The sequence below is a fragment of the Ornithinicoccus sp. genome, assembly GCF_057176825.1.
The window spans coordinates 2,535,823-2,590,223 of sequence record NZ_CM169976.1; the positions used below are offsets into that span (position 1 = coordinate 2,535,823).

General features: G+C 71.3%; 59 protein-coding genes, 1 tRNA gene, 1 pseudogene and 1 riboswitch (2 of these 62 only partly in view). Of the genes and pseudogenes, 29 read left to right on the plus strand and 32 right to left on the minus strand.

The features are described from left to right. The 3 genes in view from AC1QRC_RS12600 to AC1QRC_RS12610 are tightly spaced (at most 49 nt apart) and all read left to right on the plus strand, a layout consistent with a single transcriptional unit that may run on beyond the window. A protein-coding gene (locus AC1QRC_RS12600) for a diacylglycerol/lipid kinase family protein (protein ID WP_484203643.1) crosses the window boundary here: on the plus strand, positions 1-754 show its 3' portion. It extends 137 nt beyond the left edge of the window; 754 of the gene's 891 nt are visible here — the last part of the coding sequence; its start codon lies off the left edge, out of view; its stop codon occupies positions 752-754. 14 nt (positions 755-768) lie between these two features. Next, positions 769-3,621 (plus strand): DEAD/DEAH box helicase, encoded by a 2,853-nt coding sequence (locus AC1QRC_RS12605; RefSeq protein WP_484203644.1) that lies wholly within the window; start codon positions 769-771, stop codon positions 3,619-3,621. A gap of 49 nt (positions 3,622-3,670) precedes the next feature. Beyond that, on the plus strand, positions 3,671-4,216 hold the full coding sequence (locus AC1QRC_RS12610) for a PH domain-containing protein (RefSeq protein WP_484203645.1): 546 nt from the start codon (positions 3,671-3,673) through the stop codon (positions 4,214-4,216). 3 nt (positions 4,217-4,219) lie between these two features. On the opposite strand, the gene AC1QRC_RS12615 is transcribed toward AC1QRC_RS12610, so the two are convergent. Next, entirely contained in the window at positions 4,220-5,155 is a 936-nt protein-coding gene (locus AC1QRC_RS12615) for a 5'-3' exonuclease (RefSeq protein WP_484203646.1), read from the minus strand. Between the two features lie 69 nt (positions 5,156-5,224). Here AC1QRC_RS12615 and AC1QRC_RS12620 point away from each other — a divergent pair, with 69 nt between their 5' ends. Genes AC1QRC_RS12620 through AC1QRC_RS12635 form a run of 4 tightly spaced genes read left to right on the plus strand, consistent with a single transcriptional unit; the run spans position 5,225 to position 8,088 of the window. Beyond that, positions 5,225-5,893, plus strand: a complete 669-nt coding sequence (locus tag AC1QRC_RS12620; protein WP_484203647.1) for an ArsR/SmtB family transcription factor — start codon at positions 5,225-5,227, stop codon at positions 5,891-5,893. Further along, entirely contained in the window at positions 5,890-7,176 is a 1,287-nt protein-coding gene (locus AC1QRC_RS12625) for an MFS transporter (protein WP_484203648.1), read from the plus strand. Before AC1QRC_RS12620 ends, AC1QRC_RS12625 begins: the two co-directional genes overlap by 4 nt. Before the next feature lie 13 nt (positions 7,177-7,189). Beyond that, positions 7,190-7,582 (plus strand): VOC family protein, encoded by a 393-nt coding sequence (locus AC1QRC_RS12630; RefSeq protein ID WP_484203649.1) that lies wholly within the window; start codon positions 7,190-7,192, stop codon positions 7,580-7,582. A 59-nt stretch (positions 7,583-7,641) separates the two neighbouring features. Next, complete coding sequence (locus AC1QRC_RS12635) at positions 7,642-8,088, plus strand: Lrp/AsnC family transcriptional regulator (protein ID WP_484203650.1); 447 nt, start codon at positions 7,642-7,644, stop codon at positions 8,086-8,088. A gap of 66 nt (positions 8,089-8,154) precedes the next feature. Here the strand turns inward: AC1QRC_RS12635 and ybaK are convergent, their stop codons facing one another. Both ybaK and AC1QRC_RS12645 read right to left on the minus strand, forming a co-directional pair. Further along, positions 8,155-8,652: a Cys-tRNA(Pro) deacylase gene (gene ybaK / locus AC1QRC_RS12640; RefSeq protein WP_484203651.1), complete on the minus strand. Its 498-nt coding sequence runs from the start codon at positions 8,650-8,652 to the stop codon at positions 8,155-8,157. Between the two features lie 177 nt (positions 8,653-8,829). Further along, the gene (locus AC1QRC_RS12645; RefSeq protein WP_484203652.1) at positions 8,830-10,287 is read right to left on the minus strand and encodes a KamA family radical SAM protein; all 1,458 of its coding nucleotides are present in this window, start codon (positions 10,285-10,287) and stop codon (positions 8,830-8,832) included. A 160-nt stretch (positions 10,288-10,447) separates the two neighbouring features. On the opposite strand from AC1QRC_RS12645, the gene AC1QRC_RS12650 reads away from it, so the two are divergent. From AC1QRC_RS12650 to AC1QRC_RS12665, 4 genes are all read left to right on the plus strand, one after another. After that, positions 10,448-12,109 (plus strand): amidohydrolase, encoded by a 1,662-nt coding sequence (locus AC1QRC_RS12650; RefSeq protein ID WP_484203653.1) that lies wholly within the window; start codon positions 10,448-10,450, stop codon positions 12,107-12,109. A gap of 438 nt (positions 12,110-12,547) precedes the next feature. After that, entirely contained in the window at positions 12,548-14,119 is a 1,572-nt protein-coding gene (gene lnt, locus AC1QRC_RS12655; RefSeq protein ID WP_484203654.1) for an apolipoprotein N-acyltransferase, read from the plus strand. A 2-nt stretch (positions 14,120-14,121) separates the two neighbouring features. Beyond that, the gene (locus AC1QRC_RS12660) at positions 14,122-14,925 is read left to right on the plus strand and encodes a polyprenol monophosphomannose synthase (protein ID WP_484203655.1); all 804 of its coding nucleotides are present in this window, start codon (positions 14,122-14,124) and stop codon (positions 14,923-14,925) included. A 47-nt stretch (positions 14,926-14,972) separates the two neighbouring features. After that, entirely contained in the window at positions 14,973-15,479 is a 507-nt protein-coding gene (locus tag AC1QRC_RS12665) for an FxsA family protein (protein ID WP_484203656.1), read from the plus strand. Between the two features lie 79 nt (positions 15,480-15,558). Here the strand turns inward: AC1QRC_RS12665 and AC1QRC_RS12670 are convergent, their stop codons facing one another. Then, entirely contained in the window at positions 15,559-15,918 is a 360-nt protein-coding gene (locus tag AC1QRC_RS12670; RefSeq protein WP_484203657.1) for an RNA polymerase-binding protein RbpA, read from the minus strand. A gap of 202 nt (positions 15,919-16,120) precedes the next feature. Then, positions 16,121-17,506, minus strand: coding sequence for an MFS transporter (locus AC1QRC_RS12675; RefSeq protein ID WP_484203658.1), 1,386 nt, complete (start codon positions 17,504-17,506; stop codon positions 16,121-16,123). Between the two features lie 134 nt (positions 17,507-17,640). On the opposite strand from AC1QRC_RS12675, the gene AC1QRC_RS12680 reads away from it, so the two are divergent. Continuing rightward, on the plus strand, positions 17,641-17,823 hold the full coding sequence (locus tag AC1QRC_RS12680; protein ID WP_484203659.1) for a CsbD family protein: 183 nt from the start codon (positions 17,641-17,643) through the stop codon (positions 17,821-17,823). A gap of 66 nt (positions 17,824-17,889) precedes the next feature. Here AC1QRC_RS12680 and AC1QRC_RS12685 read toward each other — a convergent pair whose 3' ends face one another. The 6 genes from AC1QRC_RS12685 to AC1QRC_RS12710 all read right to left on the minus strand — a co-directional run bounded on the left by AC1QRC_RS12685 (position 17,890) and on the right by AC1QRC_RS12710 (position 21,899). Beyond that, the gene (locus AC1QRC_RS12685) at positions 17,890-19,233 is read right to left on the minus strand and encodes an AI-2E family transporter (RefSeq protein ID WP_484203660.1); all 1,344 of its coding nucleotides are present in this window, start codon (positions 19,231-19,233) and stop codon (positions 17,890-17,892) included. Continuing rightward, positions 19,223-20,083: a D-hexose-6-phosphate mutarotase gene (locus AC1QRC_RS12690; RefSeq protein ID WP_484203661.1), complete on the minus strand. Its 861-nt coding sequence runs from the start codon at positions 20,081-20,083 to the stop codon at positions 19,223-19,225. The genes AC1QRC_RS12685 and AC1QRC_RS12690 overlap by 11 nt, the downstream gene beginning before the upstream one ends. Before the next feature lie 64 nt (positions 20,084-20,147). Next, positions 20,148-20,504 (minus strand): single-stranded DNA-binding protein, encoded by a 357-nt coding sequence (locus AC1QRC_RS12695; protein WP_484203662.1) that lies wholly within the window; start codon positions 20,502-20,504, stop codon positions 20,148-20,150. Between the two features lie 108 nt (positions 20,505-20,612). After that, positions 20,613-21,452 (minus strand): aldo/keto reductase, encoded by an 840-nt coding sequence (locus tag AC1QRC_RS12700; protein ID WP_484203663.1) that lies wholly within the window; start codon positions 21,450-21,452, stop codon positions 20,613-20,615. Positions 21,453-21,486: 34 nt separating this feature from the next. After that, positions 21,487-21,560 (minus strand) — tRNA-Gly (locus AC1QRC_RS12705). A gap of 117 nt (positions 21,561-21,677) precedes the next feature. Next, entirely contained in the window at positions 21,678-21,899 is a 222-nt protein-coding gene (locus AC1QRC_RS12710) for a hypothetical protein (RefSeq protein ID WP_484203664.1), read from the minus strand. A 72-nt stretch (positions 21,900-21,971) separates the two neighbouring features. Here AC1QRC_RS12710 and AC1QRC_RS12715 point away from each other — a divergent pair, with 72 nt between their 5' ends. Genes AC1QRC_RS12715 through AC1QRC_RS12735 form a run of 5 tightly spaced genes read left to right on the plus strand, consistent with a single transcriptional unit; the run spans position 21,972 to position 26,599 of the window. Further along, positions 21,972-22,877, plus strand: coding sequence for a LysR substrate-binding domain-containing protein (locus AC1QRC_RS12715; RefSeq protein ID WP_484203665.1), 906 nt, complete (start codon positions 21,972-21,974; stop codon positions 22,875-22,877). A gap of 43 nt (positions 22,878-22,920) precedes the next feature. Next, positions 22,921-23,370: a helix-turn-helix transcriptional regulator gene (locus AC1QRC_RS12720; RefSeq protein ID WP_484203666.1), complete on the plus strand. Its 450-nt coding sequence runs from the start codon at positions 22,921-22,923 to the stop codon at positions 23,368-23,370. Between the two features lie 5 nt (positions 23,371-23,375). After that, positions 23,376-23,789: a VOC family protein gene (locus AC1QRC_RS12725; protein ID WP_484203667.1), complete on the plus strand. Its 414-nt coding sequence runs from the start codon at positions 23,376-23,378 to the stop codon at positions 23,787-23,789. Next, positions 23,786-26,164: an ATP-binding cassette domain-containing protein gene (locus AC1QRC_RS12730; RefSeq protein WP_484203668.1), complete on the plus strand. Its 2,379-nt coding sequence runs from the start codon at positions 23,786-23,788 to the stop codon at positions 26,162-26,164. Before AC1QRC_RS12725 ends, AC1QRC_RS12730 begins: the two co-directional genes overlap by 4 nt. Before the next feature lie 45 nt (positions 26,165-26,209). Continuing rightward, positions 26,210-26,599, plus strand: coding sequence for an MmcQ/YjbR family DNA-binding protein (locus AC1QRC_RS12735; RefSeq protein ID WP_484203669.1), 390 nt, complete (start codon positions 26,210-26,212; stop codon positions 26,597-26,599). Here AC1QRC_RS12735 and AC1QRC_RS12740 read toward each other — a convergent pair. Further along, positions 26,596-27,486, minus strand: coding sequence for a nucleotidyltransferase domain-containing protein (locus AC1QRC_RS12740; RefSeq protein ID WP_484203670.1), 891 nt, complete (start codon positions 27,484-27,486; stop codon positions 26,596-26,598). The two genes, AC1QRC_RS12735 and AC1QRC_RS12740, sit on opposite strands and share 4 nt — an antisense overlap. A gap of 59 nt (positions 27,487-27,545) precedes the next feature. Here AC1QRC_RS12740 and AC1QRC_RS12745 point away from each other — a divergent pair, with 59 nt between their 5' ends. From AC1QRC_RS12745 to AC1QRC_RS12775, 7 genes are all read left to right on the plus strand, one after another. Further along, positions 27,546-27,932 carry a hypothetical protein gene (locus AC1QRC_RS12745; protein WP_484203671.1) on the plus strand — a complete coding sequence of 129 codons (387 nt, stop codon included), beginning with the start codon at positions 27,546-27,548 and terminating at the stop codon, positions 27,930-27,932. 34 nt (positions 27,933-27,966) lie between these two features. Then, positions 27,967-28,413: a hypothetical protein gene (locus AC1QRC_RS12750; protein WP_484203672.1), complete on the plus strand. Its 447-nt coding sequence runs from the start codon at positions 27,967-27,969 to the stop codon at positions 28,411-28,413. 135 nt (positions 28,414-28,548) lie between these two features. Beyond that, a complete protein-coding gene (locus AC1QRC_RS12755; protein WP_484206635.1) occupies positions 28,549-29,163 on the plus strand; it encodes an alpha/beta fold hydrolase in 615 nt (204 codons plus the stop codon). A gap of 59 nt (positions 29,164-29,222) precedes the next feature. Beyond that, entirely contained in the window at positions 29,223-29,807 is a 585-nt protein-coding gene (locus tag AC1QRC_RS12760; protein WP_484203673.1) for a mismatch-specific DNA-glycosylase, read from the plus strand. Between the two features lie 48 nt (positions 29,808-29,855). Next, the gene (locus tag AC1QRC_RS12765) at positions 29,856-30,305 is read left to right on the plus strand and encodes an N-acetyltransferase family protein (RefSeq protein ID WP_484203674.1); all 450 of its coding nucleotides are present in this window, start codon (positions 29,856-29,858) and stop codon (positions 30,303-30,305) included. A gap of 115 nt (positions 30,306-30,420) precedes the next feature. Further along, positions 30,421-31,053 carry a hypothetical protein gene (locus AC1QRC_RS12770; RefSeq protein ID WP_484203675.1) on the plus strand — a complete coding sequence of 211 codons (633 nt, stop codon included), beginning with the start codon at positions 30,421-30,423 and terminating at the stop codon, positions 31,051-31,053. After that, entirely contained in the window at positions 31,050-31,448 is a 399-nt protein-coding gene (locus AC1QRC_RS12775) for a GntR family transcriptional regulator (RefSeq protein WP_484203676.1), read from the plus strand. The genes AC1QRC_RS12770 and AC1QRC_RS12775 overlap by 4 nt, the downstream gene beginning before the upstream one ends. A gap of 2 nt (positions 31,449-31,450) precedes the next feature. Here the strand turns inward: AC1QRC_RS12775 and AC1QRC_RS12780 are convergent, their stop codons facing one another. After that, complete coding sequence (locus AC1QRC_RS12780) at positions 31,451-31,780, minus strand: hypothetical protein (RefSeq protein ID WP_484203677.1); 330 nt, start codon at positions 31,778-31,780, stop codon at positions 31,451-31,453. A gap of 101 nt (positions 31,781-31,881) precedes the next feature. Here AC1QRC_RS12780 and AC1QRC_RS12785 point away from each other — a divergent pair, with 101 nt between their 5' ends. After that, entirely contained in the window at positions 31,882-32,898 is a 1,017-nt protein-coding gene (locus AC1QRC_RS12785; protein ID WP_484203678.1) for an Imm26 family immunity protein, read from the plus strand. A gap of 180 nt (positions 32,899-33,078) precedes the next feature. On the opposite strand, the gene AC1QRC_RS12790 is transcribed toward AC1QRC_RS12785, so the two are convergent. The 10 genes and pseudogenes from AC1QRC_RS12790 to AC1QRC_RS12835 form a co-directional block, all read right to left on the minus strand. Continuing rightward, positions 33,079-33,282: a hypothetical protein gene (locus AC1QRC_RS12790; RefSeq protein WP_484203679.1), complete on the minus strand. Its 204-nt coding sequence runs from the start codon at positions 33,280-33,282 to the stop codon at positions 33,079-33,081. A 79-nt stretch (positions 33,283-33,361) separates the two neighbouring features. Beyond that, positions 33,362-33,844, minus strand: coding sequence for a class I SAM-dependent methyltransferase (locus AC1QRC_RS12795; protein ID WP_484203680.1), 483 nt, complete (start codon positions 33,842-33,844; stop codon positions 33,362-33,364). A 99-nt stretch (positions 33,845-33,943) separates the two neighbouring features. Beyond that, on the minus strand, positions 33,944-34,393 hold the full coding sequence (locus tag AC1QRC_RS12800) for a hypothetical protein (RefSeq protein WP_484203681.1): 450 nt from the start codon (positions 34,391-34,393) through the stop codon (positions 33,944-33,946). Between the two features lie 148 nt (positions 34,394-34,541). After that, the gene (locus AC1QRC_RS12805) at positions 34,542-35,390 is read right to left on the minus strand and encodes an MBL fold metallo-hydrolase (protein WP_484203682.1); all 849 of its coding nucleotides are present in this window, start codon (positions 35,388-35,390) and stop codon (positions 34,542-34,544) included. An 84-nt stretch (positions 35,391-35,474) separates the two neighbouring features. Further along, entirely contained in the window at positions 35,475-36,143 is a 669-nt protein-coding gene (locus AC1QRC_RS12810; protein ID WP_484203683.1) for a hypothetical protein, read from the minus strand. Between the two features lie 283 nt (positions 36,144-36,426). Further along, complete coding sequence (locus AC1QRC_RS12815) at positions 36,427-37,911, minus strand: M14 family metallopeptidase (RefSeq protein WP_484203684.1); 1,485 nt, start codon at positions 37,909-37,911, stop codon at positions 36,427-36,429. Positions 37,912-38,098: 187 nt separating this feature from the next. Further along, complete coding sequence (gene folP, locus AC1QRC_RS12820) at positions 38,099-38,983, minus strand: dihydropteroate synthase (RefSeq protein WP_484206636.1); 885 nt, start codon at positions 38,981-38,983, stop codon at positions 38,099-38,101. A 135-nt stretch (positions 38,984-39,118) separates the two neighbouring features. Continuing rightward, positions 39,119-39,589 (minus strand): annotated as a pseudogene (locus AC1QRC_RS12825) (GrpB family protein); the annotation flags it as partial. Between the two features lie 30 nt (positions 39,590-39,619). Beyond that, complete coding sequence (locus AC1QRC_RS12830; protein ID WP_484203685.1) at positions 39,620-40,228, minus strand: class I SAM-dependent methyltransferase; 609 nt, start codon at positions 40,226-40,228, stop codon at positions 39,620-39,622. Next, positions 40,225-41,229, minus strand: coding sequence for an NAD(P)/FAD-dependent oxidoreductase (locus AC1QRC_RS12835; RefSeq protein WP_484203686.1), 1,005 nt, complete (start codon positions 41,227-41,229; stop codon positions 40,225-40,227). The genes AC1QRC_RS12830 and AC1QRC_RS12835 overlap by 4 nt, the downstream gene beginning before the upstream one ends. 67 nt (positions 41,230-41,296) lie before the next feature. Between AC1QRC_RS12835 and AC1QRC_RS12840 the strand changes: the two genes are divergently transcribed. Both AC1QRC_RS12840 and AC1QRC_RS12845 read left to right on the plus strand, forming a co-directional pair. Next, positions 41,297-41,881: a helix-turn-helix domain-containing protein gene (locus tag AC1QRC_RS12840; protein ID WP_484203687.1), complete on the plus strand. Its 585-nt coding sequence runs from the start codon at positions 41,297-41,299 to the stop codon at positions 41,879-41,881. A gap of 85 nt (positions 41,882-41,966) precedes the next feature. Continuing rightward, the gene (locus tag AC1QRC_RS12845; protein WP_484203688.1) at positions 41,967-42,650 is read left to right on the plus strand and encodes a biliverdin-producing heme oxygenase; all 684 of its coding nucleotides are present in this window, start codon (positions 41,967-41,969) and stop codon (positions 42,648-42,650) included. Between the two features lie 10 nt (positions 42,651-42,660). Here AC1QRC_RS12845 and AC1QRC_RS12850 read toward each other — a convergent pair whose 3' ends face one another. The 3 genes from AC1QRC_RS12850 to AC1QRC_RS12860 all read right to left on the minus strand — a co-directional run bounded on the left by AC1QRC_RS12850 (position 42,661) and on the right by AC1QRC_RS12860 (position 45,962). After that, positions 42,661-44,028, minus strand: coding sequence for an MFS transporter (locus AC1QRC_RS12850; protein ID WP_484203689.1), 1,368 nt, complete (start codon positions 44,026-44,028; stop codon positions 42,661-42,663). Positions 44,029-44,128: 100 nt separating this feature from the next. Next, positions 44,129-45,160, minus strand: coding sequence for an SGNH hydrolase domain-containing protein (locus AC1QRC_RS12855; protein WP_484203690.1), 1,032 nt, complete (start codon positions 45,158-45,160; stop codon positions 44,129-44,131). After that, positions 45,153-45,962: an alpha/beta fold hydrolase gene (locus AC1QRC_RS12860; RefSeq protein ID WP_484203691.1), complete on the minus strand. Its 810-nt coding sequence runs from the start codon at positions 45,960-45,962 to the stop codon at positions 45,153-45,155. Before AC1QRC_RS12860 ends, AC1QRC_RS12855 begins: the two co-directional genes overlap by 8 nt. A 29-nt stretch (positions 45,963-45,991) precedes the next feature. Between AC1QRC_RS12860 and AC1QRC_RS12865 the strand changes: the two genes are divergently transcribed. Continuing rightward, positions 45,992-47,143, plus strand: coding sequence for a methyltransferase domain-containing protein (locus AC1QRC_RS12865; RefSeq protein ID WP_484203692.1), 1,152 nt, complete (start codon positions 45,992-45,994; stop codon positions 47,141-47,143). A gap of 29 nt (positions 47,144-47,172) precedes the next feature. Here AC1QRC_RS12865 and AC1QRC_RS12870 read toward each other — a convergent pair whose 3' ends face one another. Beyond that, positions 47,173-47,793 carry an L-threonylcarbamoyladenylate synthase gene (locus tag AC1QRC_RS12870; protein WP_484203693.1) on the minus strand — a complete coding sequence of 207 codons (621 nt, stop codon included), beginning with the start codon at positions 47,791-47,793 and terminating at the stop codon, positions 47,173-47,175. 152 nt (positions 47,794-47,945) lie between these two features. Here AC1QRC_RS12870 and AC1QRC_RS12875 point away from each other — a divergent pair, with 152 nt between their 5' ends. Beyond that, entirely contained in the window at positions 47,946-48,635 is a 690-nt protein-coding gene (locus AC1QRC_RS12875; RefSeq protein WP_484203694.1) for a DUF3592 domain-containing protein, read from the plus strand. Positions 48,636-48,642: 7 nt separating this feature from the next. Here AC1QRC_RS12875 and AC1QRC_RS12880 read toward each other — a convergent pair whose 3' ends face one another. The 5 genes from AC1QRC_RS12880 to AC1QRC_RS12900 form a co-directional block, all read right to left on the minus strand. Further along, the gene (locus AC1QRC_RS12880) at positions 48,643-48,783 is read right to left on the minus strand and encodes a hypothetical protein (protein WP_484203695.1); all 141 of its coding nucleotides are present in this window, start codon (positions 48,781-48,783) and stop codon (positions 48,643-48,645) included. Positions 48,784-48,887: 104 nt separating this feature from the next. Then, a complete protein-coding gene (locus AC1QRC_RS12885) occupies positions 48,888-49,310 on the minus strand; it encodes an OsmC family protein (RefSeq protein WP_484203696.1) in 423 nt (140 codons plus the stop codon). 45 nt (positions 49,311-49,355) lie between these two features. Then, on the minus strand, positions 49,356-50,897 hold the full coding sequence (locus AC1QRC_RS12890) for a glutamate-cysteine ligase family protein (RefSeq protein WP_484203697.1): 1,542 nt from the start codon (positions 50,895-50,897) through the stop codon (positions 49,356-49,358). 107 nt (positions 50,898-51,004) lie between these two features. Next, the gene (gcvP, locus tag AC1QRC_RS12895) at positions 51,005-53,932 is read right to left on the minus strand and encodes an aminomethyl-transferring glycine dehydrogenase (RefSeq protein WP_484203698.1); all 2,928 of its coding nucleotides are present in this window, start codon (positions 53,930-53,932) and stop codon (positions 51,005-51,007) included. 81 nt (positions 53,933-54,013) lie between these two features. Continuing rightward, a riboswitch (glycine riboswitch) is annotated at positions 54,014-54,108 on the minus strand. A 74-nt stretch (positions 54,109-54,182) separates the two neighbouring features. Beyond that, positions 54,183-54,401, minus strand: partial view of a MerR family transcriptional regulator gene (locus AC1QRC_RS12900; protein WP_484203699.1) — the end only. Its footprint extends 363 nt past the window's final position; the window shows 219 of its 582 coding nt (coding positions 364-582); its start codon lies beyond the right edge, outside the window — the gene reads right to left on this strand; its stop codon occupies positions 54,183-54,185.

The window sequence follows — 54,401 nt, forward strand, 5'->3', positions numbered from 1 at the left end:
ACGCGCAGCGTGCCGGGTGGCGGTTGAGGAGGGGGTCCAGGTCCTCGTCGTGGTCGGTGGCGATGGTGCCGTCGGGCTGGCCGCGGGCGCCTGCCGGGGGACCGACACCGCACTCGGGATCGTCCCGGCCGGCACCGGCAACGACAACGCCCGGTCCCTCGGCGTTCCCCTGGGGCCCAGCGCCGCCATCGCCTCCCTGCTGCACGACGTGCGGCGCACGGTGGACCTCATCGAGGTGGCGCCGAGTGGCCGGATCGTCCTGGGATCGGTCCCCGCGGCGATCGATGCCCGGATCGCGGCCCGGGGCGCGACGCTGCCCAAGTGGCTCGGCCCCGCCGTCTACGCGGCGGCCACCCTGCCGGAGCTGCCGCACCTGCGGCCCCAGCCCTACCGGCTGGAGCTGGACGGGGACCGGTGGGACACCGAGGCCCTGGTCGTGGCCGCCTGCAACATGCCGGTCTATGGCGGTGGGATGCGGATCGCCCCCGACGCCGACCCCGGTGACGGGCTGCTGGACGTCGTGGTCATCGGCCGGGTGGGTGCCCGCCAGGCGGCCGGGCTGCTCGCCCGGGTGTTCTCGGGGCGTCACGTCGGGCACCCGTCCGTGCAGGTGCGCCGCGCCGCCACCGTCCGGGTCGAGGGACCCGACCTGGTCGCCTTCGGCGACGGGGACCCGGTCGGCCCGCTCCCGGTGACCTGCACGACGCTGCCCGGCGCGGTGCAGGTCGTGGTCCCGCCGGGGACCACCTCCTGACGTAGCCTGGCTCCATGTCCACCCCCGCCGAGCGGTATGCCGCTGCCCAGCGCCGGCACCGTGCGCAGGACGGACCGGTCGGCCGGTTCCGGGCCGGGCTCGGCTTCGACCTGGATGACTTCCAGGTGGAGGCCATCGAGGCCGTCGCGGACGGCAAGGGCGTGCTCGTCGCCGCTCCCACCGGCGCCGGCAAGACGATCGTCGGCGAGTTCGCCGTCGCCCTGGCCCTGGAGACCGGGCGCAAGGCCTTCTACACCACTCCCATCAAGGCGCTGTCCAACCAGAAGTACCACGATCTCGTGGCCCTGCACGGGGCCGCCAACGTCGGCCTGCTCACCGGCGACTCCTCGGTGAACGGGGAGGCGCCCGTGGTGGTGATGACCACCGAGGTGTTGCGCAACATGATGTATGCCGACTCCCGCACCCTGCGCGGGCTCGGCTACGTGGTGATGGACGAGGTGCACTACCTGGCCGATCGGTTCCGCGGGGCCGTGTGGGAGGAGGTCATCATCCACCTGCCCGAGTCGGTGCAGGTGGTCTCCCTGTCGGCCACGGTGAGCAACGCCGAGGAGTTCGGCGACTGGCTGCGGGAGGTGCGCGGCAACACCGACGTCATCGTCTCCGAGGTGCGACCCGTCCCGCTGTGGCAGCACATGATGGTGGGCAGGGAGCTGCTCGACCTCTTTGTCACGGAGGGGGAGTCGTTGCGCGCGGACCCGGCCGGTCCGCATACCGACACCCGGATCAATCCCGAGCTGCGCGAACGCATCGCGGCGACCCGTCGCTCCGACACGCCGTGGCGGCGGGAGGACCACGGCGGTCCCCGGGGTCGGCGGGGCAAGGCCAGGGGGCGGGACCGCGGGCGGGTCGAGGACGGGCGACCGGCCCGGGGCAGCCTGCCCGGTGGCGGGGCCAGCCGGGCGGAGGTCATCGAGCGGCTCGACCGGGAGGGCCTGCTGCCGGCGATCACCTTCATCTTCAGCAGGGCCGGGTGCACCGCAGCCGTCCAGCAGTTGCTCGGCCGCGGCACCCGGCTGGTCCCCGAGGACGAGGGCCGGGCGATCCGGCGGACCGTCGAGGAGCGCGTCGGGTCGACGGTGGCCGATGCCGACCTGGGGGTGCTGGGCTACCACGAGTTCGTCGAGGGGCTCTCCCGGGGGTTCGCCGCGCACCACGCGGGGATGCTGCCCCTGTTCCGCGAGATCGTCGAGGAGCTGTTCACCGCCGGGCGGATCCGGGCCGTGTTCGCCACCGAGACCCTGGCGCTGGGGATCAACATGCCGGCCCGGACCGTGGTGCTGGAGCGGCTGGTGAAGTTCAACGGCGAGGAGCACGCCCCGGTGACGCCGGCGGAGTACACCCAGCTCACGGGACGGGCAGGGCGCAGGGGGATCGACGTCGAGGGGCACGCGGTGGTGCTGCACCGGCGTGGTGTCGACCCGGCCGAGGTCGCCGGCCTCGCCTCCACCCGCACCTACCCGCTGCGGTCCTCGTTCCGGCCGACCTACAACATGGCGGTCAACCTCGTGGCCCAGTTCGGCCGGGAGCGCGCCAGGGAGTTGCTGCAGTCCTCCTTCGCCCAGTTCCAGGCCGACCGGGCGGTCGTCGGGCTGGCCACCCAGGCCCGGCGCAACGAGGAGGCGCTGGAGGGGTATGCCGGGTCGATGCGCTGTGACCGGGGCGACTTCCGCGAGTACGGCCGGATGCGCCGCGAGCTGAGCGAGGCGGAGAAGGAGGTCGGGCGGGCCCGCTCGGCCTCCCGCCGGGCCGAGGTGGCCCTCAGCCTGGAGGAACTGCGACGGGGCGAGGTGATCTCGCTGCCCTCGGGCCGCCGACGCGGCATGGCCGTCGTGCTCGCGGCACCGACCAAGCCCGGCCGGGCCCCGGAGCCGACCGTCCTGACCGGCGACGGTCAGGTGCGCCGGCTGACCGTCCACGACGTGACGGAGCCGGTGGAGCCCGTGGCGGAGCTGGCGATCCCACGGCACTTCAACCCGCGCAACACCAAGTCCCGCAAGGACCTGGCGGCGACCCTGCGCGCCAAGGTGCCGTTCGACCCGCCGCCCAACCGCCGACCCGAGCGGGTCCGCGACGGCGCGGCACGGCATACCGGTCCCGACCCGGCCGAGCAGGAGATCCAGGAGCGCATCGAGGACCTCCGGGCCCGGCTGCGGGAGCACCCGTGCCACGACTGCCCGGACCGGGAGGACCACGCCCGGTGGGCCGCACGGTGGTGGAAGCTGCGCCGGGAGACCGATGATCTGACCAGGCGGGTCGGCACCCGCACCAACACCGTCGCACGGACCTTCGACCGGATCTGCGAGCTGCTGGAGGAGCTCGGCTACCTGTCCGACGGCGGCACGGTCGTCACCGGGACGGGGCAGCGGCTACGACGGATCTACACCGAGAAGGACCTGGTCGCCGCCCAGTGCCTGGCCCAGGGGACCTGGCAGCGCCTCGACGCGCCCTCGCTGGCGGCCGCCGTGTCGATCCTGGTCCACGAGCCCCGCGGGGAGGAGACCGGCACCCCCCGGATGCCCACCGGCGACGTCACCGAGGCCTACCACGAGATGCTGGCGATCTGGTCCCGGCTGACCGACCAGGAGGGGGAGCACCGGCTGCCCCTCACCGGGGAACTGGACGCCGGCATCGCCTGGATGGTGCACCGGTGGGCCAGCGGACGGGACCTGACCGAGGTGCTGCGCGACTCCGACCTCACGGCGGGCGACTTCGTGCGCAGGGCCAAGCAGGTGGTCGATCTGCTGGGCCAGATCACCCAGGCCGCCGACGGGCACCTGGCCGACACCGCCGCGCGGGCTGCGGATGCCATGCTGCGCGGGGTGGTGGCGGCCGACCGACTCGACTGATCGGCGCCGGGTGGCCCACTCGGCGCCCGGGCGGTGGCAGGATGCAGCCATGGCGTTGAAAGACAAGCACCTCGCCGAGGGCGAGGAGATCATCCTGCGGATGCGCACCCACTGGAAGGCGCTGCTGTCGCCGATCGCGCTGCTCCTCTTCCTGATCGGCGTGGTCGTGCTGGCCTGGTGGCTGGCCCGGGACAGCGACTGGTCGATGTGGGTGCTCGCCATCGTCGGGGCCCTGGCGCTGGTCACGGCGGCGGCCTTCGTGCTGATCCCGATCTGGCGCTGGAACTCCTCGCGCTACGTGTTCACCAACCGGCGGGTCAGCCACCGGTCGGGGATCCTGACCAAGCGGGGCCGGGACATCCCGCTCTACCGGATCAACGACGTCGGGATCGAGAAGGGCCCGATCGACCGGGTGCTCGGGTGCGGCACGCTCGTGATCTCCGACGCCACCGACAAGGCCGGACTGGTGCTGCACGACGTTCCCGGGGTGGAGAACGTCCAGGTCACCCTGCAGAACCTGCTCTTCCAGCACGACGACGGCAGCGACGACGGGGAGTACCCGCCGGGCGAGCCGCGCCGGCCCCGCGGGCGCTGAGCCTCAGGGCGCGATTCGTAGCGCCTCCATGAGCCGGCGGACCGAGCCACCGATCCCGTACGCCTCGACATACTGCTGCAGGGTGCCGGGGTCGGCGAGCTCACGCGGCACGGTCACGGGGTGGTCGGGGAGCGGGGCGTCCCGGGCCACCTGCACCACGAGGGGCGCCACGTCCAGGTATGCCGAGGCCGCCTCGAGGTTCTTGCGGCGGGCACCCTTGATGGCCGGGTCGCCGTCGGCCAGGGCCTGCCGGACCCCGGCCAGGGTGCCGTAGCTGTTGATGAGGGCGGCGGCCGTCTTCTCCCCGATGCCGGCCACGCCGGGGAGCCCGTCGCTGGTGTCACCGCGCAGGCAGGCCATGTCGGCGTAAGCCTGTCCGGAGCCGACGGCATACTTCTCCCGCAGGGTTTCCTCGGTGATCAGGTCGGCGTCACGCACCCCGCCGCGGGCGGTGTAGACGACGCGGACCCCGCCGGCGTCGTCGACCAACTGGAACAGGTCCCGGTCGCCGGTCACCACGTCGATCGGCAGGGTGCCCCGGTGCCGATGCACGAGGGTGCCGATGACGTCGTCGGCCTCGTAGCCGTCCGACCCCTGCACCGCGATCCCGAACGACTCGAGCGCGCGACGGATCAGCGGCACCTGGGGCTGCAGGTCCTCCGGGGTGTCCTCGACGACCTCGCTACCCGGCAGCAGGCGGTGTGCCTTGTAGCTGGGGATCGCCTGCACCCGGAAGTCCGGGCGCCAGTCGTTGTCCCAGCAGGCCACCAGGTGGCTGGGGGAGAAGCGGGTCACCAGGGTCGCCGTCATGTCCAGCAGCCCGCGCAGCGCGTTCGTCGGGGTGCCGTCGGGAGCGGGTTGCGGGTCCTTCACCCCGTAGTAGGCCCGGAAGTAGAGCGAGGCGGTGTCCAGCAGGAGCAGGCGGTCAGACGTGGCCATGGCAGCACCCTATGCCGGGCGTCCGCAAAACCATTTTGCAAAATGACTTTGCAATACTACGGTGGTGCCGTGACCGAGTCCGAGAACGAGCAGTCCTGGCCGCCCCCGTGGTTCGACCCCGAGCGGTACGCGGTGGTCACCCCCGCGAACGTCCAGGCGCTGGCCCATCCCGTGCGGATGACGCTCCTGCGGCTGCTCCGCGAGGACGGCCCCTCCACGGCGAGCGCGCTGGGGGAGCGGATCGGCCAGTCCAGCGGGGTCACCAGCTACCACCTCAGGGTGCTGGCCGACGCCGGCCTGGTCGAGGACGACCCGGAGCGCGGCACGGGGCGGGACCGGTTCTGGCGGGTCGTGCGGGAGGGGGTGACCTTCACCTTCCGGGTGCCCGGGCAGGAGGGTGACGCCGCACAGGTCGAGGCGGCCGAGCAGTACCTGCGGATGGCGGCTCAGGTGTCCTACGAGCGGGTCCTGGGGTATGTCGACAGCCTCTCGGGTCGTCGCGAGGAGCTCCCGCACCTGCCCTGGCAACTGGGGGAGGTCTCCCTGAGCCTGAGCCGGACGGAGGCCAGGGAGCTGGCGCACCGCATCATGGGCGTCGTCGCGCAGTTCCGCCGGGACCAGGCCGGCGTGGCACGGGGCCCTGGGGCTCCGGACGAGGAGGACCGGGACGGCGACCGGGAGCGGGCAGTGTTGCAGTACCAGTTGCTGCCCGACGACCACGGACGACCGGGAGGGTGAGCCCGACCCCGGGGGACGGGCCCGTCGCGGCACCCGGCCAACGAGGGAGCCGGCGACCGCTCGGAGCGGTCCTGACGGCATACCTGGTCTCGGTGACCTGCACCGCCGTGTCCGCGATCACGCTGCCGTGGCTCGTGCTGACCACCACCGGCAGCGCCTCCCGCACCGGGCTGGTCGTCTTCGCCGAGCTGGCCCCCTACGTGCTGATGCAGGCGCTGGCGGGGCCGTGGGTCGAGCGGTTCGGGCCGCGGCGGGCGAGTCGGACCGGCAACCTGGTGGCCGGCGGGGTGCTGCTGCTCGTGCCCGCCCTGCACCTGGCCGGTCAGTTGCGGTTCGACGTCCTGCTCGGCCTGGTCGCCGTCGTCGGCGGGCTGAGGGGCGTGGCCGACTGCGGCAGCGCACCGCTGGTCCCCGGGTCGGCGCGGCGCGCCCGGGTCCCGCTGGAGCGGGCCGCGGGGCTGCACGCCAGCGTCTCCCAGGGGGGCCACCTGGTCGGGGCGCCCTTGGCCGGGGTGCTGCTCACCGTGCTCGAGCCGGCCCTGGTCCTGGCCGTCAGCGGCACCGGCATCGCCCTGGCCGGGCTCGTGGTCGCACTGGGGGTCCCGCGCGAGGTCGGCGCCGCCGCGGTGCCGGACGCGTCGGCTGGCACCACGGCATACCGCACCCGGCTGGTGCAGGGACTGGCGTTCCTGGCGAGCGAGCCGGTGCTGCGCGGCCTGGTGCTGATGATCGCGCTCACCAACCTCATTTCCATGGGGCTCTCCGGCGTGCTGTTGCCCGCGTGGGTGCGTGACCAGGAGTTGCCGGTCGCCGTCGTCGGCACGGTCGCCGGTGCGCTGGCCCTCGGTGGGCTGACCGGCAGCCTGCTGGGGTCCTGGCTCGCGCCACGGCTGCGCCGCTGGCTCACCTACTCCGTCGGCTTCCTGGTGGGCGGGCCGCCGCTGCTGCTCGTCCTCGCCCTGGGGGCGCCGGTGCCCGTGGTGGTCGCGGTCGCCGCGGCCGCCGGGCTCGCCGGCGGGGGGATCAATCCGGTCGTGGGGGCCGTGCAGTTCGAGCGGGTGCCCGAGGAGATGCTGCCGCGGGTGCTGGGCGCCATCAAGGCCGTCGCCTGGGCGGGCCTGCCCCTGGGGCCGCTGGTGGCGGGGGCCCTCACCGACCTCGTCGGGGTCCGGGTGGCGCTGCTCGCATTCGGCGCGGTCTACCTGGTGGTGGCCCTTGCCCCGTTCGTGCTGCCCTCGTTCCGGCAGATGGACCAGAGACCGGTCGAGCGCGCCTGCGGCTGACTAGGCTGGGGCCGTGCCGGGATTCCACCACGTCGAGCTCTGGGTCGCTGACCTGCCGGAGGCTGCCGGGTCCTGGGGGTGGCTGCTGTCCCGGCTGGGTTTCGAGCGGGTGCAGCAGTGGCCGGACGGGGAGTCCTGGGAGGCCGACGGGGCGTATCTGACGCTGACGACGTCGCCGAACCTGTCGGCACCCGAGCACGACCGCCGGCGTCCGGGGGTGAACCACCTAGCTTTCCGCGGCGGGTCGCCCGGGGAGGTCGACGCGATCATGGAGGCGGCGACCGGCCACGGGTGGCGCCCCCTGTATGAGGAGCGCTACCCCCACGCCGGGGGGCCGGACTACTACGCCGGGTGGCTGGAGAACGCCGCGGGATTCAAGGCCGAGGTCGTCGCCGACGCCGGCTGAGTCCGGTCACCCGGGTGTGCCACGGGCGGCCGAAGGTGCTGCCTCACTACGCTGTACCCATGGAAGCGCTCGACCGGCACATCGTCTCCCTCCTGGCCGAGGACGGGCGGATGAGTTATGCCGACCTCGGTCGGCGGACCGGACTGTCCACCTCGGCCGTCCACCAGCGCGTCAAGCGGCTGGAGGAGCGCGGCGTCATCACCGGCTACCGGGCGGTCGTGGACTTCGAGAAGGTCGGGCTCCCGCTGACCGCGCTCATCGCCCTCTCGCCGTTCGACCCCTCGGCGCCGGACGACATACCGCAGCGGTTGGAGCACCTTCCCCAGATCGACTCCTGCTGGTCCGTGGCCGGCCGGGAGAACTACGTGATCCAGGTGCGGCTGGCCAAGCCGTCGGACCTGGAGCAACTGCTGGCCGACATCCGTGCCGCGGCCAACTGTGCCAGCAGCACCACCGTCGTCCTGTCGACGCCGTGGGAGGGCCGCCCGGTCGAGCTCCCCACCTGACCAATTTTCGTAGTGACTTTGACCTCCCACCCCGCAACTTCGTAGCGGATCTGCCGGCGCGGCGACTCAGCGGGCGATGGGACAGGACACCGCGCCCGTGACCCGCATCAGGTCCTCCGGCGCGAGCTCAAGGTCGAAGCCCCGCCGACCCCCGGAGACCAACACCGTCTCGAAGTCGTGCGCCGAGGCGTCCAGGACCGTGGGCAGGGTCTTCTTCTGCCCGATGGGACTGATCCCGCCGACCACGTAGCCCGTGGCCCTCTCGGCGACCCTGGGGTCGGCCATCACGGCCCGCTTCGAGCCGAGCGCGGCCGCGACCGCCTTCAGGTCGAGTTGGCAGGCCACCGGCACGATCCCGACGCCGAGGCCGCCGTCGATCTCCACGAGCAGGGTCTTGAGCACCCGGGCCGGGTCGACGTCGAGCGCCTGCGCGGCCTCGAGACCGTAGGAGGTCGCCCCCGGATCGTGGGTGTAGGACCGCGGGACGAAGGCGATGCCGGCGCGCTGCAGCGCCACCGTGGCCGGCGTGCCGCCGGCCCGGTCCTTGGTGCGGGAGCGAGCCACGACAGCAGCGTAGCCAGCGACGTGGTTCCACCTCGGGGCACCCCGGGTGTACGAGGGACGAACGGTGGTCGACCGTTGCCCCAACCTGCGACGAAGGTCTGCCGCGCTCCCGGCAGATCCGCTACGAAAATAGGGGATCCGGGCGCAAAACCGCTACGAAAATGGGACGGGAGGGGGTCAGGAGAGCTGGGCCAGGGAGGCGTCCCGGGAGGTCTTCGCCGCGGCGGTCGCCGCCTCGTGGGTGGCCTCGGCGTCGGCGGCGCTGTGCTGGCGCCACCAGTCCTGACCGGACTGCGGCAGGGTGTAGATCGGGTCGTAGTAGACGTACTCCGCGCTGGTGACGTCGACGTCCTCGCCCTCGATGCTGGTGCGGTAGTTCTTGCGCCAGTAGGAGATGCCGCGCTCCACGTCGTACTTGTCGACCTGGTGCACCCAGCGCTTGCCGACGAACGGGACATCGCACACGATCCGCGGCGTGGCGAACCCGGGCAGGTAGCCCATGATCGAGTGCTGCAGGTGCTGCGCCTCGGCCAGGGAGAGCCGCCAGTGCTCGGCGAACGGGATCATGTCGCACATGTAGAAGTAGTAGGGCGTGATGTTGGCCACGTCGGCGAGGGCGAAGCACAGGTCGAGCAGGCCGGCCGAGGTGGAGTTGACCCCGCGCATCAGGACGCCCTGGTTGCGCACGTCGCGGATGCCCGCGTCCAGCATCGCCCGCGACGCCTGCGCCACCAGGGGCGTGACCGATTGGGCGTTGTTGACGTGGGTGTGGATCGCCAGCCCGACGCCGCGCGAGCGGGCCGTGGCCGACACCCGGGCGACCCCCTCGACGGTGTCGGGGGCCAGCCAGTGCTGCGGCAGCCCCATCAGGGCCTTGGTCGCCAGCCGGATGTCGCGGATGTTCTCGATCTCCAGCAGCTTGTCCAGGAAGACCTCGAGGTTCTTCCAGGGCATGTTGGCCACGTCGCCGCCGGAGACGACGACGTCGCGCACCGTCGGGGTCCGGCGCAGGTAGTCCAGCATCGCCTCGTGCCGGTCCATCGGCTTGCCTGCCAGTTTGAGCTTGGTGATCGTCGGCGTGGAGTTGCCGACCAGGTCCATCCTGGTGCAGTGCCCGCAGTACTGGGGGCAGGTGGGCAGCAACTCGGCCAGCACCTTGGTGGGGTAGCGGTGCGTGAGCCCCTCGGCCACCCACATGTCGTGCTCGTGCAGGGAGTCGCGGGCGCTGTACGGGTGCGAGGGCCAGTCGGTGCGCCGGTCGGAGAAGACGGGAAGCATGTAGCGGCGGACCGGGTCGGCCAGGAACGCGGCGGTGAACTCGGCACCGGCGGTGGGCATCCGCCCGTCCTCCCAGGTCATCTCGCTGACCATGGTGTTGATCATCTGCGGCGGCACCAGCATCGACATGGTGGCCCGCTCGGCCTGGTCCCGCTCGAGGTCGGCGTAGAAGTCCTCGGTGAGGAGGTCGCCCATCAGCTCGCGCAGCTGGCGCAGGTTCTTCACGCAGTGGGCCCGCTGCCACTGCACGTCCGCCCACTGCTCCTCGGTGACCTCTCGCCACCCCGGGAACCTGGTCCAGTCCGGCTCCACCAGCTGCTTCTGCTGGTACCGGTACGGCTGCTCGATCGCACTCATGGGGCCATGATACGGAGGATTTCCGGTGAAGGCATCAACACGCCGGAGATCCTCCGGTGAAAGAGCCACCAGACAGGACGTATGCCGTTCCCGAGCGAGGTGGTCGCGGTGACCGTCTCCCGGGGTCGGGACCGTCGGCGCCAGGGGGCAGACTGGTCCGGTGACAACCGCACCAGAGTCCCAGACCCCGCCGGATGACACCCCGCAGCCCGGCACCGTGCTCTTGCGCGGTGGGCGGGTGGTGTCAGCGGACGTCCCCGACGCCACCGCGCTGCTCACCGGAGGCGGTCAGGTGCTGTGGCTCGGCACGGACGAGGACGCGGCCCGGCACGTCGACGCGGCCGGAGAGGTGATCGAGCTGGACGGGGCCCTGGTCACCCCCGCCTTCGCGGACGCCCATGTGCACCTGACGATGACGGGGCAGGGACTGGACGGGGTCGACCTGTCCGCGACCCGGTCCCTGGCCGAGGCACTGCGACTCATCGAGAGTGCGGCCCGCCACACGCGGGGGCGACCGATCTATGCGCACTCCTGGGACGAGACCCGGTGGGTCGAGCGGCGTCCGGCGACGGCTGCCGAGTTGGACCGCGCGACCTACGGCGGGGTCGTCTACATGCCGCGGGTCGACGCCCATTCGGCCAGCGTCTCCTCGGCCATGGCGGCCGTCGCCCGGGTGCACGGCATGGACGGCTGGGACGGGGCTGGTGTCGTCGAGCGCGACGCCTTCGCTGCCGTGACCAACGCATTCACCTCGGGCATGACCGAGGCGGACCGGGAGCACTACCTGGACCTGGCGCTGCGCGCCGCCGCGGAGCGGGGCATCGGACTGGTCCACGAGACCGGCGCCGACCACCTGACGAGCTTCGAGGACGTGCGGGCCGTCCTGGAGGCGGGGCTGGGCGCCGGGCGGGTGGGGACGGTCGCCTACTGGGGCCGTCTCACCGACAGCGAGGAGGAGGCCCGCGAGCTGGCCCGGCACCTCGGCGTCATCGGGCTGGCCGGCGACCTGTGCGCCGACGGGTCCTTCGGGTCCCGCACGGCGCACGTCGTCGATCCCTACCTGGCCGAGGACGGCACGGCGGGGGAGCACCACGGCTACGGCTACCTGAGCGTCGAGCAGGTCCGGGAGCACGTGGTCGCCTGCACCCGTGCCGGGCTCCAGGCTGGCGGGCACGTGATCGGGGATGCGGCACTGCACACCATGGCCGAGGGATTCCGCGAGGCCGCGGAGGTCGTCGGTCGGGAGGCGGTCCGGGCCTCCCGCCACCGGTGGGAGCACGTGGAACTGCCGGACGCCGAGGTGTTGGAGACCATGGCCGACCTGGGGATCTGGGCGAGCATGCAGTCCTCCTTCGACGCCGCGTGGGGCGGCGCAGACGGCATGTATGCCGCGCGGCTGGGGGAGCGGCGGGCGCTGGCCGCCGTGCCGCTGCGCAGCATGCTGGACGCGGGTGTCCAGGTGGCCCTGGGCTCGGACAGCCCGGTGACCCCGCTGGCACCCTGGGCGGGGGTGCGCGCGGCGGCGCGTCATCACAACCCGGCCGAGCGGATCTCGATCGAGGAGGCCTTCGTGGCCCACACCCGGGCGGGATACCAGCTCGCCGGTCGACCCGGCGGGACGCTCGGGCCCGGGGCGCCGGCCACCTACGCGGTGTGGGAGGTCCCCGCGGGCACCGGTGTCCGTCAGGGCGGACTGCCCGAGGTGGCCGTCGAGGACGTTCCCGGACTGCCGTCGGCCACCCGCACCGTGGTGGACGGACACGTGGTCTTCGACCGCGAGCGGCCGTGGGGCGAGGGTCCAGGTCACGCCACTCCCAGGTGACCCGTGAGTAACACGACGGGCGGCGTGTCGGTGGCGACACGCCGATCTGTCAAAAATTGACCCTCCCGATTTGTCCGCTCCAGCGGTGCCGCTGACCTGCGAGAATGTGCGTTGTCGCAGGTCAGCGCCACGTTGACAGGTGCGTCACGACGATTAGGTTTGTCTGTCAAGTCCGCATCGCCTGCACCACCGGTAGGCGGTTGCGTGCCCTGTCCAGGAGACCGGCCGTGGCTGCTCAGCCATCTTCACCAACGGTCGTGCCCCTGGTCGGGTCCGTGTCTCAGGGACAGGTGTGGACAGCCAGGGCCCGTGCGCTTAGTAGACAACGGGGACCTGTCGTCAGCCCGGCGGCACGTCCTCGGCCCCAACAGCGCACGGGCCCTGGCTAGTCTCCGGGGCCGGTGGGGAGGATCCAGCATCCTCGCCTACGCTGACCGGGTGCCGGCCCGCCTCCTCCTCGCCCTCCTGTCGGGACTGAGCCTGTGGCTGGCCTTCCCCTCCCACGACGTGTGGCCGCTCGCCTTCGTCGGCGTCGGCGGACTCGCGCTGGCCGCGACCGGGGCGGGGGCCCTCCGCGGCTTCCTCGTGGGTTTGGTCGCCGGCCTGGCCTACTTCACCCCCCTGCTGTCCTGGTCGGGGATCTTCGTCGGCGCGCTGCCCTGGGCGGCGCTGTCCGTCCTGGAGGCGCTGTATGTCGCGGCGCTGGGCGCCGCCATCGGTGGGGTCTCCGGCCGCTCGGATCCGAGAAGCGCCCCGGTCCCGGTGCTGGCCACGGCCCTGGGCTGGGTGGTGTGTGAACTTGCCCGGGGGACGACCCCGTTCGGGGGCTTCCCGTGGGGGCGCCTGGCGTTCAGCCAGTCGGACTCGCCCGTGCTCGGGGTCGCCTCCCTGCTGGGGACACCGGGCGTCACCTTCGCGGTCGCGTTGTCCGGCGCACTGCTGGCCCGCGGCGTGCAGGAACTGGTCGTCGGTCGGCGCGGGACTCCTGCGCCACAGGCGTCCGAGAAGCGGTATGCCGTGCGCCGGGGTGGGGCCGTGGCCGCGTCCCTGGCGCTGGTCGGCGCCGGGGTGGTCGCCGTGGCCCCGGCGGCGGTTCCGCGGCCGGTCGACGGGGAGGGGATCGAGGTGCTCGGCGTCCAGGGGAACGTGCCGGAGATGACCCTGGAGTTCAACGCCCAGCGCAGGGAGGTGCTGGACCGGCACGCGAGGACGACGCTGGCGGCGGCCGATCTCGTGGCGGCCGGGGAGATCGCCCAGCCGCAGTTGGTGCTCTGGCCGGAGAACTCCTCCGACATCGACCCCCTGCGCAACGCTGACGCCGCGGAGGTGATCACCGAGGCGGTCGAGGGGATCGGTGCACCGGTCGTGGTCGGGGCCGTGCTGCGCGAGCCGGAGGACCACGTGAGCAATGCCAGCCTGCTGTGGCTTCCGGGGCAGGGCGTGGTGGACCGTTATGTCAAGCAAAGGCCCGTGCCCTTCGCGGAGTACATCCCCTACCGGGACTTCTTCCGGGTGTTCAGCGACAAGGTCGACCTGGTGGCCCGCGACTTCTTCCCGGGACAGGAGCCTGGCGTGCTGGACGTGCCACTCGAGGACGGTGACCTGGTGCTGGGGGTGGCCATCTGCTTCGAGGTGGTGGTCGATGACCTGATGCGGGAGAACGTGCTCGAGGGGGCCGAGCTGGTGCTGGTGCCCACCAACAACGCCACGTTCGGCTTCACCGACGAGTCGGTCCAGCAGTTGGCCGCCTCGCGGGTCAAGGCGGTCGAGCTGGGGCGCTCCATCGTGCACATCAGCACCGTCGGCGTCAGCGGCCTGATCACCCCGGACGGTCGCGTCCACGAGCAGACCGACCTGTTCACCCAGGACATCGTCTCCGGTGCACTGCCGCTGCGCACCGATCTCACCTGGGCCGTGCGGCTGGGCGCGTGGCCGGAGCTGGTCGCAGCCGGGGGGCTGGTCGTGGTGCTCGCGATCCGGGTCTGGGGCCCGCGCCGGGTTAGGGTCTAGGCATGAGTTCCGCCCGCGCGTCGCTGCACCGCGTCTGCGTGCTCATCCCCACCTACAACGAGCGGGAGAGCCTGCCGGGGGTGGTGGCCCGGGTGCGCGAGCACACGCCGCACGTGGACGTCCTGGTCCTGGACGACAACTCCCCGGACGGCACCGGTGACCTGGCAGCGCAGCTGTCGGACGAGGACGACCAGGTGCACGTGCTGCACCGTGCCCGCAAGGAGGGGCTGGGCCGCGCCTACCTGGCCGGGTTCGCCTGGGCGGCCGGCCACGGCTACGACGCGGTCGTGGAGATGGACGCCGACGGGTCGCACCAGCCGGAGCAGCTGCCCCGGTTGCTGGCGGCCGCGGAGTCCGCGGACGTCGTGATCGGCTCGCGGTGGGTGCCCGGTGGGGCGATCCACAACTGGCCCACGGCACGGAAGGCACTCAGCCTCGGCGGCAACCTGTACGTGCGGCTGGCCCTCGGGGTCCCGGTGCGGGATGCGACCGCCGGCTACCGGGTCTACCGCGTCGACGCGCTGCGCGAGATGGGTTTGTCCCAGGTGGCTTCCCAGGGCTATTGCTTCCAGGTGGATCTCACGCTGCGCGCGCTGGACCGGGGACTCACCGTCTCGGAGGTCCCGATCGACTTCGTGGAGCGGGCCCAGGGGCACAGCAAGATGGGCACGGACATCGTGGTGGAGGCGCTCGGCCGCGTCACCGCCTGGGGGGCTAGCCGACGCGGACGTCAGGTCGCCTCCGCCGTCGGTCGGGCCAGGGAGCGAGCCGGAGGCGGGCAGCGGTGGCACCAGCTGGCCGACTGAACGGCCGACCGCAGGCTCCCCGTCGTGCCCGGTGGGGACTGGCGGCCGTGCTCGCGGTGCCGCTCGTCGAACTCATCGTGCTGATCCTCGTCGGCCGCCAGATCGGAGTCGGCTGGACCCTGCTCGCCCTGCTGGTGTGCTGTCTGCTCGGTGCGGTGCTGGTGAAGCGGGAGAGCAGCCGGACGTGGAAGTCGCTGCGGCGGGCAGTGGACTCCGGCCGGATGCCGGGCCGTGAGCTGGCCGACGCCGCCCTGGTGCTGGTCGGGGGCCTGCTGCTGCTCTTTCCCGGGTTCGTGACCGACCTGGCCGGCCTGTTCCTGATCCTGCCGTTCACCCGGCCGCTGACCCGCACCTGGCTGGCGGCCGTGATCGGCAGCCGGGTCCTGGACGGGGTCGTGCCGGGCACCACCTACGGACCGGCTGGGGGAGCCGGGCGCTCCGGGGGCGGCACCCCCGGCGGGGCTTCCTCCGGTGACGTGATCGAGGGCGAGGTCATCGACGGGGACGTGATCGAGGGGGACATCGTCGACGAGGACCCACCTCCTGGTCGTTGAGTTATGCCCGGTCGTTGAGCTGCACCCGGACATGACAGTGCCCCGCCGCGATTCGCGGCGGGGCACTGGCGATCGTGGGTCAGGCGGTGCGCTGACGGCGCGGCTTCTCGCCACGCTTCTCGCGCAGCAGCGCCAGGCGCTCCTCGAGCAGCTCCTCGAGCTCGGGGATAGAGCGGCGCTCCAGCAGCATGTCCCAGTGGGTGCGCTGCGGCTTCACCGCCTTGGCCTCGGGCTCCGGCCCGTCGTTGAGCTTGGCGTCCAGCCCGCAGCGGCACTCCCACAGGGGCGGGATCTCGGCCTCGACGGAGAACGGCAACTCGCTGACGTGGCCGTCGGGGCAGGTGTAGCTCACGATCTGGCGCTCACTGAAGGTGACGCCCTCATCGCTCTCGAACGACAGCCAACTCAGGTTGGTGCCGCGCAACGACCTCTCGGCCATGTCGAACTCCCCTCTGCCAGGTGAACAGGGTGTAGCGGAAATGTGGACTCGTTGAGGTCAACGTCCACGTGTCTTGTGGTGTTCCCGATCCGGTGGATTTCTCGGAGCGTCGTCCTGCCGCAGCCGCCCAGCGGCGTCGGTGCAGGATCGGGAGCGTCGACCATGGTATCCAGGGTCCGCGTCCCGGGTCCACTCGTGCAGGTCAGACCACGGTTGGCTGGACGTTCCCGGCCTCGCGGATGCCCCGTCGCATGTCGACCCGGGTCAGCAGGAGGCCCCCGACGACGAAGAAGAAGATGACCGAGATGATCGCCAGCCGGTAGGACCCGGCGAACTGGTAGATGAGGCCGAACAGGAGGGTGCCGAACCAGCTGGTCCCGCGCTCCATGGCCTGGTACAGGCTGAAGAACTCCGACTCCTTGCCCCGGGGGATCAGTTGGGAGTACATCGACCGGGACAGGGCCTGGGTCCCGCCGAGGACGATCCCGATGCAGACGGCACAGATGAGCCAGACGGTGAAGGCGCCCGCGGGCACGAAGAAGGCGAAGGTCACCACTGCGGTCCACAGCACGATGCCCGCGAGGACGACCCTCTTGGCTCCGAACCGCAGGGCCGCCCGGCCGAACATGAGGGCACCACCGAAGGCGACGAACTGGACCAACAGGATGGTGACGATCATCTGACTCGCCTCGAACCCCAGCTCCCGGGTGCCGTAGAGGCTGGAGGAGGCGATCACGGTCTGGATGCCGTCGTTGAAGAACAGGTAGGCCAGCAGGAAGGTCAGGGTCACCGGGTAGTGCCGCAGCTCGCGCAGCGTGGTCATCAGTTGTCGGATGGAGCCGCCGACGACACCGGCGGACCGGTCGACCTGCACGGCCGTCGTGCCCCGGATGCGGCGCAGCCCGATCACCGGGATCAGGGTGAACACCGCCCACCACAACCCCGCCGAGAACAGGCTGAGCCGGATCGCCATCTCGTAGCTGAGGCCGATTGAGTCGTACACCGTGAGCACGACCAGGTTGATCGCCAGCAGCAGGCCACCGCCCAGGTACCCCAGGGCCCAGCCCCGGGAGGAGACTCTGTCGCGGTCGTCGGGATCAGCCACCCGGATCAGGAGGGCGTCGTAGACGACGGTGGAGGCACCCAGGCACAGGTTGCCGATCACGATGAGGACGACGCCGAGCTGCCAGTTGGTGCCGGTCAGGAAGAACATCAGCATCGCCGCCACCGACCCGGCCCAGGCCAGCCCGCCCATCAGCAGCGTCGGTCGGGACACCCGGTCAGCGATGGCCCCGACGAACAGCAGTGCGAGCGCCGAGATGATGGTCGCGGCGGTGATCGTGTAGGAGGCCACCGAGCCGACCGCGATGGGCACGCCCAAGACGCTGAGCCGTTCGGTGCAGGTCGCGCCATCGACCAGGTCGGGGCAGGCGGCTCGTTCGGCGATGGCCGTCAGGTAGGGGGCGATGAGCACCGTGCCGGTGGTCGTGACGTAGGCCGAGTTGGCCCAGTCGTACCAGCACCAGGCGCGCTGGTGGGCCCGGGTGCGTTCGTGCGAGAGGTCGGCAACCACCGCGGCGTCGGTCATGCTCGGGAGCCTGCCACACCCGGGCTCCTCGCGGGGGGCTCCACGCCGGGTGTTCGCTCGCGCCTCAACTTGCGTCGGCACCGGGGGCGGACGAGGGTGGAGGTGTCCGTTCCGCTCGAGCAGAGGAGTTCAGCATGGGTATCGGAGACAAGATCAGCAACGCCTTCGACGAGGCCAAGGGCAAGGTCAAGGAGACCGCGGGCGACGCGACCGACAACGAGTCGCTGGAGGCCGAGGGACGCGGGGACCAGGTCGAGGCGAACGCCAAGCAGGCCGTGGAGAAGGGCAAGGACGCCTGGAACGACGCGACCAGGTAGGTCGCCCGCGGCAGGAGAACGGGGCGTCACCGGGAGTCCGGTGGCGCCCCGTTGTCGTGTCTGGGGTCAGCGGCGTCCGAAGAGCCGTCGCAACCAGCCCAGGGGGCCCTTTCGGGGTTCTTCGACGGCCAGCGCCGCCTCGGGGTCGTCGTCCCCGCCGTGGTCGCGGGCGAAGCGGGCGGCGTCGTCCTGGGTCTGCCGGGCCAGCACGGCCCCCTCGGGGGTGGCGACCTGGACGTCGTCGGCGCTGATGTCCCCCGAGACCAGGTCGACCTGCTCCCCGAGGTAGCGCAGCACGACCACGATGGAGGCGGCGACCGGGACCGCGAGGAAGGCGCCGGCGATCCCGAAGAGGGTGCCGCCGGCGGCGACGGCCAACAGGATGATGGCCGCGTGCAGCTTCATGCTCCGGCCCTGCAGGAAGGGCTGCAGCACGTTGCCCTCGACCTGCTGGACCACGATGATCAGCACCAGCACGGCGAGCGCGATCTGCCACCCATTGGTCACCAGGGCCACCAGCACCGCCAACGAGCCGGCGACGAAGGCGCCGACGATGGGGATGAAGCCGCCGAAGAAGGTCAGCACGGCCAGGGCCAGGGCCAGCGGCACCTGCAGCGCCAGCAGCCCGATCCCGATGAAGATGGCGTCGACGCCGCTGACGATGGCCTGGGTGCGGATGAAGCCGCCGAGGGTGCGCCAGACCCTCGTCAGCACCTCGGTCAGGTGGCGTCCGGCGGTGCGCCCGGCGTTGCGGCGCACCCACGGCAGGAAGTTGGGGCCGTCCTTGATGAAGAAGAAGGTCAACACCAGGACCAAACCCAGGGTCACCAGGCCGGAGCCGACCGCCGAGACGCCGGTGAAGACACCGGCCGCGATCTCGCTGGCCCGGCCCTGCAGGAAGGCCACCACCTGGGCGACCCAGTCGTCGAGCTGCTCGTTGTCCAGGTTGGCGGGTGGTCCGGAGAGCCACTCCCGGACCTGGACCAGGCCCTCGCTGGCAGAGTCGACGACCTCCGAGGCCTGGCTGATGACCGAAGGGGCGATGGAGGCGAAGATCCCCAGGATGATCACGATGGCGCCCACCAGCCCGGTGGCGGCGGCCGCCGCTGGCGGGAACCCCTTGGAGCGCAGCCACCCGACCGGCGGCCAAAGGACGGTGGCCACGATCAGGGCCAGCATGATCGGGAAGACCCCGACCCACACCCGGGCCAGCAGCCAGAGCAGGATGGCGACCGCGACCGCGATGAGGATGAAGCGTCCCGACCACGCGGCCAGCACCCGGAAGCCGTAGCCGAGCACGATGGCCCGGTCCGTGCCGGTGTTGCTCAGCGGCGCCGGGGCTTGCTGCCCCTCCTCGGCGGGGTCGCTCGCGTAGGGGACCTCGTCCTCCCCGGGTTGTTCAGTGCTCATCGGGTTCCCCTCGGTAGCGTGTCACGGTGATGGTGGTGGCCGTCGTCCACGTGGCGCCCGGTGCCAGGACGACCGCGTTGCCGGCGACGTTGCCTGCCTCGACGCACATCATCCGGTGCCAGTCGTCCGGCGCCATGTCACCGATATCTTGCCCCTTCTCCGGCCCGGGATTCCACACGACGGTGTCGCGGGCGCCCTCGGAGGCGATGCTCAGGGTGCGCCCCCGGACGGGGTCGTGCACCTCGACGGGGTCCGCGGTGTGGTAGATCCGGTCGGTCTCGCCGCGCAGCCGCAGCGTGCCCTCCGGCTCGTGCACCCCGCCCGTGACCTTGTCGAACCAGGTGGCTCCCGACAGGCCCGTCACCCGGACCCGGGCCACGTCCCCGACCGCCAGGTAGCTGTGCAGGGCCACCTCGTAGTCGAAGGGCTCGGCCCCGGTGTTGGCGACGGTCAGGGCGACCCGGGCCTGATCGCCCACCTCCACCTGGCACCGGGCGTGGAAGTCGTGGCGCCACCGGTCGCGTCCGGGCAGTGCGTCGACGTCGGCCGGGGTCAGTTCCCACGCCCACCGCACGGCCTCGCCGTCGGCCACCTCGTCCACCAGTCGCCACGGGGCGATGCGGGCGAAGCCGTGGGCGGGGGAGTGGGCGCCGTCGCGCCCGGGCCCGAACCAGGGCCAGCAGATCGGCACCCCTCCGCGGATCGCGGTGCCTGGACCGGGCCGGGTGAGACCGCTGAGGTAGAGCACGGGCTCGCCGTGCTGTTCCCACGCGGCGAGCTGGGCGCCGTGGTCGTATGCCGTGCAGGTGCCGTCCCGCAGGGGGTGGGTGCGCGGAGTGGTGACGGGCATGACCCCGACGATACGACCCCGGCCGCGGCACGTCCTGCAGGCGGGGTGGCACCGGGACGCGTCGTCACGACCGGGGTGGCCGGCGCACCCGGGTGGCCTCGACCTCGTAGCGCGAGACCCGCCCCTGCCCGGAGGCGAAGAAGCGGCGGCGGAGGGCGCCCTCGACCTCGACCGTGTCACCGACGGCCAGGCGCACGGCATACCCCCGGGTGCGTGCGGTCCAGCAGGCGATGTCGATGGCGTCCACCGCCCCACGCCGACCCTGGCCGCGCCGCCGGGGTCGGGGCACCGCCACCCGGAAGGTGACGACCAGGTCACCGCTGGGTAGCTCGCGGGTCTGGGGGGTGGCGCTGATCCGCCCGCGCAGTTGCACGGCGTTCAGCGGCTCCGTCCCGGCGTCGGTCGTGGTCCCTGTGCCCATGGCTGCCCCTCCGTCGTGGACGGCCCCCTGCCGCCCGTGTCCTCCATGGTGCCGCAGCCGGTCGGGTCGGGGTGCGAGACCGTCAGGGACCTGTGGATAACCGTCGGGTCACATCTCCTCGTGGGTGTCCGGGTCGCCCCCGAACAGCCTGCCGTCGGGCCGGGCCAACCCGGCAAGGGCCGCCATCTGGTCGGCGTCCAACTCGAACCCGAAGACGTCCAGGTTGGCCCGTTGCCGCTCGGGCGTCGCCGACTTCGGCACCGGGAGGACACCGCGCTGGACATGCCAGCGCAGGATCACCTGGGCCGGGGTCACCCCGTAGGCGTGTGCCGCCGCGGCGACCGGCGCGTCGTCGAAGGGTGCGTTGCGCTTGCCCAGCGGGCTCCAGGCCTGGGTGAGGATGCCCAGCCCGGCGTCCACGGCGAGCATGTGCTCCTGGGGGAAGAGGGGGTGGACCTCGAGTTGGTTGACGGCCGGCACCACGCCCGTCTCGTCGACGATCCGGGCCAGGTGCTCGGGGCCGAAGTTGGACACCCCGATCGATCTGGCCAGCCCACGCTCGCGCACCTCCACCAGGGCGGACCAGGCCTCGGCATACAGCCCGACGCTCGGGTTCGGCCAGTGGATCAGGACCAGGTCGAGGTAGTCCAGTCCCATCGTGCGCAGGGAGTCCTCGACAGAGCGCACCGCGAGGTCATGGGCATGGAACCTGCCGGGGACCTTGGTCGTGACCTGGACCTGCTCGCGAGGCAGACGGCTCTCGCGGACCGCCTGTCCGACCTCGGCCTCGTTGCCGTAGTTCACGGCCGTGTCGAGCAGTCGATAGCCGGCGTCGAGCGCGGAACGGATGGCGGTCACGGCGTCCGAGCCCTTGAGCGGGTAGGTGCCGAAGCCGATGGCCGGCAGCACGGTGCCGTCGTGCAGGGTGTGGGTCGGGGAGGTGCTCATGCCGGCACGTTACGGCGTGGACCGGCTGGGGAAGTGGAGCGGGTGGCAAGAATTGCACTCACGTCTTCCTCCTGGAAGGAGGCTGTTCTGCTACTGAACTACACCCGCGAACGCGTCCGAGGATAGCCCACCGGGGGCGCGGCTCATGCACGCCACGCCAGCGGACGCGTCGACCCCGGCGCGGACAGGGGGAAGATCCTGCCCACGACCGGGGTCGCAGAGGTGTCAGGCGGCTGGGGTGACGCTGCGGGGGGCGGGCACCGGGTACGTGTGCGCCTGACCGGCATCGCTGACCGTCCAGAGGCCCCGGCGGATGGTCGCGGCGACATCGGCAGCGCTGCGGAGGGGCAGGCGCTCCCGGGGCGCGATGGTGGACCGGCCGATCACCAGGAAGGTCGCGGCCAGCAGCAGGACGTAGAGGAGGCTGAGGAGGATTTCGGTGGTCATGCATCCAGTGTGGAAGACTCAACCACAAAGATCCAGCGCATGTTTCTAACGGATACCGTGTAGCATCGCTGCATGTTCAACCTGGATCAGCTGGTCACTCTGCGGGCGGTCGTGGAGGACGGCACGGTGGCCGCCGCCGCGACCCGCCTCGGCTACAGCCCGTCGGCGGTCAGCCAGCAGCTGGCCCGCCTGGAGACCGATGCCCGTCAGGTGCTGATGCGCCGGCAGGGACGCAACATCGTGCCGACCGACGCCGCCCAAGTCCTGGTGCGCGCCGCCGCGGAGATGAGCGCACTGGAGGAACGGGCCAGGGCCGAGCTGGAGCTGCTGACCCACCGGGTCTCCGGGACGGTCAGTCTCAGTGCCTTTCCCACCGCCGTCCGGGGCATCTGCGTGGCAGCGATCGCCTCCCTGCGGGAACGCCACCCCGGCGTGAGCGTCACGCTGGGGGACAGTGCGCCCGAGCCGGGACTGGCCGCGGTCGCCCGGGGGGACCTCGACCTGGCGATCATCCACGACTGGACCGAGGACCACCTGCAGATCCCCGGTGGCGTGGTGACCTCCCACCTGGGCACCGACCCGGTGGACCTGGTTCTGCCGGTCGGCCACCGTCTCGCCGACCAGTCCGTCATCGACATCGGTGACCTGGACGGGGAGGACTGGGTCAACGACTCGCCGGGCATCTGCAGCCGCAAGCTGCTGCAGTCTCTCCGGGAGCGGCAATTGGACTACCGGATCAGCTGCGTCCTGGACGACTATCAGTCCCAGGTGAGGGCCACGGCATACGGCCTGGGGTTGACCCTGCTGCCGCGGCTGGGGCGCGACCCCCTGCCGGACAGCGTGGTGGCCGTGCCGCTGGTCGACCCGCCGACCCGCCGCATCCTCACCGCACACCGCCGGGACAGCGACCAGCGCCCCGCACTGCAGGCCCTGCTGCGGGAGCTGCGCGCGGCGTGGGAAGCCCTGCCTGATCAGTAGAGCATCGCCCGGGAGGTGGCGTGGGGTGGGAGGATGGGAGGCGATGACCAGTCCGTCCCCCGAGTCCGAGCGCCTGCGTGACCTGGCGCGGCTGCGGCGTGTCCGGGACCGTATGGACCGGGAGTACGACCAGCCCCTGGATGTGGCCGCGCTGGCCCGGGGTGAGCACATGTCGGCGGGACACCTGAGCCGGCAGTTCCGGCTCGCCTTCGGCGAGTCGCCGTACTCCTACCTGATGACGCGGCGGATCGAGCGGGCGATGGCGCTGCTGCGCCGCGGGGACCTGAGCGTCACGGAGGTCTGCTTCGCGGTGGGATGCTCCTCGTTGGGGACCTTCAGCACCCGCTTCACCGAGCTGGTGGGGGTGCCGCCGAGCGTCTACCGCACCCAGGCCGACGACGCCACGGCGGGGATGCCACCGTGCGTGGCGAAGAAGGTCACCCGACCGGTCAGGAATCGAGAAGCCGCGTCGGACCGGTCACCACTAGCGTGACCCTCATGAGCCTTCGCATCCACGCCAGTTTCCTCCCGCACACTGACCCGGAGGAGTCCCTCGCCTTCTACCGCGACGTCGTCGGTTTCGAGGTCCGCAACGACGTTGGCTACGAGGGGATGCGGTGGATCACGGTCGGGCCCGGCGACCAGCCGGAGACCTCGATCGTGCTGCACCCGGTCGGGGTCGGGACGGGCATCACCGAGGACGAGCGGCGCACCATCCTGGAGCTCGTGGCCAAGGGCACCTACTTCGGGGTCAATCTCGCCACCGACGACGTGGACGCGACCTTCGAGCAACTGCAGGGCGCAGGGGCCGAGGTGGCCCAGGAGCCGATCGACCAGCCCTATGGGGTGCGGGACTGCGCCTTCCGGGACCCGGCGGGCAACGAGCTGCGAATCCAGGGACCCACCCGATGACCCGGGGCGCCGCAGGGGCGAATCCCGCCGACAGTCACGACCTGATCCGGGTGCAGGGCGCCCGGGAAAACAACCTCAAGGAGGTGACCGTCGAGATCCCGAAGCGACGGTTGACCGTCTTCACCGGGGTGTCCGGGTCCGGCAAGAGCTCCCTGGTGTTCGACACCGTCGCGGCCGAGTCGCGACGGATGATCAACGAGACCTACAGCGCGTTCCTCCAGGGATTCATGCCCTCGCTGGCCCGTCCCGACGTCGACCGGCTCGAGGGGCTGACGACGGCGATCATCGTCGACCAGGAGCGGATCGGGGCCAATCCGCGCTCGACCGTGGGGACCGTCACCGATGCCAACGCGATGCTCCGCATCCTCTTCAGCCGGATCGGGCAGCCCCACGTCGGTCCGCCGACGGCGTTCTCCTTCAACGTCCCGACGCGCCGCGCCAGCGGGGTGATGACCACCGAGAAGGGGGGCCACACCGAGCGTGCGATGGTCAAGGACGCCGTCTATCTCGGGGGGATGTGCCCGCGCTGCGAGGGCAAGGGTGCAGTGAGCGACTTCGACCTGACAGCCCTGTATGACGAGACCAAGTCGTTGTCCGAGGGGGCACTGAAGGTCCCGGGCTTCAGCATGGACGGCTGGTACGGCCGCATCTTCGCCGGGGCGGGGTTGCCGATGGACAAGCCGATCGCGAAGTTCACCAAGCGGGACCTCGAGAAGTTGCTGCACGCCAAGCCGGAGAAGATCAAGGTCGAGGGGGTCAACCTCACCTATGAGGGGCTGATCCCCAAGATCCAGAAGTCCATGCTGTCCAAGGACGTGGAGTCGATGCAGCCGCACATCCGCGCCTTCGTCGAGCGGGCGATCACCTTCCAGACCTGCCCAGAGTGTGACGGCACGCGGCTGACCGCAGAGGTGCTGGCCTGCAAGATCGCGGGCAAGAGCATCGCCGACCTGTGCCGTATGCAGATCAGCGACCTCGCGGTGTGGGTCAGCGAGCTGGACGAGCCGTCGGTGGCCCCCCTGGTGGGTGGCCTGCAGCACCTGCTGGACTCCTTCACCCAGATCGGCCTGGGCTACCTGTCCCTGGACCGGCCGTCCGCGACACTCTCCGGCGGCGAGGCGCAACGGGCCAAGATGATCCGGCACCTGGGGTCCTCGCTCACCGACGTGACCTACGTCTTCGACGAGCCCTCGATCGGGCTGCACCCGCACGACATCGAGCGGATGAACGTGCTGCTCCTGCAGCTGCGGGACAAGGGCAACACGGTCCTGGTCGTGGAGCACAAGCCCGAGATGATCGCCATCGCCGACCACGTGGTCGACCTCGGCCCTGGTGCGGGTGTGGACGGCGGGGAGGTCTGCTTCGAGGGCGACGTGGAGGGTCTGAGGGACAGCGACACGGTGACGGGCCGGCATCTGGACGACCGGGCGCGGCTGAAGGAGTCGGTGCGCGAGGCCACCGGTGTCCTGGAGGTCCGGGCCGCCTCGACCCACAACCTGCAGGACGTCGACGTCGACATCCCCACCGGGGTGCTGTGTGTGCTCACCGGGGTCGCGGGCTCGGGCAAGAGCTCCCTGATCCACGGGTCGGTGGCCGACCGTGACGGCGTCGTGGTGATCGACCAGGGCGGGATCAAGGGCTCGCGGCGCAGCAACCCCGCCACCTACACGGGGGTGCTCGACCCGATCCGCAAGGCCTTCGCCAAGGCCAACGGCGTCAAGCCCGCACTGTTCAGCTCCAACTCCGAGGGCGCCTGCCCCACCTGCAAGGGCGCGGGGGTCATCTACACCGAGCTCGGGGTGATGGAGACGGTGGAGACCCCCTGCGAGGAGTGCGAGGGCAAGCGGTTCCAGGCCGAGGTGCTGGAGTACACCCTCGCGGGACGCAACATCGCCGACGTGCTGGCCATGTCGGTGGCTCAGGCGGAGGAGTTCTTTGCCGAGGGAGAGGCCCGGACCCCGGCGGCGCACAAGATCCTGGACCGGCTGGCCGACGTGGGACTGGGCTACCTCAGCCTGGGCCAACCACTCACCACGCTCTCCGGCGGGGAACGGCAGCGGCTCAAGCTCGCCAACCAGATGGGTGACAAGGGCGACACCTACATCCTCGACGAGCCCACGACCGGGCTCCACCTGGCCGACGTCGAGCAGCTCCTCGGCCTGCTCGACCGACTGGTCGACTCGGGCAAGTCTGTCATCGTGATCGAGCACCACCAGGCGGTCATGGCGCACGCGGACTGGATCATCGACCTCGGGCCCGGGGCCGGGCACGACGGTGGGACGGTCGTCTTCGAGGGGCCACCGACCGACCTGGTCGCCGACGCCTCCACGGTGACCGGTCGCCACCTGGCCGACTACGTCCGGGCCCAGGGCTGAGGCCGAGGAGTCCGCGCTGTCGGACCCCTGCGGCACAGTGATCCCGTGGCAGAACGTCCGGATGTCCCGATCGAGTGGATCGAGCGGTGTGACCGTGTGCTGGGCGCCCTACCCCGATGCGCCGAGGAGGACGCCTGGGTCGGGGTGCGCTGGCGGGTGGGCAGCGCGACGGTGGCGCACCTGTTCGGTGGCGAGGACCAACGGTTCCGGGCGGTCTTCCGAGCCGACCCCGAGGAGGTGATGGCCTTCGAGGCGATGGGTGAGCCCTACTTCCGTGCCGGGTGGGGCAGCAACGTCGTGGGGCTCATCCTCGACGAGGAGACCGACTGGCAGGAGGTCGCCGAGCTGCTCGTGGCGTCCTACTGCCTGCAGGCGCCCCGCAAGCTCGCCGAGCAGGTCATGCAGGAATGGAGCCCCGGCCAGGCAGGGGCCTAGGAACCGGAGTCGCCCGTTGCGCCCCAGTAGGCCAGGTGCGCGCGGTGGAGCCACCCGTCGACCCACTGCCGGTCCGGCTCCTCGGGCACCCCGGAGGTATGCCGTAGCGCGGTGAGGCGGGACTCGGCGCGGTCGATCTCACCAACCACCTCGGCGAGGGGCACCTCACCCCGGCGGACGCGGCGCAGGTAGCTGCGTTCCGGCTCGGGCACCGGCAGGGTGATCCGTCCGGTGGTGAGGAACTCCACTCCCTGGATCCCCAGCCGCAGCGCGTGCATCGAGAACTTGGTGTCGTAGCCGTGCGCGGCCACCAACTCCGGCCGGTTGGTGTGTGCGGCGGACTCGCCGGTCATTGCCCTGCGCTGGGCCCGGAGGTAGCCCAGGAACCGCTCGGCGGCGAGCCGGGAGACGAAACGGTCGGCGTGGTCCACCAACTCGGCGCCGGCGGCATCGCGGTGCACGACCTCCTCGTCGGGGACGAACAGCGCCAGGAGCACCGTCGGGTTGCCCTCCAGCGCCAGCCGGCACCACTTGCGGGCGGAGTAGACGACGACGTCCAGGTCGCCGGCGCCGGATCGGTTGGCCAGCCCACCGGGCCGGTCCCACGCCGTGTGCCGCTGGTACTGCTCGAAGGAGACGGGTCGGGTCGTGGCGCCGGTCCCACGGGGCACCCGGGCCAGTCCCGTCACGTGCGCCGGGGGCTCCAGGCAGATGCCCATCTCGTCCCGGTCGTCCTGCCCCTGGATCGAGGTGCCGTGCACGCCCGAGCCCACCTGGACCCGCAGGATCAGCCCGTCCTCGGCGATCCGGCGGGCCTCCTCCGACGCGTGCGGGTGGGCGAAACCCGGCGGGAGCACCCGATCACCGGAGATCACCGTCGCTGCCATGTCAGGAGGGTACGCCCGGACCCCCTGACGCCCGGGGCAGCGGCGGGCATGATGGTGCCATGAGCATCGCTGTCGACCTCGCCTCGCTGGACAAAGCGCTCGGGCGCCACCACACGGCATACCTGCTGACCGGCGGCGGGGAGCGGCCACACGTCGCCGAGGTCTTCCCGCGTCTGGTCGACGGCGTCCTCCTGCTCGACGAACCGGGCAGGACCGCCCGCCGTGTGGTGGGGGAGAAGCCGAACGTGACGCTGCTGCTGCCACCGCGCGAGCAGGCGGGCTACACCCTCATCGTGGACGGCGACGCGACGCTGGGCGACGCGGGAGAGCTGCGCATCGTCCCCACCCACGCGGTCCTGCACCGCGCCGCGGCCCACGGGCACCAGGTGGACCCGGCCTCGAACTGCCGCAACGACTGTCGTCCCCTCGACGACGCCACGTCGTGACCGGCCGGGGCGCGCACGTGAGCCAGAACCTTCCATGATCCGGGAGCGACGGGCCGAAGACCTGGGCCGGCTCTGCGTGCTGCTGAGTGACATGGGCCGTCCGGAGCCGGGCTTGTCCACGGGCCGGCTCCGGGAGTGGCTCGTCGGCGACCGCGTCGAGGTGTCGTGGGTCTTCGACCAGGCACCGGTGCCGGTAACTCCGACGAAGAACGTGGTCGGGCACGTCCAGATCTGTCGGCCTGACCCCACGGAGCGGTGCCTCGTGATCGATCGGCTCTTCGTCCGGCCGGGTCCCCACGAGGTCGGCATCACCCGCTATCTGCTCACGGAGGCGGTCAAGCACATCCGGAGGGAGGAGATGGCGCCGGTGCTGTGCCTGCGCTGGGAATCGCCCCACGTCCGGCAGGTGGCCGAGCGGCTCGGCCTCCGGGAGACGCCCTCACATGACTCGGGCCTGACCCTGATGGCGGGTGCCCCGTGACCCTGTCGATCCACGAGTTCGGCCAGCCCAGCGGCCCGGAGATCGTGCTGCTCCACGGCCTCACGGAGGCTGGCACTACGTGGCCAGATGTGGTCGAACGGTGGGGGAGTCACTGGCGACTAGCTGGCCCCTGACCTGCGCGGCCACGGCGCCTCCCCACGGTTCACCCCGACGCAGTTGGCCACGGTGATGGACGTGCTCGTCGACGACGTGGTCCAGGTGTTGGAGTCGGTATGTCGTGGGCCGGCCGTGGTCCTCGGGCATTCCCTGGGGGGTCGGCTGGGTCTCCTGGCCGCCATCCAGCGCCCGGACCGTTTCACCCGGCTCGTGTTGGAGGATCCCGCGCTGGTGAGTGCCCCGGTCACGCCCGACGGCTTCGCGGCCGAGCAGGAGCGATTCCTGGACAGCTTCGCCGACGGGGGAGTGGGGGAGGCGCGGCGGATGAGACGGGACAGCGACTGGCCCAGGGCAGAGATCGACGCCTGGGCGGCCTGCAAGCCGCGGGTCGACCGGGAGATGATCCGACGCCTGCAGTTGGGGGAGTTGGATGCTGTCGCGGCGTTGCAACGGATCGCGGTGCCCACCCTCCTGGTGGTGCCGTCGGACGGCGAGACTGCGCGGCACCGAGGCCTCGTCACCAACCCGCTCGTCGAAGCCGCACTGCTGCCGGGGGTCGGGCATTGCGTCCGCCGCGACGATCCGGACGGCTTCCACGCCGTCGTCGACCCGTTCCTCACGCCGGACAGCTGATCCGCGATCATCGTGGGGAACCACCCTCGAGGACTGGTGGGAGAGAGGAGCGGCCTGCCGTGGCGCGCTACACCCGTGCGCAGCTGGAGCGCTACCGCGATGCCGTGGTCCCAGACCTGGCGGGGCACCCGGACGCCGGGGACCCGCCGGTGCGGCTGCTGTTCGTCGGGATCAACCCCGGTCTGTGGACGGCCGCGACCCAGACCCACTTCGCCCACCCGGGCAACCGTTTCTACCCGGCCCTGTTCCGGGCCGGGATCCTCGAGCGAGCGATCGACCCGGCCGCCGGGATGGACGGGGCCGATCGCAGGCACCTGATAGACCGCGGGATCGCGATCACCAACCTGGTGTCGCGGGCCACCGCCAGGGCCGACGAACTGTCCCGCGAGGAGCTGCTCGCCGGCGGGGCACACCTGCGCTCCACGGTGAGCCGGCTCCGACCCGGCGTGGTGGCGGTCGCCGGCATCACGGCATACCGGAGTGCCTTCGGGGTCCGCGGGGCAAAGGTGGGGCGGCAGCCCGAAACCCTCGAGGGCGCGGCCTTGTGGGTGGTGCCCAACCCCAGTGGTCTGAACGCCCACGAGACGGTGGAGACCCTCGCCATCGCCTACGCCGCGCCGGCGCGGGAGGCCGGGCTGGTCTGACCCGCCAGGCCCCCGACGCCCGCCAAGCCCTCCTGGGAGACTGTGCCCATGGAGATCCGTCGTGCCGACCGGTCGGACCTCACCGCCCTGGCCCTGCTGATCTGGAGGTTCGCGCCGCCAGGGGAGCAGGACGGGCAGACGCTCGGGGCCTTCGAGCGCGACCTCGCCACGTGGTGGGCGGCGCACGATGCCTCGCACCGCGCGTTCCTCGCCGTCCAGGCAACGGGTGAGGCGGTCGGGATGGCCTGGGTGGCCCTGGTCCCGCGGGTCGCCCGCCCCGGAGTGACGGACCGCTTGTCGGCCGACGTCCAGAGCGTGTTCGTCCTCCCCGAACACCGTGGACATGGCATCGGCGCTGCCCTCGTGGCCGAGGCCACCGGCCACGCCTTCGGCGCAGGGGCGAGTCGGGTCACGGTCCAGTCGGGGAGCAAGTCCGTGCCGGTCTATGAGCGCCTCGGGTTTGCCTCCTCGCGCGAACTCCTCCAGAAACGGCCCTGACCCCACCCGTCCGCCGGGGGAGCACGCGCGAGGGCCCTCTTGTCCCAAGGGCTTGACACAACGGACGCGCAGGCGCCACCCTTCTTGTACCAGACATGTGACACAAGGAGGATCCATGAGTCTCGTCCCCGTCGCACTGGTGCTGTTGTTGCTGCTGCTCATCGCGGCGGCCGGCCTGGTGGCGGTCCTGCTCCTGCGCGCACTCCGGAGCGGCGGCGTGCGCTGGTCACAGATTGATGATCCTGTGGCTCGGCGCTGGCGGGACCAGACCACCACGGCGTGGCGGGCCGGCATCGTCGTCGCGGGCCTCACCGTGGTGCTCATCGTGACTCTGGACGACCTGGGTCGGGGACTGGTGCTCGCTCCGGTGGGACTCGTCGTCCTGCTGCTCGGTGCCGCGCTTGCCCTCCGCGTGGCCGTGGATCGGCCGCGCAGCGGCCCGGGGGCCCGCGAGCGCTACCTGGACGACCTGATCCGACGGACGAGTGCGCAGCGGGTCGTCGGGGTCGTGTCCCTGGCCAGCTTCGGCACCACGTTCCTGGTCGTGGCCATGGCTCTGATCGGCCTGAGCGGTGGCGGCGACACCGAGGTCCACCCCGCCTTCGGCATCGACTTCTTGACTCTCGGCTGGGTGCTGTTGAGCGTCTTGTGCTTCGCCGGTCTGGGTGTCGTGCTCGCGCTCTGCCACGTGTTTGCGCCACAGTTGCCGACCGGTGCGCTCCCCGCCCAGGAAGTCGTGCGGCCGTGAGGCTGGTCATCTCCCCGGCCGATCCGCGCCCGCCCTACGTCCAGGTCCGTGCCCAGATCCACGACGCGATCCTCAGCGGGCAGTTGCCGGACCGCGCCCAGCTACCACCGGTCCGTCAACTCGCGGCGGACCTGGGTTTGGCCAACGGCACGGTGGCCCGCGCCTACAAGGAGTTGGAGGCCGAGGGAGTCGTGCGCACCGCGCGTGGCGCGGGGACGCGGGTGATCGCCCCGGCCCTGAACACCACGCCCCGACCCGAGGAGGAGGTGCGCCGGGAGGCCAGTGCCCTGGTCCTCCGCCTGCGAGGACTGGGCCTGTCCGACGAGGCCGTGGTGGATGCCGTCCTCACGGCCCTGCGCGGGGCACGGGACGTCAGCCCTCCCGCGCGTCCCTGAGTTCACCTGTCGCGCTGGCCGTTCCACCAGCCACTCGACAACGCCGCATTCCACTCCGCCTCTGACGGGACGAGCAGTCCGGGATACCGCCCGTCGGCATCGTGATCGAAGCCCCACGCAGTGCTGACGACCTCGCCCTCGAGCCCGACGAACTCCACGAGGCAGTGGTTCAGACCCGGGCCGTAGAAGTCCTTGATCACCCCGGGGTGATGCCACTTGAGGATGCATCCGGCCCGGAGGAGATCGGGATCGAGCACGCCTTCGGCCTCATCCTCTCCGGCGTAGAGGACTGTCCGACCGATCTCGGCCTCGCTGGCCTGCAGGAACCTCACCGCAGGAGTGTCTCACCTGACGCCGGTCGGCTGGGTAGATTCTGGTCATGCGCCCCTGGAACATCTTCGTCGGTGGCCTCGCCCTGCTCATCGCGGGGGCCGTGGCGATCGGCGTCGCCTGGCCGGCGTTGGGGCAGGCCACTGTCGGCATGGCCGGGGCCGGGGGAGTCGCGCTGCTTCTCTGGGCCATGGCCACCAGTCGCAAGGCGGGCGTCGAGGATCGCTTTGCCGGATTCAGCGAGGCCTTCGAGGTGGCGATCCCGGTCGAGCGCACCGCTCCGGGCAAGCCGGTGCAGGTCCGCCTCTTCGGAGAGGCCAGGCGGCTCTGGGCTCCGGGGATGCTGGGCGTCACCCACGGCGCCGCCGCCTTCATGCCGACCAAGGCCAAGCACTCGGACCGTGCCTGGGGTGGTGACGTCGAGTCTTTCGACATCGGCTCGATCCTGGGCCAATCCAGCTATCTACGGCTGCACACAGACGAGGGCGAGCTCCAGTTCGCGGTGCAAGTCTCTGCCAAGGAGCTCTCGGCGTGCGTGGAGCCGTGGCTGTCACAACCCTCGGCGTCCGGGGTGTCTGTTGCTTCCCCCACGCAGGTTCCCGAGGCCACTGTCGCTGACCAGACGACGGATACGTCCCTCGGGACGAACCTGCGGGTCCTGACCGACACCCCGCAGGCTCCGCGACAGGGCGACGCCTTTGCGCTCGCGCTGGCGGGGGAGACCTTCCTGTTCGGACGCGTGATCTCGACCGAGGCCCAGTGGACCCGTTCCGAGGGCCCCGGGACCGCCGTCCTGATCTACCTCTACGCCGAGTGGTCAACCCACAAGGAGATGCCCGATGCCGCAGCGCTCGGCCCGGAAAATCTGCTGGTCCCGCCCATCATGACCAACACCACGCCGTGGCGTCAGGGGGTCTTCGAGACCCTGGACAATGCGCAGCTTGAGCCCAAGGACGTCCTGGCGACCCATTGCTTCCGCACGAGGAACGGGTTGTACTTCGACGGATTCGGGAACGAGCTCGCCGGCCCCACCGAACCCGTGGGCACGATGGGACTGCACAACTTCCGCACAATCGACGACGCCGTCAGCGACGCGCTGGGGATACCTCGTGCACCCTGAAAGCCGTCCTTGGTCAAGCTTGGCCAAGGACGGGTAGGGGCTGGCAGCGGTCATGGTCACGCCTGGGCACATCGCCGATAAGTGACATTATGTTAAGTCTTGATGGGCCAACCACGCAGCCGGATCACTCGGAACCTCTGGCCTCCCTCCCCCTGGCGGGCCGTTGCATCAGCGCGACGATCAACGGCCCGGTTGTGTTGGCAGCGGCCTGAGTTTGAACATCAAGATGCCCAGATACTTGTTCATCGCTGCCTGCTTGTGCGGATAGCGCTCGGCCACCTCGGCGGACATCTGTGGTTCGACCGTGGCCTCGATCCACAACCCTGCAGCGCTGAAGGCGTTGAGCAGATCCGACATCGTGTAAGGACGCTTCGTGAGGGTCACCTGCTCGTCCCAGTTTCGGTGCTGGTAGGCAAAGGGCTCGCTTGCGAAGTACTCCTCCCCCAGGGAAGTTCCGTTCTGCTCAGCGCGCCAGACTGCGTATCGAATCGGCTGGGTCCTCGTGAGCAGGATGAAACCGTCCTCGGTCAACAACTCGCGCGCAGCCTGCAAGGCCTTGACTGCGTTCGCCGCGTATCCAAAGGACTGCAGAAACAGGATCCGGTCGAATCGCCCGGCCCCCAATCCCCTGGACCGCCGACAGGTCGGACAGGTCACCCACGATGAGCTCGACCCCTGGTGGTGGCGTGATGAAGTTCCCGCTGATGTCCACGCCGACCGACTGGCCGGCACCGTCGGCGGCCAACTGCGCGATCTTAGCCCCGTTGCCGCAACCGGCGTCCAGGACGGCAAGTCCGGTGACGTCGCCAAGGAGAGCTCGCTGCGCCGGCCACTCGACGAGCAGATCCAGCGAGTCCTCGCGGGCGCGTGCCTGCTCGTAGCCCGACGAGAGTGTCTGCCATGGACGGCTGGAGTCGCCGACGGCCGCGTTCCTCTTGCTCTCCATCTGAGAGGTCCCTTCTCTGCGCCCTGCTCGCGCGCTCCCCGGGCTTACAGTCACGCGGTGTCGCGGCCAACCCGAGGCAGGTATCGGCCACTTGGCCCACTACTTCTCGATTGCCGGAATGGTAAAGGTTCCAATCTTGGTGGTTCCGTCGCTTTCGTACACGTCCAGTACAAAGTCACGGGCGTAGCGTTCGTCTTGCCACTCGAGTGCTTCATGCGGAGACTTGAAATCCGGCGGATTCAACTGTTCCGCGTATACGAACCCTTCCTGCCCGCCGTCGGACACCACGAGGATCAGGTTTGGTTCCTCCTCTGGGACGTTCGCCTTGGCGACTGTCCCGTAGGTGAGTCCCTGCCCGTTCCTCGGGTAGTCCGGGTTCGCTGCTCTCGGAGGCTGGTCACCATAGACTTCGTTGTCAAGAGTTGCCGTCCCCATGGTCGCTTCCGCTAGCGCGATGCCGCCGTACGCACCGCCCACCGTCACTGCCGCGGCTGCGATCAGAGTCAGACCCGTTCGCTTGGTCGCGCCACGGATATCTTGTGCCGCCATGTGTTCAGCCTTCCTGGGCCGATTGCGATACCGGCAGGATAGTGCGCTCTCCGCGTGCCCGCATGCGCTTGATGAAAGTCGCAGGCGGTGTCGTGAGGTGGGGACGCGTGCGGGAGGGCAAACTCAGAACTGCGCGGCGGAGTCACGTTCAGCCGTGCCACCAAACGTGGAACGTCGCGAACTCGCGCTCACCGGGTTGGCCGTCGATCGAGACGAGGGCCTCTTGGAGCTCAGTGAGGCGGTCTACCGGCATCTGAGGGGGTGCCTCGTCGGGCTGGTAGGTCATCCCCATCGGGTAGGCCTCCCCGGTGCTCGACATCTCCACGTGGCACCCCACGACATACGAGATGGGGTGCTCCTGCGCCCAGGCGACCAGCCGGTCCACGGAGGCGACGAGTTCGTCCCAGTCCTGCACGTAGACGCGCCCCGGCAGGAGCGAGTCGCCCGTAAGCAAGAGGCCGGTGCCCCGGTCGTAGAAGGCGGTTGCCGACGGGTGGTGACCGGGGGCAGGGATGACGTCCACCGTCCGCTCCCCCAGGTCAACGGTCCGGTGCGTTGCGGGCCAGTCGTCGAACCCATAGTGGGTGACGACGTCCGGCAGCGCGTGCCCGACGACCGTCGTGTGTGGGCGGTCGGTGAACTGGCCGTCGGCGGCCCGGTGGTCACCGTGCCCGTGCGTGTGCGTCACGAGTAGTTCGTAGCCATCGGGCACCTCCCCCGACCACCAGGTGGCGATGAGCTCGTCGACGGTCGCCCGCAACGGGAAGTAGTCCGGCTCGGGCGTGGCGCCGGTGTCGACCAACATCGCGCGCTGCCGACCGAAGAGGAGGAACATGAACGGCGCCTCGAAGTGCACCGACTTGTTCTGCCGGAGAACCACCAGGTCCAGGCTCACCCAGTGGGTCTGGATCTCCGGCGCGGGGTCATGTTTGGGCGAGGGGTGGCCGGCGTGCCAGGTGACAGACCAGTCCAGTGGGGGCAGCGCAGTACTGAGCATCCAGCCCAACGTAGCAATCGAACCCGGGGGCGGGCACTCGCTTTTGACCGTCCCCGGAGTGGCGCGCCGGGGCCGCCCGAGCAGCTAGAGGAAGACCACGTGCGCGGCGCCGACCCAGCTGGACTGCCCGCCCTTGACCAGGAAGTACTCCGTGCCCGACTTGCCCTCGCGCATCGCCACGGCGCGCCACCCTGGCTCGTCCTCGGAGGGACGCCGGGTGTTGCGGGCCGGCAGAGGTGACAGTCCGATCGGGGTCGCCCCAGACTCGGCGTGGTCCGGGGCGGTGAAACGCTCGCTCGCCTCGCGGATCATGGCGGTGGCGACTCGCTGACGCGCCTCAATCGTGGCGACAGTGGCGGCTGCCCTCCCCCGGACGTCGGAGCCCAGCAGGTAGGCGATCCCGATGATCGCGGCAGCCGCGATCACGGCCAGAGCCAGGATCGCGAAGGGCTGGTTCCAACTGCTCCCCTTCGCCAGGCTGCCCCAGATCGCCGTCACAAGGCCGGCCATGGCAGCAGCGGAGGTCCCTATGGCGGTCGACCACCACTTGGCCGCCGCCGTGGCACCCGCCTCGATGACGGAGACACTGTCAGGGGGGCCCAAGACGGCAGCGCGAACCCCGCCGGCCTGCTGCTGGTCACCGTCCTCTGGGAGGAGGGACACCGAGCGGAGCAGATCGACGGTGGGGGCACCGAGGTCCTGACTCTCGGGCGGGTCCTGCTCGACGGCCTGCCCGGGGATGCGAATTGCCATGGGGACCACCTCTTCCTCGAACCCAGCGTCCTGGTCTCACGCTGGAGTGAAAGGTCGGGCGTGTGCACGAAAGGCGCCCTCACAGTTGTCACTGTGTGTGTCGCGAGGCGGCCTGAGGGCCTCCTCCGAGAGGTGTCACTGCACGTGCCGCAGGTGCCGAGGTCCACGGGTGCGAGAGCCGCCGCCGTCGGCCCGGTGGGGCTCCGGAGATCCTTGCGGAAACTCAGAATCAGATGGTGGACCCGGCCAACGCCGGCGTCAAGAGGGGTGAGTATGCCGGTGATCAGTCACATGCGACCGGGTCGCCCTCGGTGATGCCGAAGTTGGCGCGCTCGTCCAACAGGAGCGGGATCAGCGGTTGCGCGGGCTGGGCCATGGTGACCACCACACCCTGGCGCTCTCGACTCGTCTGCACCCCGTGCAACTCCAGGGTGGTGCGCACCTGCCGGAACTGGGTGTCGGTGAGGACGTACGCGCACGGTGGGGCCAGGTCGACAGCGTCCGGGGTGGGCAGGGCGTTGTCTGCACCGGCGAAGAAGTACGGCTGGTCTCCGCTCGCGCCCTCCTCGGTGGCGGCCTCCCTGGCCTGCTCGGTGGCCTGCTTGATGCCGCTGCCCTGCTCCAGCATCAGGTCCAGCGTGGCCTGGTTGGCGAGCAGGTGGGTGCGGACCCGTCGGATGTTGCCCTCGGTCTGCGACTCCTCGCCGGAGAAGTCGTTGACCCGGCTCTCGGTCAGCTGCCCCACGCGGTGCTTCAGACCCATGGTGTTGCGCATGATCCGCTCGTCCTCGTTGCCGGCGACCTGGGCGATCTGCCGCCCGTCGGCGTCATACCAGATGCCGTAGTCACCGGTGGTGTAGTCCTCGTACTCCACGGTCGGGTCGATGTAGTCCTCGGCCAACTCGACGGCCAGGTCGTAGATGCCCTCATCGACGTTCATGTGCCGCGGCCAGAGACGGATCAGGTCGCGCTCATAGACCTCGGCCCGGCCGCTGTACTCGTGGGCGTCGTGGACCACCTGGGAGTCGTAGTCCAGTAGCACCTGGGCGATCGCCCGGGCCTCCAGGGTCTCCAGCGCCAGGTGGTCGCGGTTGATGTCCACGCCCTCGCTGTTGCCGCGGGTGTTGGCCGCGACGCCGTCCGGGTTCACCGTCGGGACCACCAGGATCGTCGAACGGTCCAGCAGCCGCCGGGTGGCGGGGCTGTTGTCGAGCGCGAGGTTGCGGATCATCTGCAGGCAGGACTCGCGGCCCGCAGGCTCGTTGCCGTGCTGGGTGCAGGCATACAGCACCGAACTTCCGGCAGCGACCTCGCCAGGGGTGCGCGGCTCGGCACCGATCTGGACCAGGTCCATCCGCCTCCCCTCCAGCGTGGTGCCCGCCCGGGTGATGGACACCCGGTCGCTGATCGCGGCGACCTCGGCCAGGAACTCCTGCTCTTCCTCGAGCGTGGTCCACGACGCACCACCACGCTCCTCGAAGCCGGTCTGCGGGCCGTCCTGCACCGCCTGGCCCGGCGCCTCGGCGGCCGGGCCGTCCTCGGCCAGGGGCGCGGTGAGCAGCCCAGGCTCCGGCTCCCCCGCCGGGCCCTCCTCCGGAATCGGCGCCTCCTCGGGCTCGACGGCCGAGGGGAACGGCAGGTCCTCCTCGGCGGCGGGATTGGTCGCGGCCAGGGTGCCGGTGAGCAGACCCGCGACGGCGAGTCCGGACAGACCGGTGCGGACACCCCCTGCGCGTCGGAATCCTTGGGGGGGCAGCAACGTGCGCATGGGTCACCTCGTGGGAGTCGGTTCTCGGTGCCCTCGACGCTAGGCAGGACCCCGCTCCGGGACAAGGAAACCCACCAGTAGATGGACGCGGCCCGGCCTAAGGTTTGCGGCGTGCGAGGGCGCTGCACACCTTGCCCGGTCCCCTCCCAGACTCAGTCGGCCGGACCACCGGCGCCGACCATCCCGGTCACGGCTCCCCGCGCACCGACAGCAGCGGGGCACGGTCGCCCCGGATGGTGGCGACCATGTCGACGACCCGTCGGGTGGCCCGGACGTCGTGCGCCCGGAAGACGGTCGCGCCCAGCCAGGCCGCGACCGCCGTGGCCGCGAGGGTCCCCTCGAGGCGGTCGTCCGGCGGCAGGTCCAGGCTCTCCCCCACGAAGTCCTTGCGGCTCAGCGCCTGCAGCACCGGGTAGCCCAGCCGCGCCACCTCGGCGGTGTGCCGCAGCACGGTGAGACTGTGCCGGGTGGTCTTGCCGAAGTCGAGCGTCGGGTCGACCAGGACCCGGTCGGTCGGCACCCCCGCAGCCACCGCGCGTGCGGCGCCCTCCCCCAGGGCCCGCAGCACGTCACGGACGACGGCCAGGTCATCATCGCCGTGGGCATCGGCATACCGGACGCCGACCGGGTCGGTGCGCGGCGGCAGCCCACCGGTGTGGGAGCAGACGATCCCGGCACCCACCTGCGCCGCGACGTGCACCAGGTCGGGGTCGTGCCCCGCCCAGGTGTCGTTGACCAGGTCCAGACCGACGGCCGCTGCCTCGCGGGCCACCTCACTGCGCCAGGTGTCCAGGCTGAGCACCAGGTCGGGGTGCGCCGAGCGGGCGGCCTCCAGGAACGGCACCACGCGCCGGATCTCCTCCGCGGCGTCGACCTGCTCCCCCTCTTGCCCCGCGCGCACCCCGCCGACGTCCACAATGTCGGCCCCGGCGACGACCGCCTCCTCCAGGGCCGCCAGTGCCGACGCGAGGTCGTCGTGCCGGTTGCCGGACCAGAACGAGTCGGGGGTCCGGTTGATGATCGCCATGACCGCGGGGCGCGCGGCATCGAAGGTCCGGCCCCGCAGCCGCAGTGCCGCCGTATGCGGACTGTCGCCAGGGTGCGACCCGTCGCCTCGGGAGTGGTCCCCGGGGCGAGCTGTGGCCTTGTTGACCTGCCGGATCGCCTGCCGCTCGTCCTCGGTCAGATCAGCCTTCGCCAAAACCTTCTGCAGCACCTCGGACTTGCCCGCGACGTAGGTCGCGATCTCCATCGCGGGGTCCGCGGCGAGGGCGAGCTTGACGTCCGCGTACTCCCGGCGCAGCGCGGCGTCCCGGCGCAGCACCTCCCGCACGGCCAGGTGGTTGCGCAGGCTGAGGACCCCGCGGGCACAGACGTAGACGTTGCGCCGCGGGTCGGTGTCGGGTGCCTCCATGGCCTCGCGGCCAGGAACCCCCAGGTCGCCGCGGTGCCGGTAGCCGATCACCTCGAGGGCAGCCACGGCCGCGGGGACCAGTGCCTCATCGACGACCACGTCGATGTCGATCACGGGCTTGGCGGCGAGGCCGGGCACCGCGGTGGACCCCACGTGCTCGACCTGGGCCCCCGGGACCGAGGCGAGCGCGTCGCGAAGCCCGGCCGCGACGCGCTCGTACCAGGCCGGCCACCGCGTCGAGTAGGGCACCACCTCAACTGCCATGGCGGCATCCTCGCAGGTGCTGCTGCGGGGTCAGCGACGGCGGGCGTGCAGCACCGCGTCCTGCAGCACGCGCCCGCGGCCCACCTCGCGGCGGCTCGTCCCCGCCTCCAGCAGGTCCCACGCCGCCGGGTCCAGCAGGGTCGCCAGCTCACCGGGGTGCCACAACGCGTGGCCGGGGGCGTGCTCGGCGGAGTGTGCATCGCCCGGCCCGTGACCGACCAGGAGCAGGGTGCCACCGGGTCCGACCAACCCCGCCAGGCGCTGGGCCAGCAGCTCGAACGGACCGTCCGGGTGAACGTAGTGCGAGGTGACCAGGTCGTAGCGCTCCCCCGCCACGGGGTCGTGGGAGGCCGTGAGGTCCCCCTGGACCCAGCGGATCCGGCGAGCGATCTCCGGGCCCCGCGCCTCGGCATACGAGGTCGCCCGGCGCAGCGCGGTCGGGGCGATGTCCACCGCGGTCACCTGCCAGCCCTCCCCCGCCAGCCACACGGCGTTGCCGCCCTCGCCGCAGCCGGCCTCAAGCGCTGCCCCGGACGGGATGTGCGCGGCGGCGGCGACCAGGTGCGGGCTCGGCGAGGGGCAGTGGTCCGCCGGGTGCGTGCGGTAGCGGTCCTCCCAGTATGCGGAGTCGAAGGTCATGCCGCGCCCTCACCCTCGGCCGTGGTCCCGCGACGGGCCGCGACCGCGTCCCTGACCTCCTCGGCCACCAGGTCGAAGTTCACCTGTGCCCCCACCATCGCCCCGGCGGCGGCCGCGGCGCCCACCTGGGCGGCGAGGTCCGTGACGTTGCCGGCGACCCACACCCCGGGGACCTCCGTCTGCCCGTAGGAGCTGGCCGGGATGTGCCGGCCCATGCCGGAGGGGTGGTCGACCGGGTGCAGTCCGAGCCCGGCGAGGAACTCGGCCCGTGGCTCCAGCACCGTGGCCACGGCCAGCGCTTCGCGCTGCACCACCGTGCCATCGGCCAGGCGCACGCCGCTCAGGCGGTCGCCGGAGACCTCGATCCCCACCACCTCGCCGGGCACCACCCGGATCCCCCTTGCTGCTAGCTCCTCGGCCTGCTCCGCAGTGAAGGCGTCAGCGGTGTGGGTGAAGACCGTGAGGTCGGGGCTCCACTGGCGGAACAGTTGCGCCTGGTGCGGCGTCATCGGCCCGGTGGCCAGCACCCCGATGGCGCGATCTCGCACCTCCCACCCGTGGCAGTAGGGGCAGTGCAGGACGTCCCGCCCCCACCGCTCCGCGAGTCCGGGCACCTCGGGCAGGGTGTCCACCAGGCCGGTGGCCACGACCAGGCGCCGGGCCCGGTAGGTCGCACCCTCGGCCGTCCCGACCCGCAGGTCGTCGCCGTCACGGTCCACCCCCGACACCACGCCGGCCACGACGGTGCCACCGTAGGACTCGACCTCGGCGCGCCCTCGCGCCAACAGCTCGGCGGGCGGCACCCCGTCGTGCCCTAGCAGACCATGCACCGCCTCGGCCGGTGCATTGCGTGGGGCTCCGGCATCGATCACCAGCACCGACCGACGGGCCCGGGCCAGCATCAGCGCCGCGTTCAGGCCGCCGGCCCCTCCCCCGGCCACGACGACGTCGAACCTGTCCTGTGCCGGGGTGTGCGAGCCGGCGCTCTCCTGGGTGCTCATGGATCGATGGTCGCGCGATGAGAACCGTTCTCGCAACTCCCGTTGCCGGTATGGCAAAGTGGGCGTCATGGAAAGCGACCTCGATCTCGCCCTGGCCGGCGTGGGCCCGCGCCTGCGGAGTATGCGCCAGGAGCGCTCCACCACGCTGGCGACCCTTTCGGCCACCACCGGGATCTCGGTGAGCACCCTGTCCCGACTGGAGTCCGGCGCCCGCCGGCCCACGCTCGAGCTGCTGCTCCCCCTGGCCCGCGCCCACGGGGTCACCCTCGACGAGCTGGTCGACGCCCCACCGACCGGGGATCCCCGGGTGCACCTGCGCCCCGTGCAGGCCCACGGCATGACGATGCTGCCGCTCACCCGGAGGCCCGGGGGCATCCAGGCCTACAAGTTCGTGGTACCCGGTGGGACGGGACAGGGCGAGCCGGAGCCGAAGACGCACGAGGGCTATGAGTGGCTGTACGTCCTCAACGGCCGGTTGCGGTTGGTCCTCGGGGAGCACGACATCATCCTGGAACCAGGGGAGGTCGCCGAGTTCGACACCCGGGTGCCGCACTGGTTCGGTGCGGCCGGCGACGATCCGGTGGAGTTCCTGAGCCTGTTCGGCCGCCAGGGCGAGCGGGCCCACGTGCGAGCCAGACCCCGCCAGGGTTGATGCCGGTGTCGGCCACGCTCTGACATACTGCTGATCGCCCCTCGTCCGCGGGGTGCGCGCCCACCGAGACCGCAGGGGGTCCTCCATGACCAGCTCCGTCGCACTCTCCGAGGCTCTCAAGTCCGAGACCGCCGCCGCCCACGAGCAGGCCGAGGGCTCGGCGTTCGTCGCGCAGCTCATCGCCGGCGGCGCCTGCGCCTCCGCGTTCAGCGCCCTCGTCGCGCAGCAGCACGTGTTCTACCGCGCCCTGGAGGGGACCCTGCTCGCCCACTACCAGGACCACCCGCTGGTCGCCCCGGTCGACGACCGCAGGCTGGACCGGGTCGCCGCCCTGGAGCGGGACATGGCCCACCACTTCGGACCCGAGTACGAGACCTGCCTGGCCAACGGCGACATCCGGATCTGTCCCGCCACCACGGCATACGCGACGTCCTTGGCCCACGACCACTCCCCCGAGATGATCCTCGCCAACCACTACGTGCGCTACCTCGGAGACCTCTCCGGAGGCCAGATCATCTCCCGCCTCGTGCAGCGTCACTACGGGACCCCGGCAGCGGGCCTGCACTTCTACGAGTTCGCGCAGATCCCCAAGCCCAAGCCCTACAAGGACGGCTATCGGCAGCGGCTGGACGCCATCGAGATGACCGGTGCCCAGCGTCGCCGGGTGCTGGACGCCGCGGTCGAGAGCTTCGAGGCCAACCGGCTGATCTTCGCCGAGCTCGCGGCCGCCCGCGAGCCGGAGCACGCTGCGGCCGGCGCCCCGCTCTGACCCAGGCGGCCTACTCGGCGAGGTCCTTGCCGGCCATGTCGGGCAGGAACAGCGCGGCCACCGCCGCCAGCAGGAACGCCGCACCGAACACCACGAACACCAGGGGTGTGCCGCCGACGTCGCGGATGAACGGCACCGACAGCGGCGCCAGGATCGAGGCGATCCGGCCGAAGGCCGCCGCGCTCCCGGCACCCGTGGCACGCACCCGCGTCGGGTAGACCTCGGGGGTCACGGCATACAGGGCACCCCACGCACCCAGGTTCGCCATCGACATCGCGCATCCCGCGACCAGGATGGTGGTCTCGGTGCCCGCCTGCCCGAAGAGCACCGCGGCGACCGCAGACCCCAGCAGGAACGTGGCCAGGGTCGCCCGCCGGCCCCACACCTCGACCAGGACGGCCGCGAGTGCGTAGCCGGGCAACTGGGCCAGCGTGATGTAGAGGGTGAACTCGAAGGAGCGGACGAGGGAGAAGCCCTGGCTGTAGAGGAGCGTCGGCAACCAGATGAACGCCCCGTAGTAGGCGAAGTTCACCCCGAACCAGGTCAGCCAGAGCGCGACGGTGCGCCGCCGGAGAGCCCCACCGAACAGGTCGCGCACCCCGATCGGCTCCGTGGCCTGCGCGGTGGCGGGCGCCGCGGTCGCTGGCTCTTGGTCGGTGCCGGTGACGGCAGGGTGCGGGCGTCCCGCCGAGGCCTCGAACTCGCGGACGACGCGCTCGGCCTCGTCGTGCCGCCCCTTGGCCTCCAGGAACCGGACCGATTCCGGCAGGCCGCGTCGCACGACCATGGCGTAGGCGGCGGGGACGACGCCGATGGCGAAGGCCCAGCGCCAGCCGTCGTCCGACAGGGGCACCACGAAGGTCGCCACCAGGGCGGCGAGCAGCCAGCCCACGGCCCAGAACGACTCGAGGATCACCACCATCCGACCGCGGATCCGCGTCGGGGAGAACTCGCTGACGAGGGTCGAGGCCACCGGCAGCTCCGCACCCAGTCCCAGCCCCACGATGAAACGCAACACCAGGAGCGCGGCCAGCCCTCCGACCAGGGCGGAGGCGCCGGTCGCCAGCCCGTAGACCAGCAGGGTCAGGGCGAAGACCGAGCGGCGCCCGATCCGGTCCGCGAGGAGCCCGCCCAGTGAGGCGCCGACCGCCATCCCGACGAAGCCGATCGACCCGAGCCAGGACAGCTCGCTGTCGGTGAGCAGCCAGTGCTGGGCCAGCGCCGCCATGATGAAGGAGATGAGGCCGACGTCCATGGCGTCCAGGGCCCAGCCGATCCCGGACCCCACCAGGAGCCGGCCGTGTTTGCCAGTGAAGGGCAGGTCGTCCAGCCGCTCGGTGCGACTGAGTGGGGTCTCGAGGTCCTGGCTGGTGTCCACCTGCTCACCTTATGGTCACGCCGAGAGTATGTCGTGTCGGGGCCCAGGAGAGCGCCGGCCGCTCCGGCCTGTGCGAACCGTTCTCACGTATAGCGAAGGATCATGAGGCGGGGGCCGAGTCGGTGAGGTCCAGCTCGAAGAGCTGCTGGTGCACCGGGTCGGTGAGCGTGGTGGCGTAGGTGGTCGTCAGGTGCGCCCCGTCGCCGTACACGACGACACCGCCGACCACGGGCGGGCACCGCGGGTCCAGCGACGAGGAGGGGCAGACCCAGTCCGCCACGTCGACCAAAAGCGCGCCGTCGGTCTGTGCGACCGCGTCCTCCAGGATCCCGCCCCCGGCCTCGTCCGTCTGCTCGTAGGAGCACTCTCGGACGTAGTCGTGGTCGCCGCCCTCCGGCAGCTCCTCCAGACACTCGGCCACGTGACGGGAGGGCACCGGCACGTCCCAGAACGCCACGACGTGGTCAGTCCCGGCGTCCAGCAGCTGTCGCCAGGTCGCGGAGAGCTCCTCCGCGGTCAACTCGCGCCCGTCCGTGACCTGGCCGGAGGTGAAGACCAGGTCGGGCGGGTCGGCCACCAGCTCCGCCAGGACCGCCTCGTTGTAGTCGCCGCACTCCGGGTAGCTCTCGGTCGGCACCGGAGGGTCGAAGGCGCAGGAGCTCTTGGTCAGGACGGTGACCTGCCAGCCCTCCCGGCGACCGATCTCCTCCAGCACGGGCACCCACACCCCGGCCTTGGACGAGCCCACCACCGCCACCTCGGTCGCGGCGTCCTCGGCTCCATAGGTGCAGCCCAGGATCTCGGTGTCTTCCTGCTCGACGTGACAGTCGTCGGCGTAGTAGCCGGGCTGGTCCTCGATCGCCTCCGCCGCGGTCCGCGGCAGGTAGTCGCCGGTGCGGCTAAACGCCTCCTCCGGGTCCTCCCGGACGGAGTCCCACCCAGCGCCGCGCAGCGCCCCGGCGCCCGGGGCGGATCCGCCGACGGGTCCAGACCCCTCGGATCCGCCCTCCCCCACCGACCCGGCCCAGGGCCGCCACAGCAGGAGCGCTGCCAGGACTGCCATCACCACCAGGGCAGCGCCGACCCGCCAGGTCGTGCGGCGGCGGGCGTCGACCGGCCCCGGGTCAGCCATCCGCACCGGCGCCGAGGAAGACCCGCAGCGCCGAGGTGAAGGCCGCGGGCTGCTCGGAGTGCACCCAGTGGCCGGCACTCTTGATCGTGAGCAACCGGGTCTTGGGGAAGAGACGCCGCATGACCGGCCCGTGCTCGTCCTTGATGTAGGGCGAACGCTGGCCCGCCACCCAGAGCACGGGGTGGTCGAAGGGGGGCTGATCGGTGTCGATGAACCCACCGATCGCCGGGAGCTCGCGACGCAGCAGGTCCAGGTTGGCCTGCCACCGGAAGCCGTCCTCCCCCGACCGCAGGTTCTGCAGCAGGAAGCCGCGCACGGTCGGCTGGGGGATCAGGTCGGTCAGCTGCCGGTCCGCGTCGCCGCGCCGCTCCAGGGCGGTCAGGTCCACGGTGGCCAGCGAGCCCAGCAGGTGCTCGAACTCGCTCATGTCGGTCGAGTCGGCGGGGGCGATGTCGACCACCACGAGTCGGTCCACCAGCTCGGGGTGGCGCAGCGCCAGGGCCATCGCGACCTTGCCCCCCATCGAGTGCCCGACCACGTGCACGGGTGGGCTGCCGGCGGACCCCTCGCGCAGGTGAGCGGCCACGGCATCGGCCATCTCGGCATACGAGACCCGCTCGGTCCACCCCGAGCGACCGTGGTTCGGCAGGTCGACCAGAAGGGAGGAGAACTCGGGCTGCAACGCCTTGGCGATCTGGGTGAAGTTCTTGCCCTGGCCGAACAGGCCGTGCAGGAACACCACCGGGGCGCCGGTGTCACCGACCCGGGTCGTGTGCAGGGGGATGTCGTCGTGCGCGGCCACGGCCACACCCTACGCACTACCCTGGGCGGGTGCCCGGCCCCTCCGTCCTCCACTGCGAGTACCACGCCGCGGGGCGCTGCCGCTCCTGCACGCTGCTGGGCACCCCCTACGGGCGCCAGCTCACCGACAAGCACGAACGGTGTGTGCGGGCACTCGCGCCACACGGCGACATCGCGTGGTCCGGCCCGGTCGCCAGCGCCCCGGCCGGCTTCCGCAACAAGGCCAAACTGGTGGCCGGCGGCACCCGTGGCGCCCCGACCCTCGGCATCCTCGACGCCCGCCAGGAGGGGGTCGACCTCAGCCGGTGCGGCCTGTACGAGCGCGGCCTGGCCGAGGTCGTCGGGTCCCTCACCGAGGTCGTGGGCAGGCTCGGGCTGGTCCCGTATGCCGTGTCCAGCCGCAGCGGGGAACTCAAACACATCATCCTGACGCACTCCCCCGACGACGAGCTGATGGTGCGGTTCGTGCTGCGCTCCCCGGGGCAGCTCGGCCGGATCCGGCGGCAGCTGCCCGACCTGGCCGCCGCCTACCCGGGTATCCGCGTGGTGTCGGTGAACCTGCAGCCGGAGCACGCGGCCGTCCTCGAGGGACCCGAGGAGGTCCTGCTGACCCCGGAGTCGCACCTGACCATGCGGGTCAACGGCATCCCGCTGCGGCTGCGCCCCCGCAGCTTCTTCCAGACCAACACGGCGGTCGCCGCCGCGCTCTACCGCCAGGCGAGCGCGTGGGTCGACGACCTGGACCCCGCCTCGGTGTGGGACCTCTACTGCGGGGTGGGCGGCTTCGCGCTGCACACGGCCCGTCGGCCCGGTGGCGGGGCCCGCGAGGTGCTGGGCGTCGAGTCCTCGGCCGAGGCCGTCGAGGGCGCCCGGTCCACCGCGGCCGCGCTGGGGGTGCCGGCGCGGTTCGTGGCCGCCGACGCCACGGCATACCTCGGGACGGGGCAGACCCCCGATCTCGTGGTGGTCAACCCTCCCCGGCGCGGGATCGGGCCGGACCTGGCAGCCCGGCTCGAGTCGTCCGGCGTCGAGCACGTGCTCTACTCAAGCTGCCACGTGGACTCCCTGGCCCGCGACCTGGCGGCGATGCCCTCACTGCGTCCGGTGCGCGCCCGGGTCTTCGACATGTTCCCGCAGACCGGTCACCTGGAGGTGCTCACCCTCCTGCGGCGCGGGGGCTGAGGCTGGCCGAGCCCGGCGGCGAGGCGCCCTTAGACGAACGGGGTGGTGTCGCCCGCACCCTCCCGGGTGACCTGCGGCGTGCCGTCGGAGAAGTCGATGACGGTGGTGGGCTCACTGCCGCTGACGTCGCCGTCGATGACCACCTCGACCTGGTGATCCAGGAGTTCCTTGATCGCCCAGCCGTGCTCCAGCGGCTCATCCTGGTCCGGGAGGAGCAGGGTGCTGGAGAGGATCGGCTCGCCGAGCTCGGCCAGGATGGCCTGGGTGATGCGGTGCTCGGGGATCCGCACGCCGACGGTCTTCTTCTTCGGGTGCAGCAGCTTCTTGGGGACCTCCGGGGTGGCCGGCAGGATGAACGTGTAGGGGCCGGGTGTGGCGGCCTTCACGGCACGGAACACCGCGTTGTCCAACTGCACGAACTGACCCAGCTGAGCGAAGTCCCGGCAGACGAGGGTGAAGTGGTGCCGGTCGTCCAGTCGCCGGATGTCGATGATGCGCTGGCGTGCTTCCGCATTGCCGATCTGCGCCCCGAGGGCGTAGCGGGAGTCCGTCGGGTAGGCGATGAGCCCCCCGTCGCGCAGGGCGGACACGACCTGGTCGACCAGGCGCGGCTGCGGGTCCACGGGGTGGATGTCCAGGAACTTGGCCATGCGCCACCCTAACCAGGTGTGGCTGCCGCAGCTGCGCCGCGGGTCGGACCGGCGTGGCGCGGTCAGTCGCACTGTCGGTGGAGTATGTCTAGACTCCGAGCAGGACAGCAGGTGGGTGACCCGGGGGGTTGCCCTGAGGGGAGGGAAACCTCATGAGTAGCGGCGACACCAGGAATCCGCCGCCGCCGATGGCCAACACGGTGCGGCGGCGTCGGCTGGGGCCGGGTGCCGCCCTGGCCGCCATCGTGCTCGGCACCACCCTGTGCGCGCTGTCCGGTGGGCTGCTCCGCAGCGGCTTCGCCATGTCGGAGAGCACGACGGCGGTGGTGCCCATAGGTGTCCTGGCGCTCGGCCTGCTGACGGTGGGCATGGGCGGGGCGCTCCTGCTCCGCGCGCTCGTCGATGAGGGCATGGCGCTGTCCTGGTCCATCGGAGGACTCGGCCTGGCCTTCCTCGGGGTGCCGCTGGGCTGGCTCATCATGGACCTCGGAGCAGAGGACTCGGCCTCGGGTGGTCCCTGGGTCCCCCTCATCATCGGCCTGGTGCTGGTCGCGATGGCGACACTCATGCTCCTGATCGGCTATCGCCGCCACCGGGTGCGCCGCCGGACCGAGCGGGACGGGCGGCGCACCCAGGGCACGGTGACCCGGGTGCGCCGGGTCGGCCACCGCGGTGAGTCGCAGCGGCTCGAGGTGACCGTGCGGTTCATCGACCAGCACGGTGCCATCCACTCCACGACGAGCACCACGGACGATCTGGTGCTGCACCCCGGGGAGTCTGTTCCCGTGGTCTACGACCCGCAGCGGCCCGGACGACGGGAGGCCGTCCTGCTGGACCTGTGAGGGTGCGTCACTGCTTGCCGGTGTCCTGCGTGGTGCCTCCGGTCGGTTTGCCGGGCTCGCCGTGCGTCCCCCACAGCGGGTTGCCGTGGCGGATCCGGTCGTCGTCGGTCGGCGGGTCCTGCGGGGTGGGGATCTGGGGGTCGGGCACGGGGTTCCTCCTGGTGGGTCGCGGCGCTGCTCGGCCGCTGTGGTCTCACACTGGCACACCTGAGGAGTCCGGGACAGCCCTGCTGATACACCCCCTCGGCACCGTCAGGACACCTCGAACGTCACCGGGGTCGGCAGCGCCACCGTGCGGGAGACGGTGCACAACCGGTCCCGGGAGCGCGCGACCGCATCCGGCAGCCTGTCGCGGGCGGCGTCGCCCTGGGCGCCCTCGGGGAACCGCACCGTGAACTCGACGCGGACCGAGGCCAGGTGGTTGCCATGCTCGTCGCGGACCTTCTCCCCCTCGGCAGCCAGGTCGAACGACGCCGGCTCGGCCAGCCGACTCGTCAGCAGGTCGACGTCGATCGCCGAGCACCCGGCCACCGCCGCCAGCAACAACTCCACCGGGGTGAAGTCCGAGGACTCCCCCGCTCCGATGGGCAGGGTGCCCCCGCGGTTGTTGGAGGCGAGGTATGCCGCGGGGCCGGTTCGCGTCAAAGTGACCGTGCGCAGGGCTTCAGAACTCATGCACCCAGCCTGCCACGCCCGGGTGCGGGCCTGCCGAGGCACGGCTCAGCCCGTGAGGACCACCGTCTCCTCCGCGTCGCTGTCGGCCGGAGCTGCCGGCGCCACCTCCGGCAGCGGCCAGGCGTGCACGGGGGTGTTGTCGTCCATGTTCGCCACGTAGTCGGCGAACATGGACCGTAGCGCCTCCGGTCGGGACTGCCCCGACGCCTCGTAGCGTTCCGTCGCGGCGACCTGCCAGCTCGCGCCGTTCGTCTGCCGCTGGCAGCGCTGCTCGATGACGTCGAGGTAGTGCGTGCGCACCTCGCGCCGCAGCCCGAGCCCGGCGAGCCCCTCGTCGGCGAGGGCCAACAGGTGCTCCGAGACCAGTTCGGTGGCGGGGACCTTGCCCAGCCCGGGCCAGCTGAGGACCGCCTCGATCCCGTGCATGGAGGCCTCGTCGAAATTGTCCGCAGCATCGCTGAACGGCATCTTCGTCCAGATCGGCCGGCCACTGCTCGTCATCTTCTCGAGCAGGCCGTAGTAGAAGCAGGCGTTGGCGACCATGTCGACCACGGTCGGCCCCGCGGGCAGCACGCGGTTCTCCACCCGCAGGTGCGGGGTGCCCTGGGCGTTGTCATAGATCGGGCGGTTCCACCGGTAGACCGTGCCGTTGTGCAGCTTCAGCTCACCGAGGGCCGGTGCGCCACCAGTCTTCAGCACCGCCACCGGGTCCTCGTCGGTCATCTCCGGCAGGAGCGCCGGGAAGCACCGCACGTTCTCTTCGAACAGGTCGAAGATAGAGGTGATCCAGTTGTCCCCGAAGTAGGCCCGGGGCCGCACTCCCTGGGCCTTCAACTCCACCGAGCGGGTGTCGACCATCTGGCTGAACAGCGGGACCCGCGTCTCGGCCCACAGCCGGCGGCCGAACAGGTAGGGCGAGTTCGCACCCATGGCGAGCTGGACCGCCGAGATGGCCGAGGCGGCGTTCCAGTAGGTCGGGAAGTCCTGGGGGGTCACCTGCTGGTGCAGCTGGACCGAGGTGCACCCGGAGAGCGGCCCGATGGTCTCGAAGTAGCTGGCGACCCGCTCCCCCGTCGGGCCCTCGATGTCCAGCTCCAGACCCTCGCCCCGCTCCCGCAGGATCGCATCGTTGAGGGCCAGGTATCGCACCCCGAGGCTGAGCCAGTCGGACTCGAACACCTCAGGGCCCAGCGTGGGCACGATCCCGATGGCGGTCACCTGCGCCCCGTGCCGGCGTGCGGCGTCCCCGGCCATCTGCAGCGACTGACGCAGGAAGCGCTCCAGCCGGTGCGCCTGGTCCCCCGCCATCGGGCGGGGAGGCACGTTCATCTCGATGTTGTAGCGCGCCACCTCGGACTGGAAGTCCCCGCCGCCGATGGACTCGAGCACCTGGTCGTTGACCAGGGCCGGCTGGAATTCGTGGTCGACAAGGTTCAACTCGATCTCCAGCCCCATCTGGGGACGGGTGAAGTCCCAACTGCGTTCGCTGAGCATCCGCTCGAAGACGTCGAGGTCCTGGAGGACCTTCTCGCGATAGCTCAGGCGCTCTTCGCGGGTGAACGCTGCGGAACTGACCTCTTGTCCCATGGCTGGCTCCTCTCCGGGGTGCTGGGACCGAGCCAACCACACCCGACCCCACGGGGCCAGTGGCGCGCCGGGACCAGTGGGGGCACCGGCGCGCCGACCGGGCCCGATCAGTCCTCGAACGCCTCCGGCGGCGGGCAGGAGCACACCAGGTTGCGGTCGCCGAAGGCACCGTCGATGCGCCGCACCGGCGGCCAGTACTTGCGCGTCGGGTCGACCCCGTCCGGGTAGACGGCGTGGGCCCGGGAGTAGTCGTGGTCCCAGTCCTCGGTGAGGCAGCGGGCGGTGTGCGGGGCGTGCCGCAACGCGCTGTCCTCCACCGACCCCGCCGCGTCGTCGATCTCGCGGCGGATGGCGATCATCGCCTCGCAGAACCGGTCCAGCTCGCCCAGGTCCTCGCTCTCGGTCGGCTCCACCATCAGCGTCCCCGCCACCGGGAACGACATGGTCGGTGCGTGGAAGCCGAAGTCGATGAGGCGCTTGGCCACGTCGTCGACGGTGACGCCGGTCTCCTTGGTCAGCTGGCGCAGGTCCAGGATGCACTCGTGGGCCACCAGACCGTGCTCGCCGGAGTAGAGGATCGGGTAGTGCTCCGCGAGCCGGGCCGCGATGTAGTTGGCCGAGAGCACCGCCACCTGCGCGGACCGGGTGAGGCCGGCGCCACCCATGAGCCGGATGTAGGCCCAGGAGATCGGCAGGATGTCGGCGGAGCCGTACGGTGCGGCGGACACCGGCCCGACCCCCGTCTCGGGGCCCGCAGCGGGGTCCAGCGGGTGGTTCGGCAGGTGCGGAGCCAGGTGGGCCCGCACCGCGACCGGACCGACGCCGGGACCGCCGCCACCGTGCGGGATACAGAACGTCTTGTGCAGGTTCAGGTGCGACACGTCGCCGCCAAACTCGCCGGGCCGGGCCAGCCCCATCATCGCGTTCAGGTTGGCGCCGTCAACGTAGACCTGCCCACCGGCCTCGTGCACCAGGTCGCACAACTCGGTGATGGTCTCCTCGAACACGCCGTGCGTCGAGGGGTAGGTCACCATGATCGCGGCCAGGTTGTCGCGGTGCTGGTCCACCTTGGTCCGCAGGTCCTCCAGGTCGATGTCTCCGCCAGGGGCGGACTTGACCACGACGACCTTCAGGCCTGCCATGACGGCGCTGGCGGCGTTGGTGCCGTGGGCGCTGGCGGGGATCAGGCAGATGGTGCGCTGGTCGTCGCCGTTGGCCAGGTGGTAGGCCCGGATGGCCAACAGGCCGGCGAATTCGCCCTGGGCCCCGGAGTTCGGCTGCAGGCTGACCTCGTCGTATCCGGTGATCTCACAGAGCCACTGCGCCAGCTGGGAGATCAGGGCCCGGGAGCCCTCGGTCTGGTCGTGCGGCGCAAACGGGTGCAGGGCCGCGAACTCCGGCCAGGTGATGGGCTCCATCTCCGTCGTCGCGTTCAGCTTCATGGTGCAGGAGCCGAGCGGGATCATCCCCCGGTCCAGGGCAAAGTCGCGCTCGGACAGGCGCCGCAGATAGCGCAGCATGGCGGTCTCGGAGTGGTGGCTGTGGAACACCGGGTGGGTGAGCACCTCGTCACGACGCAGGAACTGCTCGTCCCAGTCCGGCTCGTCCACCGTGGTGGCCTCCGCCGGGGCGTCGGCTCCGAAGGCCTCGAGCACCGCGTGCAACTGCCCCTGGGTCACCGACTCGTCGGTGCTGAGCAACACGTGGTCGTCATCCACCTGCCACAGGTTGACCCCCCGCTCCAGGGCGGCCGCGACGACCTCGGCGGCCCGCCCGGGCACGTGGACGGTCAGGGTGTCGAAGAACCGGTCGGTGAGCACCTCCACCCCCGCCGCGCCCAGGGCGGTAGCCAGGTGCAGCGCCTTCGCGTGGGTCTCCAGGGCGATCCGGCGCAGCCCCTCGGGCCCGTGGTACACGGCATACATGCTGGCGATCACGGCGAGGAGCACCTGGGCGGTGCAGATGTTGGAGGTGGCCTTCTCCCGGCGGATGTGCTGCTCGCGGGTCTGCAGCGCCAGCCGGTAGGCCGGACGTCCCTCGGAGTCCTTGCTGACGCCGACCAGGCGGCCCGGGAGCGTCCGCTCCAGGCCACTGCGCACACTCATGTAGCCGGCGTGCGGGCCGCCGAAGCCCATCGGGACGCCGAGCCGCTGGCTGGTGCCCACGGCCACGTCCGCACCCCACTGCGCGGGTGCGGTGAGGAGGTTCAGGGCCAGCAGGTCCGCCGCGGCGGTGACCAATCCCCCAGCCTCGTGGACCGCCTCGGTGAGCGCGGTCCAGTCACGGATCTGCCCGTCTGCACCGGGGTACTGCACGATCGCGCCGAAGACGGCCCTGCCTTCCGCCGCACCGGACAGCGTCTCCGCGTCCTGCACCCCGGTCAGGTCGGTGCTCACGACATCGAGGCCGAGCGGCACCGCCCGCGTCTGCAGCACGGCCAGGCTCTGCGGCAGCAGGTGCTCATCGACCAGGAGCACGGCGTCGGCGGCGACCTTGCTGGCCCGGCGCATCAGGGTCATCGCCTCGGCAACTGCGGTCGCCTCGTCCAGCAGGGACGCGCCGGCGGTGGGCAGCCCGGTCAGGTCCGAGACGACGGTCTGGAAGTTCAGGAGCGCCTCGAGGCGACCCTGGGAGATCTCGGGCTGGTAGGGGGTGTATGCGGTGTACCAGGCCGGGTTCTCCAGGACCTTGCGGAGGATCACCCCGGGGGTGTGTGTGCCGTAGTAGCCGAGTCCGATCATGGAGGCATTCACGGTGTTGCGCCCGGCGTAGGACTGGAGCTCGTCGAGGACGGACTGCTCGGAGGGCGCCGGCTGCAGGTCGAGCGGGCGGTCGGTGCGGATCCCCGTCGGGACGGCCGCGTCCACCAACGTCTCCAGGGAGTCATAACCCAGGACGCCCAGCATGTGCTCGACGTCGCTCTCGCGTGGTCCGATATGACGACCCACGAAGTCTGCGAGGGCTCCTGCGGGTAGCGGGCCGGCATCGCGGGTGACCACGTCGGGACGGGCGGTGGTGTCCTGCTCGGGGTTCATGAGGCTCCTTTGACGAAGTGCAGGCTGCCTCCCCCTCTGTCCGGCTGCCACGGGTCCGCGGCGGGGCCGTTCCAGAGTTGCCTCGTCCGCGCGGTCCGGGCGCCTGAGAGCTTCCGGGGAGTTTGCCCCTTCGGCGCCTCACCAGGGTGTGGTGAGGTCTCTCCCGCGCGGCGTCGCAGGCGGGGCCAATCTATCAGCAGTGGACCGGGCCATCCACGGCGTCCGGGCGGGAGCGCCGGGGCTGGAACGGTCAGCCGGAGCGCCGGGCGCGACGGCGCTGGGACAGCTCGTCGGCGGGGTGGTCCGCGATCTCCTCGGCACGCTCGGACGGGAGGGAGGACAGTGTGCCCTCCACCTCGCGCCAGACGCTGCCGACGGCGATCCCGAAGACGCCCTGGCCTCCCCTGACCAGGTCGATGACCTCGTCGTCGCTGGTGCACTCGTAGACGCTGGCGCCGTCACTCATCAG

Coding starts and splice junctions, on each gene's coding strand:
- AC1QRC_RS12605 (WP_484203644.1), top strand. CDS start 769: ATGTCCACCCCCGCCGAGCGGTATGCCGCTGCCCAGCGCCGGCACCGT.
- AC1QRC_RS12610 (WP_484203645.1), top strand. CDS start 3,671: ATGGCGTTGAAAGACAAGCACCTCGCCGAGGGCGAGGAGATCATCCTG.
- AC1QRC_RS12615 (WP_484203646.1), bottom strand. CDS start 5,155: ATGGCCACGTCTGACCGCCTGCTCCTGCTGGACACCGCCTCGCTCTAC.
- AC1QRC_RS12635 (WP_484203650.1), top strand. CDS start 7,642: ATGGAAGCGCTCGACCGGCACATCGTCTCCCTCCTGGCCGAGGACGGG.
- AC1QRC_RS12645 (WP_484203652.1), bottom strand. CDS start 10,287: ATGAGTGCGATCGAGCAGCCGTACCGGTACCAGCAGAAGCAGCTGGTG.
- AC1QRC_RS12660 (WP_484203655.1), top strand. CDS start 14,122: ATGAGTTCCGCCCGCGCGTCGCTGCACCGCGTCTGCGTGCTCATCCCC.
- AC1QRC_RS12670 (WP_484203657.1), bottom strand. CDS start 15,918: ATGGCCGAGAGGTCGTTGCGCGGCACCAACCTGAGTTGGCTGTCGTTC.
- AC1QRC_RS12675 (WP_484203658.1), bottom strand. CDS start 17,506: ATGACCGACGCCGCGGTGGTTGCCGACCTCTCGCACGAACGCACCCGG.
- AC1QRC_RS12680 (WP_484203659.1), top strand. CDS start 17,641: ATGGGTATCGGAGACAAGATCAGCAACGCCTTCGACGAGGCCAAGGGC.
- AC1QRC_RS12685 (WP_484203660.1), bottom strand. CDS start 19,233: ATGAGCACTGAACAACCCGGGGAGGACGAGGTCCCCTACGCGAGCGAC.
- AC1QRC_RS12690 (WP_484203661.1), bottom strand. CDS start 20,083: ATGCCCGTCACCACTCCGCGCACCCACCCCCTGCGGGACGGCACCTGC.
- AC1QRC_RS12695 (WP_484203662.1), bottom strand. CDS start 20,504: ATGGGCACAGGGACCACGACCGACGCCGGGACGGAGCCGCTGAACGCC.
- AC1QRC_RS12700 (WP_484203663.1), bottom strand. CDS start 21,452: ATGAGCACCTCCCCGACCCACACCCTGCACGACGGCACCGTGCTGCCG.
- AC1QRC_RS12710 (WP_484203664.1), bottom strand. CDS start 21,899: ATGACCACCGAAATCCTCCTCAGCCTCCTCTACGTCCTGCTGCTGGCC.
- AC1QRC_RS12715 (WP_484203665.1), top strand. CDS start 21,972: ATGTTCAACCTGGATCAGCTGGTCACTCTGCGGGCGGTCGTGGAGGAC.
- AC1QRC_RS12720 (WP_484203666.1), top strand. CDS start 22,921: ATGACCAGTCCGTCCCCCGAGTCCGAGCGCCTGCGTGACCTGGCGCGG.
- AC1QRC_RS12725 (WP_484203667.1), top strand. CDS start 23,376: ATGAGCCTTCGCATCCACGCCAGTTTCCTCCCGCACACTGACCCGGAG.
- AC1QRC_RS12730 (WP_484203668.1), top strand. CDS start 23,786: ATGACCCGGGGCGCCGCAGGGGCGAATCCCGCCGACAGTCACGACCTG.
- AC1QRC_RS12740 (WP_484203670.1), bottom strand. CDS start 27,486: ATGGCAGCGACGGTGATCTCCGGTGATCGGGTGCTCCCGCCGGGTTTC.
- AC1QRC_RS12745 (WP_484203671.1), top strand. CDS start 27,546: ATGAGCATCGCTGTCGACCTCGCCTCGCTGGACAAAGCGCTCGGGCGC.
- AC1QRC_RS12750 (WP_484203672.1), top strand. CDS start 27,967: ATGATCCGGGAGCGACGGGCCGAAGACCTGGGCCGGCTCTGCGTGCTG.
- AC1QRC_RS12765 (WP_484203674.1), top strand. CDS start 29,856: ATGGAGATCCGTCGTGCCGACCGGTCGGACCTCACCGCCCTGGCCCTG.
- AC1QRC_RS12770 (WP_484203675.1), top strand. CDS start 30,421: ATGAGTCTCGTCCCCGTCGCACTGGTGCTGTTGTTGCTGCTGCTCATC.
- AC1QRC_RS12795 (WP_484203680.1), bottom strand. CDS start 33,844: ATGGAGAGCAAGAGGAACGCGGCCGTCGGCGACTCCAGCCGTCCATGG.
- AC1QRC_RS12800 (WP_484203681.1), bottom strand. CDS start 34,393: ATGGCGGCACAAGATATCCGTGGCGCGACCAAGCGAACGGGTCTGACT.
- AC1QRC_RS12805 (WP_484203682.1), bottom strand. CDS start 35,390: ATGCTCAGTACTGCGCTGCCCCCACTGGACTGGTCTGTCACCTGGCAC.
- AC1QRC_RS12810 (WP_484203683.1), bottom strand. CDS start 36,143: ATGGCAATTCGCATCCCCGGGCAGGCCGTCGAGCAGGACCCGCCCGAG.
- AC1QRC_RS12815 (WP_484203684.1), bottom strand. CDS start 37,911: ATGCGCACGTTGCTGCCCCCCCAAGGATTCCGACGCGCAGGGGGTGTC.
- AC1QRC_RS12830 (WP_484203685.1), bottom strand. CDS start 40,228: ATGACCTTCGACTCCGCATACTGGGAGGACCGCTACCGCACGCACCCG.
- AC1QRC_RS12835 (WP_484203686.1), bottom strand. CDS start 41,229: ATGAGCACCCAGGAGAGCGCCGGCTCGCACACCCCGGCACAGGACAGG.
- AC1QRC_RS12840 (WP_484203687.1), top strand. CDS start 41,297: ATGGAAAGCGACCTCGATCTCGCCCTGGCCGGCGTGGGCCCGCGCCTG.
- AC1QRC_RS12845 (WP_484203688.1), top strand. CDS start 41,967: ATGACCAGCTCCGTCGCACTCTCCGAGGCTCTCAAGTCCGAGACCGCC.
- AC1QRC_RS12855 (WP_484203690.1), bottom strand. CDS start 45,160: ATGGCTGACCCGGGGCCGGTCGACGCCCGCCGCCGCACGACCTGGCGG.
- AC1QRC_RS12870 (WP_484203693.1), bottom strand. CDS start 47,793: ATGGCCAAGTTCCTGGACATCCACCCCGTGGACCCGCAGCCGCGCCTG.
- AC1QRC_RS12875 (WP_484203694.1), top strand. CDS start 47,946: ATGAGTAGCGGCGACACCAGGAATCCGCCGCCGCCGATGGCCAACACG.
- AC1QRC_RS12885 (WP_484203696.1), bottom strand. CDS start 49,310: ATGAGTTCTGAAGCCCTGCGCACGGTCACTTTGACGCGAACCGGCCCC.
- AC1QRC_RS12890 (WP_484203697.1), bottom strand. CDS start 50,897: ATGGGACAAGAGGTCAGTTCCGCAGCGTTCACCCGCGAAGAGCGCCTG.
- gcvP (WP_484203698.1), bottom strand. CDS start 53,932: ATGAACCCCGAGCAGGACACCACCGCCCGTCCCGACGTGGTCACCCGC.